The sequence below is a fragment of the Paenibacillus sp. 2KB_20 genome (assembly GCF_052115765.1).
Lineage (GTDB): Bacteria > Bacillota > Bacilli > Paenibacillales > Paenibacillaceae > Paenibacillus_AQ.
Map to the genome: position 1 here is coordinate 1 of NZ_JBFRHH010000001.1, position 57277 is coordinate 57277.

Annotated in this window: 63 protein-coding genes, 3 pseudogenes and 1 riboswitch (1 of these 67 cut by a window edge); of the genes and pseudogenes, 11 read left to right on the forward strand and 55 right to left on the reverse strand. The window is 44.7% G+C overall.

Going from position 1 to position 57277, the window contains the following annotated elements; translation table 11 throughout:
* The 6 genes from AB4124_RS00005 to AB4124_RS00030 form a co-directional block, all read right to left on the reverse strand.
* The coding region (locus AB4124_RS00005; RefSeq protein ID WP_441971589.1) for a DinB family protein at window positions 1–224 on the reverse strand (224 nt) is incomplete at its 3' end.
* A complete protein-coding gene (locus AB4124_RS00010; RefSeq protein WP_340390742.1) occupies window positions 127–354 on the reverse strand; it encodes a hypothetical protein in 228 nt (75 codons plus the stop codon). The genes AB4124_RS00010 and AB4124_RS00005, both read right to left, overlap by 98 nt.
* A 261-nt stretch (window positions 355–615) precedes the next feature.
* Window positions 616–1737 carry an MFS transporter gene (locus AB4124_RS00015; RefSeq protein ID WP_441971591.1) on the reverse strand — a complete coding sequence of 374 codons (1122 nt, stop codon included), beginning with the start codon at window positions 1735–1737 and terminating at the stop codon, window positions 616–618.
* Between the two features lie 168 nt (window positions 1738–1905).
* Window positions 1906–2217, reverse strand: coding sequence for an ArsR/SmtB family transcription factor (locus AB4124_RS00020; protein WP_430199878.1), 312 nt, complete (start codon window positions 2215–2217; stop codon window positions 1906–1908).
* Window positions 2218–2525: 308 nt separating this feature from the next.
* Entirely contained in the window at window positions 2526–4286 is a 1761-nt protein-coding gene (gene dhaK / locus AB4124_RS00025) for a dihydroxyacetone kinase subunit DhaK (RefSeq protein WP_441970426.1), read from the reverse strand.
* 1 nt (window position 4287) lies between these two features.
* Complete coding sequence (locus AB4124_RS00030; protein ID WP_441970428.1) at window positions 4288–5424, reverse strand: glycerol dehydrogenase; 1137 nt, start codon at window positions 5422–5424, stop codon at window positions 4288–4290.
* Between the two features lie 204 nt (window positions 5425–5628).
* Here AB4124_RS00030 and AB4124_RS00035 point away from each other — a divergent pair, with 204 nt between their 5' ends.
* On the forward strand, window positions 5629–6675 hold the full coding sequence (locus tag AB4124_RS00035) for a PocR ligand-binding domain-containing protein (RefSeq protein WP_441970430.1): 1047 nt from the start codon (window positions 5629–5631) through the stop codon (window positions 6673–6675).
* A gap of 242 nt (window positions 6676–6917) precedes the next feature.
* Here AB4124_RS00035 and AB4124_RS00040 read toward each other — a convergent pair whose 3' ends face one another.
* The 7 genes from AB4124_RS00040 to AB4124_RS00070 form a co-directional block, all read right to left on the reverse strand.
* Window positions 6918–7676 carry an ABC transporter ATP-binding protein gene (locus AB4124_RS00040; RefSeq protein WP_441970431.1) on the reverse strand — a complete coding sequence of 253 codons (759 nt, stop codon included), beginning with the start codon at window positions 7674–7676 and terminating at the stop codon, window positions 6918–6920.
* A 4-nt stretch (window positions 7677–7680) separates the two neighbouring features.
* Entirely contained in the window at window positions 7681–9999 is a 2319-nt protein-coding gene (locus AB4124_RS00045; protein ID WP_441970433.1) for an ABC transporter permease, read from the reverse strand.
* On the reverse strand, window positions 9984–11282 hold the full coding sequence (locus tag AB4124_RS00050; protein WP_441970435.1) for an MFS transporter: 1299 nt from the start codon (window positions 11280–11282) through the stop codon (window positions 9984–9986). Before AB4124_RS00050 ends, AB4124_RS00045 begins: the two co-directional genes overlap by 16 nt.
* A complete protein-coding gene (locus AB4124_RS00055; RefSeq protein ID WP_441970437.1) occupies window positions 11275–11922 on the reverse strand; it encodes a TetR/AcrR family transcriptional regulator in 648 nt (215 codons plus the stop codon). The genes AB4124_RS00050 and AB4124_RS00055 overlap by 8 nt, the downstream gene beginning before the upstream one ends.
* 136 nt (window positions 11923–12058) lie before the next feature.
* The gene (locus AB4124_RS00060) at window positions 12059–12613 is read right to left on the reverse strand and encodes a GNAT family N-acetyltransferase (protein WP_441970439.1); all 555 of its coding nucleotides are present in this window, start codon (window positions 12611–12613) and stop codon (window positions 12059–12061) included.
* Between the two features lie 13 nt (window positions 12614–12626).
* Complete coding sequence (locus tag AB4124_RS00065; protein WP_441970441.1) at window positions 12627–13769, reverse strand: sensor histidine kinase; 1143 nt, start codon at window positions 13767–13769, stop codon at window positions 12627–12629.
* Window positions 13760–14479 carry a response regulator transcription factor gene (locus tag AB4124_RS00070; protein WP_098747698.1) on the reverse strand — a complete coding sequence of 240 codons (720 nt, stop codon included), beginning with the start codon at window positions 14477–14479 and terminating at the stop codon, window positions 13760–13762. Before AB4124_RS00070 ends, AB4124_RS00065 begins: the two co-directional genes overlap by 10 nt.
* A 173-nt stretch (window positions 14480–14652) precedes the next feature.
* Between AB4124_RS00070 and AB4124_RS00075 the strand changes: the two are divergent.
* The 6 genes and pseudogenes from AB4124_RS00075 to AB4124_RS00100 all read left to right on the forward strand — a co-directional run.
* A pseudogene (locus AB4124_RS00075) lies at window positions 14653–15243 on the forward strand (ATP-binding cassette domain-containing protein); the annotation flags it as partial.
* A pseudogene (locus AB4124_RS00080) lies at window positions 15243–15665 on the forward strand (ABC transporter permease); the annotation flags it as partial. The pseudogenes AB4124_RS00075 and AB4124_RS00080, both read left to right, overlap by 1 nt.
* Before the next feature lie 32 nt (window positions 15666–15697).
* A complete protein-coding gene (locus tag AB4124_RS00085; RefSeq protein ID WP_441970444.1) occupies window positions 15698–16567 on the forward strand; it encodes a DUF4097 family beta strand repeat-containing protein in 870 nt (289 codons plus the stop codon).
* A 250-nt stretch (window positions 16568–16817) separates the two neighbouring features.
* Window positions 16818–18209 (forward strand): hypothetical protein, encoded by a 1392-nt coding sequence (locus AB4124_RS00090; RefSeq protein WP_441970445.1) that lies wholly within the window; start codon window positions 16818–16820, stop codon window positions 18207–18209.
* Window positions 18210–18392: 183 nt separating this feature from the next.
* Window positions 18393–18890 carry a DinB family protein gene (locus tag AB4124_RS00095; RefSeq protein WP_441970447.1) on the forward strand — a complete coding sequence of 166 codons (498 nt, stop codon included), beginning with the start codon at window positions 18393–18395 and terminating at the stop codon, window positions 18888–18890.
* A 2-nt stretch (window positions 18891–18892) separates the two neighbouring features.
* Window positions 18893–19333, forward strand: a complete 441-nt coding sequence (locus tag AB4124_RS00100; protein WP_441970449.1) for a hypothetical protein — start codon at window positions 18893–18895, stop codon at window positions 19331–19333.
* 203 nt (window positions 19334–19536) lie between these two features.
* Here AB4124_RS00100 and AB4124_RS00105 read toward each other — a convergent pair whose 3' ends face one another.
* From AB4124_RS00105 to AB4124_RS00215, 23 genes and pseudogenes are all read right to left on the reverse strand, one after another.
* A complete protein-coding gene (locus AB4124_RS00105; protein ID WP_441970451.1) occupies window positions 19537–20322 on the reverse strand; it encodes a hypothetical protein in 786 nt (261 codons plus the stop codon).
* Window positions 20323–20782: 460 nt separating this feature from the next.
* Window positions 20783–21889 carry an ethanolamine utilization protein EutH gene (eutH, locus tag AB4124_RS00110; protein WP_379407087.1) on the reverse strand — a complete coding sequence of 369 codons (1107 nt, stop codon included), beginning with the start codon at window positions 21887–21889 and terminating at the stop codon, window positions 20783–20785.
* Window positions 21890–21965: 76 nt separating this feature from the next.
* Window positions 21966–22511, reverse strand: coding sequence for a BMC domain-containing protein (locus AB4124_RS00115; RefSeq protein WP_441970453.1), 546 nt, complete (start codon window positions 22509–22511; stop codon window positions 21966–21968).
* Entirely contained in the window at window positions 22504–22779 is a 276-nt protein-coding gene (locus AB4124_RS00120; RefSeq protein WP_441970455.1) for a EutN/CcmL family microcompartment protein, read from the reverse strand. The genes AB4124_RS00115 and AB4124_RS00120 overlap by 8 nt, the downstream gene beginning before the upstream one ends.
* Before the next feature lie 16 nt (window positions 22780–22795).
* A complete protein-coding gene (locus AB4124_RS00125) occupies window positions 22796–23491 on the reverse strand; it encodes an ethanolamine utilization protein (protein WP_441970457.1) in 696 nt (231 codons plus the stop codon).
* A gap of 27 nt (window positions 23492–23518) precedes the next feature.
* A complete protein-coding gene (eutD, locus tag AB4124_RS00130) occupies window positions 23519–24145 on the reverse strand; it encodes an ethanolamine utilization phosphate acetyltransferase EutD (protein WP_098747745.1) in 627 nt (208 codons plus the stop codon).
* Between the two features lie 13 nt (window positions 24146–24158).
* Window positions 24159–24989, reverse strand: coding sequence for a cobalamin adenosyltransferase (locus AB4124_RS00135; protein ID WP_339291161.1), 831 nt, complete (start codon window positions 24987–24989; stop codon window positions 24159–24161).
* 155 nt (window positions 24990–25144) lie between these two features.
* Window positions 25145–25435: a BMC domain-containing protein gene (locus AB4124_RS00140; RefSeq protein ID WP_076325828.1), complete on the reverse strand. Its 291-nt coding sequence runs from the start codon at window positions 25433–25435 to the stop codon at window positions 25145–25147.
* A 91-nt stretch (window positions 25436–25526) separates the two neighbouring features.
* Window positions 25527–26996 (reverse strand): acetaldehyde dehydrogenase (acetylating), encoded by a 1470-nt coding sequence (locus AB4124_RS00145; protein WP_441970460.1) that lies wholly within the window; start codon window positions 26994–26996, stop codon window positions 25527–25529.
* A 105-nt stretch (window positions 26997–27101) separates the two neighbouring features.
* Complete coding sequence (locus tag AB4124_RS00150; RefSeq protein WP_441970462.1) at window positions 27102–27827, reverse strand: BMC domain-containing protein; 726 nt, start codon at window positions 27825–27827, stop codon at window positions 27102–27104.
* Window positions 27828–27838: 11 nt separating this feature from the next.
* Window positions 27839–28492, reverse strand: a complete 654-nt coding sequence (gene eutL, locus AB4124_RS00155) for an ethanolamine utilization microcompartment protein EutL (protein ID WP_441970464.1) — start codon at window positions 28490–28492, stop codon at window positions 27839–27841.
* A gap of 18 nt (window positions 28493–28510) precedes the next feature.
* A complete protein-coding gene (gene eutC / locus AB4124_RS00160) occupies window positions 28511–29464 on the reverse strand; it encodes an ethanolamine ammonia-lyase subunit EutC (RefSeq protein WP_441970465.1) in 954 nt (317 codons plus the stop codon).
* Between the two features lie 18 nt (window positions 29465–29482).
* On the reverse strand, window positions 29483–30847 hold the full coding sequence (locus tag AB4124_RS00165; RefSeq protein ID WP_441970467.1) for an ethanolamine ammonia-lyase subunit EutB: 1365 nt from the start codon (window positions 30845–30847) through the stop codon (window positions 29483–29485).
* Window positions 30848–30909: 62 nt separating this feature from the next.
* Window positions 30910–32340, reverse strand: coding sequence for an ethanolamine ammonia-lyase reactivating factor EutA (gene eutA, locus AB4124_RS00170; RefSeq protein ID WP_441970469.1), 1431 nt, complete (start codon window positions 32338–32340; stop codon window positions 30910–30912).
* 134 nt (window positions 32341–32474) lie between these two features.
* Window positions 32475–33899: a sensor histidine kinase gene (locus tag AB4124_RS00175; RefSeq protein ID WP_441971593.1), complete on the reverse strand. Its 1425-nt coding sequence runs from the start codon at window positions 33897–33899 to the stop codon at window positions 32475–32477.
* Complete coding sequence (locus tag AB4124_RS00180; RefSeq protein WP_076325821.1) at window positions 33892–34464, reverse strand: ANTAR domain-containing response regulator; 573 nt, start codon at window positions 34462–34464, stop codon at window positions 33892–33894. The genes AB4124_RS00175 and AB4124_RS00180 overlap by 8 nt, the downstream gene beginning before the upstream one ends.
* Before the next feature lie 88 nt (window positions 34465–34552).
* Window positions 34553–34984, reverse strand: a complete 432-nt coding sequence (locus AB4124_RS00185; RefSeq protein WP_441971594.1) for a EutP/PduV family microcompartment system protein — start codon at window positions 34982–34984, stop codon at window positions 34553–34555.
* A 12-nt stretch (window positions 34985–34996) separates the two neighbouring features.
* A complete protein-coding gene (locus tag AB4124_RS00190) occupies window positions 34997–35353 on the reverse strand; it encodes a BMC domain-containing protein (RefSeq protein WP_076325819.1) in 357 nt (118 codons plus the stop codon).
* A 422-nt stretch (window positions 35354–35775) separates the two neighbouring features.
* Entirely contained in the window at window positions 35776–36918 is a 1143-nt protein-coding gene (locus AB4124_RS00195; protein WP_076325818.1) for a 1-propanol dehydrogenase PduQ, read from the reverse strand.
* Between the two features lie 457 nt (window positions 36919–37375).
* A riboswitch (adenosylcobalamin (AdoCbl) riboswitch) is annotated at window positions 37376–37529 on the reverse strand.
* Between the two features lie 197 nt (window positions 37530–37726).
* Window positions 37727–38266: a DinB family protein gene (locus tag AB4124_RS00200; RefSeq protein ID WP_076325817.1), complete on the reverse strand. Its 540-nt coding sequence runs from the start codon at window positions 38264–38266 to the stop codon at window positions 37727–37729.
* A 128-nt stretch (window positions 38267–38394) separates the two neighbouring features.
* On the reverse strand, window positions 38395–38856 hold the full coding sequence (locus AB4124_RS00205; RefSeq protein ID WP_441970472.1) for a hypothetical protein: 462 nt from the start codon (window positions 38854–38856) through the stop codon (window positions 38395–38397).
* A 16-nt stretch (window positions 38857–38872) separates the two neighbouring features.
* Window positions 38873–39421: pseudogene (locus AB4124_RS00210) on the reverse strand (HAD-IIIA family hydrolase).
* A gap of 98 nt (window positions 39422–39519) precedes the next feature.
* On the reverse strand, window positions 39520–40026 hold the full coding sequence (locus tag AB4124_RS00215) for a DUF6985 domain-containing protein (protein WP_076325814.1): 507 nt from the start codon (window positions 40024–40026) through the stop codon (window positions 39520–39522).
* Window positions 40027–40235: 209 nt separating this feature from the next.
* Between AB4124_RS00215 and AB4124_RS00220 the strand changes: the two genes are divergently transcribed.
* From AB4124_RS00220 to AB4124_RS00230, 3 genes are all read left to right on the forward strand, one after another.
* The gene (locus AB4124_RS00220; protein ID WP_441970473.1) at window positions 40236–40667 is read left to right on the forward strand and encodes a BlaI/MecI/CopY family transcriptional regulator; all 432 of its coding nucleotides are present in this window, start codon (window positions 40236–40238) and stop codon (window positions 40665–40667) included.
* On the forward strand, window positions 40664–41464 hold the full coding sequence (locus AB4124_RS00225; protein ID WP_441970475.1) for a M56 family metallopeptidase: 801 nt from the start codon (window positions 40664–40666) through the stop codon (window positions 41462–41464). Before AB4124_RS00220 ends, AB4124_RS00225 begins: the two co-directional genes overlap by 4 nt.
* Window positions 41465–41544: 80 nt before the next feature.
* The gene (locus AB4124_RS00230; protein ID WP_441970477.1) at window positions 41545–42339 is read left to right on the forward strand and encodes a prolipoprotein diacylglyceryl transferase; all 795 of its coding nucleotides are present in this window, start codon (window positions 41545–41547) and stop codon (window positions 42337–42339) included.
* A gap of 138 nt (window positions 42340–42477) precedes the next feature.
* Here the strand turns inward: AB4124_RS00230 and AB4124_RS00235 are convergent, their stop codons facing one another.
* The 19 genes from AB4124_RS00235 to AB4124_RS00325 form a co-directional block, all read right to left on the reverse strand.
* Window positions 42478–43002 carry a GNAT family N-acetyltransferase gene (locus AB4124_RS00235; RefSeq protein ID WP_441970479.1) on the reverse strand — a complete coding sequence of 175 codons (525 nt, stop codon included), beginning with the start codon at window positions 43000–43002 and terminating at the stop codon, window positions 42478–42480.
* Between the two features lie 96 nt (window positions 43003–43098).
* Complete coding sequence (locus AB4124_RS00240) at window positions 43099–43746, reverse strand: FusB/FusC family EF-G-binding protein (RefSeq protein WP_441970481.1); 648 nt, start codon at window positions 43744–43746, stop codon at window positions 43099–43101.
* Between the two features lie 277 nt (window positions 43747–44023).
* Complete coding sequence (locus tag AB4124_RS00245; protein ID WP_441970483.1) at window positions 44024–44482, reverse strand: GyrI-like domain-containing protein; 459 nt, start codon at window positions 44480–44482, stop codon at window positions 44024–44026.
* A 68-nt stretch (window positions 44483–44550) separates the two neighbouring features.
* Window positions 44551–45021 (reverse strand): GNAT family N-acetyltransferase, encoded by a 471-nt coding sequence (locus AB4124_RS00250; protein ID WP_441970485.1) that lies wholly within the window; start codon window positions 45019–45021, stop codon window positions 44551–44553.
* A complete protein-coding gene (locus tag AB4124_RS00255; RefSeq protein ID WP_441970487.1) occupies window positions 45018–45200 on the reverse strand; it encodes a hypothetical protein in 183 nt (60 codons plus the stop codon). Before AB4124_RS00255 ends, AB4124_RS00250 begins: the two co-directional genes overlap by 4 nt.
* A gap of 53 nt (window positions 45201–45253) precedes the next feature.
* Window positions 45254–45790 carry an NUDIX hydrolase gene (locus AB4124_RS00260; RefSeq protein WP_076325805.1) on the reverse strand — a complete coding sequence of 179 codons (537 nt, stop codon included), beginning with the start codon at window positions 45788–45790 and terminating at the stop codon, window positions 45254–45256.
* A gap of 27 nt (window positions 45791–45817) precedes the next feature.
* A complete protein-coding gene (locus AB4124_RS00265; protein ID WP_441971597.1) occupies window positions 45818–46597 on the reverse strand; it encodes a GNAT family N-acetyltransferase in 780 nt (259 codons plus the stop codon).
* 131 nt (window positions 46598–46728) lie between these two features.
* A complete protein-coding gene (locus AB4124_RS00270) occupies window positions 46729–47133 on the reverse strand; it encodes a GNAT family N-acetyltransferase (protein WP_441970488.1) in 405 nt (134 codons plus the stop codon).
* 343 nt (window positions 47134–47476) lie between these two features.
* Window positions 47477–48004, reverse strand: coding sequence for a GNAT family N-acetyltransferase (locus tag AB4124_RS00275; protein ID WP_441970490.1), 528 nt, complete (start codon window positions 48002–48004; stop codon window positions 47477–47479).
* A 184-nt stretch (window positions 48005–48188) separates the two neighbouring features.
* Window positions 48189–49373, reverse strand: a complete 1185-nt coding sequence (locus AB4124_RS00280; RefSeq protein WP_441970492.1) for an alanyl-tRNA editing protein — start codon at window positions 49371–49373, stop codon at window positions 48189–48191.
* A gap of 158 nt (window positions 49374–49531) precedes the next feature.
* Window positions 49532–49981, reverse strand: coding sequence for a GNAT family N-acetyltransferase (locus AB4124_RS00285; protein ID WP_441970494.1), 450 nt, complete (start codon window positions 49979–49981; stop codon window positions 49532–49534).
* A 165-nt stretch (window positions 49982–50146) separates the two neighbouring features.
* Window positions 50147–50317 carry an immunity protein TriTu family protein gene (locus AB4124_RS00290; protein WP_441970496.1) on the reverse strand — a complete coding sequence of 57 codons (171 nt, stop codon included), beginning with the start codon at window positions 50315–50317 and terminating at the stop codon, window positions 50147–50149.
* A gap of 257 nt (window positions 50318–50574) precedes the next feature.
* On the reverse strand, window positions 50575–50946 hold the full coding sequence (locus AB4124_RS00295) for an aspartyl protease family protein (RefSeq protein WP_430105470.1): 372 nt from the start codon (window positions 50944–50946) through the stop codon (window positions 50575–50577).
* The gene (locus AB4124_RS00300; protein ID WP_430105472.1) at window positions 50936–51193 is read right to left on the reverse strand and encodes a hypothetical protein; all 258 of its coding nucleotides are present in this window, start codon (window positions 51191–51193) and stop codon (window positions 50936–50938) included. Before AB4124_RS00300 ends, AB4124_RS00295 begins: the two co-directional genes overlap by 11 nt.
* A gap of 138 nt (window positions 51194–51331) precedes the next feature.
* Entirely contained in the window at window positions 51332–52264 is a 933-nt protein-coding gene (locus AB4124_RS00305) for a phosphotransferase (protein WP_441970499.1), read from the reverse strand.
* 49 nt (window positions 52265–52313) lie between these two features.
* Window positions 52314–52772 carry a hypothetical protein gene (locus tag AB4124_RS00310; protein ID WP_441970500.1) on the reverse strand — a complete coding sequence of 153 codons (459 nt, stop codon included), beginning with the start codon at window positions 52770–52772 and terminating at the stop codon, window positions 52314–52316.
* A 46-nt stretch (window positions 52773–52818) separates the two neighbouring features.
* Entirely contained in the window at window positions 52819–53322 is a 504-nt protein-coding gene (locus tag AB4124_RS00315; protein WP_441970501.1) for a DUF4275 family protein, read from the reverse strand.
* A 38-nt stretch (window positions 53323–53360) separates the two neighbouring features.
* Window positions 53361–53978, reverse strand: a complete 618-nt coding sequence (locus AB4124_RS00320) for an HAD-IA family hydrolase (protein ID WP_441970503.1) — start codon at window positions 53976–53978, stop codon at window positions 53361–53363.
* A gap of 640 nt (window positions 53979–54618) precedes the next feature.
* Window positions 54619–55824 (reverse strand): macrolide family glycosyltransferase, encoded by a 1206-nt coding sequence (locus AB4124_RS00325; RefSeq protein ID WP_441970505.1) that lies wholly within the window; start codon window positions 55822–55824, stop codon window positions 54619–54621.
* A gap of 794 nt (window positions 55825–56618) precedes the next feature.
* Between AB4124_RS00325 and AB4124_RS00330 the strand changes: the two genes are divergently transcribed.
* Window positions 56619–57277, forward strand: the 5' portion of a protein-coding gene (locus AB4124_RS00330; RefSeq protein WP_441970507.1) for an ABC transporter ATP-binding protein. The gene runs 505 nt beyond the window's last position; the window shows 659 of its 1164 coding nt (coding positions 1–659); the start codon lies at window positions 56619–56621; the stop codon falls past the right edge of the window.

Consider the following 57277-nt stretch of genomic DNA (forward strand, 5'->3'; position numbering starts at 1 on the left):
GCAATGTCAGGAGCTTCTAACTTTCTACTTCTGTCCAGCAGAAATTCCAAAGGTTTATTCTCAATAATTGAATCTTCCTTGCCCTTCAATCCTCTTTTAATAGCAACCACATACAATTCTTCTGTCTTATATAGGTGTTGACATACCTGGCTGATACTCCAACTGTTTGAGTCGTGCCGCCTGTTCAGCTGATCTCCATTCAATCCATTGAGGATTGTAAGCAATACATCCCTTGTTTCTTTTAATCTCTGATTGATTTCTTGAAGTTCCAGGGTAAACACTCCTTTCCATTGGTTTTTTAAGGTGCGATTGCTTTTCCGGATTGTTGACGATCTTCATTTCTAAAATAGTCAATAAAAAATGCCCCAGCCCTAGATAGCTGTTATCTTAGGCTGGGGCATGATCTGTCTGCTACTTCCATGATTATACATCTGATAGCCGAGGCGTGTAAGCCCTGCGTGCAAATATGGTAACAAAAAAATTGTTTCTTCCCGCTGCAAATCCATTATAGGAGGTCCTTTAGTTTTACATAACGGTTGGACGGGTATTTGGGAACAACGAATCAAGCATGGAAAGCCTGCGGCACATTACGCTGCGCCAGACTGGCTTCTTGATTTACGAAGGAACATATTTTATTTTGAGCAAAATCGAAGCCAGGGCAAGGATCGCAAACACGATTCCGCTCCAGATTAACTGATGGATACCCGCAACGGCTATCAACCAGCCCCCTACCGTGGTGCCCAGTGTAATGCCCAGGTTGGAAAACGATACAAACAAGCTGTTGCCAAACTCCGGTGCATCTTCCGTCACCGTTGTCAGCCATGTTTGGCTGACAATTAATCCTCCGGAATGGACCATCCCCCATAAAACCACAACGATCATGGCCGGAATCCAGTATGGCACCAGGCTATACAGCAGTACGTAAACCGCAATATACAGGATAGGGAACAGCATCACGGTCACCCGTAAGTTTTTTTGCAGCATGGCGCCAAAAACGAAATTGCCGAAAATCATGATGATTCCAAAACCCATCAGCATCACACTGATCACCGATCCGTTCATAGGTGTAACCTGGCTGAGGTATTCCGCAAAATAACTGTACACCGAAAACATCGCCGCAAAAATAAAAATGACCGACGTTATATTTAACCACAATGCGGGTTTCCGCAATATCCCCAGCTGTTTGCCGAATGACATTTTGTTCTTAACCGGCATGGACGGGAGCCAGGCCAATATACCAGCAAAGGCAATCGCGCTAACAGCCGCTCCAAACAAAAATGCGGTTTCCAGTGAAACCTTTTCCGCCAGGTAAGAAGTCAAAGGCACACCAAATGCAAATCCGACCGTAATCCCGGCAAATACCTTCGTGACCGCTTTACTGCTCTTCTCAGGTGGAACCAGTTGGGCCGCTGTGACCAAAGCCACGGAAAAAAAGACCGGATGAAAGCAGGCCGGAATGATCCGGAACGCCAGCATCACTTCGAATTTCGATGTCATGGCGTACACGATATTGGACACCGCAAACATGAATACTGCGATAAGAAGAATCACTTTCCGGTTGATACCGAATGCCAATAATGTCAGAAAGGGGCCCGAGATGGCGACCACAAGGGCAAACACACTTACGAGCGTACCCGCCTGCGATGCCGTGATATTAAATTTCCGGGCCACTTGGGGCAGAACGCCAACGATACCCATTTCCGTCGTAATAATGCCAAAAACACCTAAAGCCAACATGATAATAAGTAAAGGGGTCACTTGTTTCTGTCTCAAAGAAATGATGCTCCTATTCTGTCATTTGTATTTTCATATCTGTATATGTAGATATGTTAGTCCGCAGTTTCACTGTCTATATTCAATTATATATCTATATATCTAGATGGATATAAACAAAAAAACACCTCCTTATAGTTTGTTTTGAATATACTCGGAAAATTCCTTGATGGTCTGTTCATTCCGGCGATAATAGGTCCACTTTCCGATACGCTCGGACTCAAGCAGTCCCGCTCTTTGAAGTGTCAGCAGATAATTGGAAATGACGGATTGCGCCAGCCCGCTCTTCTTTTGAATATCGGCTACACAAATTCCGGTCCGGAAGCTGATGCCGTAATCCGTATATTTTTTCTCCTCAAAATGATGCTCCGGGTTTTTCAGCCAATCCATGATTTGACAACGGGTCTCATTGGATAATGCTTTGTAAATTAAAATAGGTTCCATACAGATCATTATATCTATTTATATAGATTTGTAAATGGTTTTTGAATACTGGTCGCTGGATTAAAGTGATAATCTAGAGTAAAAGACTTTCTAGACAAAGGATTGCCAAGTTCCCAAGAGTGCATCGAGGAAATCTACTGAGATTACAAATAATCAAAAACAGACACGCTTAAAAGTGTGTCTGTTTTTTCTTCTTCGGATAAATTCATTTGGAAACGAAGGTTTGATGTTGGTAATAGCTGTGCGACTCAGCTGAAATCAATGATGATTGATTGGATTGATTAATGTATAAGTGGAATATTTATACATTACCTCATCACTTTAGCAAGCTCCATGAAAATAACCCCGAGCGCGTGTGCGCCCGCATCCGGGTATCCGATACTGCGTTCGCCTACCGTGCCCGCTCTACCCATTCGGGCAACGATGTCTGCCGTCTTCTGCGCTCCGAGCACCGCCGCTTCAGCCGCCTTAATCGCTGCTGGCTTCATCTCTTCACCTTGCTCTGCACTCTGCGTCCAGGAATCCGCGAACGGGACGAGTGCGTCGATCAATGTCTTGTCGCCGACGACAGCTCCTCTTCCGAACGATCTTTCGCCCGTATCCTGGATTCCTTTCACAACGGCCTGCATCATATCCGCGACCTCTTGAACGGACAATTCCTGCTTCTGACCGGCAGATTTACTCGCTGCACGGAATGCGGATCCCCAGATCGGTCCGGAAGCCCCGCCGCAATACTCCATGATGATCAACGAGCAGGCGTCGAGGAAATCGCCGATATCGCTGAGATGGTGGGTCAGAATATCGTCCCACTCCGCCTTGAGCTGCTTGAAACCCTTGGCGACGCTCATGCCGAAATCGCCGTCTCCGGCATGAGCGTCGAGCTCGCAAAACGGCACCTCGTTCTCGATGATGACCTCGCTCATTTGATCGATCAGATATACGATATTTTGCAAGGATAGCCGGTTGTTCTTAATCACCGCAGCGTCAGCATCCGTATTGTTTTTATACGAAACTGCCCTCTCTGACTTCTCTTCTTGAATAACCTCGGTATAGTTCACGGGCTCAAAAGATCCCTTAACCGACAGTGCCGGCGTATCGCATGGCGCAGACAGCAACTTCTTAAGCGTCTCGTCCAGCTTCATGATTGTCACCGATGCGCCTGCCATATCGATGCTGGTCATATAGTTGCCGACGAACACTTTGAATACCCGCTTGTTTCGGGACGCTAATTCGCGCATCACCGAATTGTTCAGCAAGTACAGCTCCTGCAGCGGCGTGCCGCCAAACCCATTGATTAATACGGCAACTTCATGCTCCGCAGAATCATTCATCTGCAAGTTGTCCAGCAAAGACGTGACCATCCGCTGGGCCAGCTCATCTGCAGGAACAACGTTCTCCCTGCGGATTCCCGGTTCGCCGTGAATGCCGACGCCGTATTCCATCTCGTTATCTTCGATATGAAACGTCGGAGTTCCCTTGGCGGGCACGGTGCAGGAGGTAAACGCAAAGCCGATGCTGCGAACATGATTAATCGCATGCTGCGCCGCTTCTTTCACTTCCGGCAGGGACAGTCCCGCTTCTGCGGCTGCTCCGGCTACCTTATGAACGAGCACCGTTCCGGCAACCCCTCTTCTCCCTACCGTATAGAGACTGTCTTCAACGGCGATATCATCGTCGACCTTCACATAATCCACTTGGATACCGTCCTCGCTCGCAAGGTGGGCCGCATTTTTGAAGTTCATGATGTCGCCGCTGTAATTTTTGATAATAAGCAGCGTTCCCTTATTACTCGCAGAGCTGCGGATCGCTTGATACACCTGGATTTGGGACGGGGAAGCAAACACATCGCCGCACACGGCCGCATCCAGCATGCCACTTCCGACGAATCCGGCATGAGCTGGTTCGTGGCCGCTTCCGCCGCCGCTGATCAGCGTAACTTTATCTTGGTTGATCTCTTTTTTGGAAATCACTTTGAATTTAGGGCTGAACGCTAACTCAGGATGCGCCAGCACAAGCCCATTGCACATTTCCCGAACCAAGGTTTCCGGTTTATTCATGATTTTCTTCATCTTATATCTCCTTACTTAATTTGTATTGACGACCCAACTGGTCAGCGGCCATAATCGCGGATGCTACCGCTTCCTCCGAAATCGGGAATGGCATCGAATGGATGGATTCCTCGGCAATACATGCCTTCTTGGTCACTTCAAGCAGCTCCTCGTAGGTCACACGCTCTACGCCGATATCCTCCAGGCATACAGGAAGACCGATCGACAGGCAGAAGTCCAGCACTTCCTTCATTTCGTTCCGGTCGGCATTCTCAAGCACCAATTGAGCAATCGTGCTAAAGGCTACCTTCTCGCCGTGATAATAATGATGCGTTCCTTCAAGAGCCGTCAAGCCATTATGAATCGCGTGAATCGCTGCCAAACCGCCGCTCTCGAAGCCTAGTCCTGATAACAGAATATTCGTCTCGACGATATTCTCCAAGGCTGGCGTCACAATATTTTGATCACAGGCCAGTTTTGCTCTGTACCCGTTCTCAAGCAGTGTTTCATAACATAGCTTGGCAAGTCCCAGCGCTGTAATCGTCCCTTTGGCGTCACCGCATACGCCTTCGCGAACACCGCACGGCAGACCGGCATTGACATTGGAGTAAGATTGAGCCGTCGCTCTTGCTTCGAAATAGGTAGAGAGCGCATCCCCCATACCAGCAACAAGGAATCTAGTCGGCGCTTTGGCAATAACCGTTGTATCAATCATGACGACACTTGGACTTTGTTTAAAATAAGCATAATCATCGAATTCGCCTTCCGGGGTATAAAGGACCGCCGAATGGCTTGTCGGTGCATCAGTTGCCGCAATTGTCGGGACAACAATCAGGGCCTCACCTTCGGCTACGCATTTTGCCGTATCAATCGCTTTGCCTCCGCCGAGGCCAATCGTGCAGGCACATTGATGCTCCTTCGCCAAAGCTTGCAATCTGGCAACCTCCTGCCGGGAGCATTCCCCACGGAAGCCGCTTTCAACTAGCGTTATATTAAAGTTCAGTTTCGTTGACTCCAGCTTGTCTTTCACCCGTGCAACATCATCGGGATGGGCAATCAGCAGAGCGGATTCACCAAATGTCTTTACAAAATAACCCAAATTCAACAGTTCGTTCTCACCTTGCACATATTTTGTCGGACTGATAAACGCTCTTCTCATGTTCATTCCTCCTAAGTAAACTATACTTATTATTATAGGTTGTACTTAATCGGGAAGCATGAAACAATGAGATCGGAATAAAGCGTTTTCTTATCGTGTTTTTTTGTCATCTCTATGGAAAATTGTATTATCTTGTTCTTCAGTAGAAGCATTCGCTATAATATTCAGTAGAGTTTCTATAACTTTTCATAGGAGAATGTTGTCATGTCCAAATCCCGATATGATTTAGAAGAAATCATTGATTTGGAGAAATGGGAGAAGCTGCAGGATTCCTTATCGCTCGTGACCCAAATGGCGATCCTTACGGTCGATTACAAGGGCGTTCCCGTCACCAAGCACAGCTACTGTCAGCCTTTCTGCCAAGGCGTGCGCCAGGATTCCCATCTCTCTCCATATTGTCAAAAATGCGACGCGCGTGCCGGCATTGAAGCGGTTCGCCAAAACAAACCATATATCTATTTATGCCATTTCAACATCATCGATATCGCCATCCCGATCATTATTGATAACCAATATCTTGGTGCGATCATGGCGGGACAGCTCAAGCTCCGAGAATCTGACGCGCCGATGCTGGAGCAGATCGTATCTCGGCCGCCCAATGTAGAGTCTAACCGAAAGTTTAAGGAACTCGAAGGGGATTATGATGCACTACCCATCTTATCCTATGATGAGGTGACGAAGTACGTGGATCTGCTGCTGCAATTAAGCACCTATATCGTGGAGGAAGCGATTCAGAAGCATACCACGATCGATTTATACAAAAAAGTGCTCACGTCCAACATGGATGCGCCAGCTTCCCTGGAAGCTTATAACGAGTCGGATCGTGCGGTCCGCAGCATCCAATCGATGCAGCAGGAGCTGTCAGGAGCACTGATCGATACCAAATTGAAGAATGGCGCTGGGCGGTTCGTTTCATCGAATGCTGTGCTTCAGCCTGCGTTTGACTACATTTTTGCGCACAAGCATGAGAATTTCACCCTGAAGGAGATGGCCAAGGTTTGCCATATTAGTCCCAGCTATTTCAGCCGCATATTTACGAAAGAAACGGGGGAGAATTTCTCCGTCTTCATCGCCCGGCTCAAGATTGAATGGGCCAAACAGCTGCTGGAGTCCACCGATTCGCCGATTCATCAAGTGAGTGATGATTTGGGCTTCTGCGATACGGGCTATTTTATCAAAACATTTAAAAAGTTCGAGCACCTCACCCCGGCCGTGTACCGGAACATGTATGCCGGGCTATCGGCTAAGTGATCGGTTTACCAACCGATCATTACAAGTAAACCCCTTCGTTCATGAACGAAAGGGTTTTTGCACATCATCCATAATAATTGAATACAATTTTAAATCTTCATGTGACCCTTTAACCCAAATCGCTTTTCTTAATAAACCTTCATATGACATGCCGGCCTTTTCCATCACTCTGGCTGACCCTACGTTTAATGGGTGACAACTGGCTTATTTATATTTTTGTTAAACAGAAATCCATTATTAATTTATATTCCGATCTCCTGCATTTTCACCATAACTTTCTTGACCCTGCCATCCATATCCGTTCCCCCAAAATTTGGAAGCTTGAGTTCGCCTACAATCTTCCCATCGCGCATAAACATAATGCGCTCCGTCCGTGCCGCAACTTGTGCATCGTGAGTGACAAGCATGACCGCAGTACCGTCTGCATTGATTTCAGAGAATATGTCCATCGTTTCCTGAGCGGATATGGAGTTGAGTGCGCCCGTAGGCTCGTCGCCGAAAATAATGCTCGGGTTGTTCATCAGCGCCCGGCATATCCCCGCACGCTGAAGCTGACCACCCGAAACCTGGGTGATGCTGCGTTTTTCAAGCTCTGCAATGCCTACCCTTTTCATAAGCTCTCTTGCCTTCACCGTAATGTTCGCGGCGTTTTTTCGGTTATCCCGCATGGATGGAAGAATGATATTGTCGAGGATATTCAAATTTTTCAGCATCGTCGGCTGTTGGAACACAAAACCCATTTTGGTTCTGCGCATATCTGCAAGCTCATTCTCCCCAAGCGTCGATAAATCCTTACCCTCAAAAACGACTTTTCCGCCATTCACGCCATCCGTCCCGCTCAGTGCAAACAATAGCGTTGATTTCCCCGAGCCTGATGGTCCCATAACAGCTACGAACTCGCCCTCGTGAATATAGGCGGTCACCCCGTCCAGAACATTGTGCTGTTCGCCGCCTTCACCGAAAGATTTTACGATATCATCACCGATAATCATCTTTTTCATCTGCCTACTCCTTTATATTTTCGGATATTGTTATTTGTCCTGCGCCCGATGTGCCGATCATGGTAGCGATTAGTATCGAGGCTATCATCATAAGCGGGCTATACAGATACGCCGAAAGCGGATTGACCGCAAAATGGAACGCCGACGCTCCAAACGAAGAGATAACCGCACCCGCAAGCAATTCTCCGAGCGTGTTTGCCAGAAGGGTTCCGAGAACAATGCCGACAATCAGAACAAATACAGAACGCGAAGCATATTGCACCTTAATGTCCGTGTTCGTAAATCCGAGAGCTTTCATAACGGCAATGGAATATCGGTCCTTAGCAACAAGCATTTTCATAAACAACAGGGTAATCAGTACCGATATTATCAGCGCAACAGCCATTGCGGCGTGTGAAGCCTTCTTGACGGAATTTATGGTTGAGCCGAATGTCTGTGCAACAAATTCATCAATGTCTGAAATCTTGGCAAAATCAAACCTGTCCGCGTAGTCCGAAATCCTGGCGTTGACCAAAGATTTATCCGAAAGTTCAGCGAAGATCATGCTCCACATCATATCCGCGGAATTGTCGGTGAATACCGCCTTTGCGGTCTTGCCGCCGTTGGTAATGTCGGAGTATATTCCGCTTACCGTTAGTTCCTTCTCCTGTCCCTCTATCACCAGCGTAATGCCATCACCGGCCTTTTTGCTCAGCTCCTCCGCGTTCAAAACCGACAGTGCAATTTCATTCTCTGCGGCGGGTGCTCTGCCTTTGGAATAGGCAATTGGGAATATGGAATGGTCGCCGAGTTCGATTTTTATGTTTTCCTCAGAACCGTCTTCTGTTTTGATGTTAAATGCTTTTGTTGTAAGGACGGCAACTTTGGATATGGCACGGTCGCTGCTCATCGCATTTCGTAGTTCAGCCGTTTTCTCTGAAATGTTATCGGTCTGCTGTATGTCAGCACGTATATCATAGTTTCCGATCCCCATATATTGGATGAAGCTCGTAGAGGAGATGGTGTTGTACAAATTCTGTGGAACAATCATGATAAAAGCTGCAATCACCAACACCGTTAGGCTTGTAGCATAAAGCCTTTTCCTTGCGAGAACATCTTGGATACCGAGGAAAACATTCGTATTCAACAGCCTGTTTCCACTTAGATTAAAACCTTTGGCGCCTGTGTTTTTCTCCTGTGAAGTGCCAAAGCGTATGGCTTCTGCGGCGGATATCTTTCGAAAACGTTTCAACATTGCGTTTACATAGGCGATGATGGCAAGGAATACAAGCAGTATGCCGATGATTCCGAACAATAAAGCATAAGCTGAATTTTCGCTTTCCCCCATATACAGCCTTATATTTTCAAGAAGCATGCCTTGGAACATAACCGACAGTGCAAAACCGAGCATACTACCCGCCGCGGCAATCGCTGCGTATTTCGCAAGATACATCTTCTTTATGTCGGAAACACGCAGCCCTATTGCCTTCATCACGCCAATCTCGCGATAATCTTCTTCGATTTTCGCCAGGAGCGTAAATCGTATGCACATCAATGCGATGGCCACGACAAGCGCGCTCACAAGAAGTATAACCGCGATCATCAACCCATCGGAAAGTGCGTTCATCATTTTAAAAAGCTTATATGTAACGGTTGGTCCATTTCCTTCAAGTCCTGCGGAGGCATAAGCCGTTTCAAATGAACCGAGCTCAGATAAATCCTTTAATCTAAACTCAATCAGATACTCCATGCTGCCGAGGCCCTTGATTTCCGCGTAATCATGTTCATGTACAAGAAATCTCTTGGATGAAGAGAGTGTAGAATTCATCTGCGAATCCCGGAGGAATCCCGCAACGATAAACTCCTTCCCACTAATGACCGCCTGATCACCGACCTTGGTGGTGCCATCCTTCATATAACTTACTGGAACATACAACTCGCCGATGGCGGGTTTAATGATGTTACCGTCGAGATCAAGAAGATAATCGAATTTTTGGCTCTGCATGCTAAATCCGTTATCCTGGACACTATTTGCAAGCGAATGTTCGCCTAATCGTATCCGCGCACCATCCATATTGAGAAATTCTATCACTTGTACATCATCCACATTGCTATGCTGCTCCGCAAAAGCCGAAAGCCGCGCAGTATCTATTTCACCGGAATGCATCTGCATAAAATGCGGGGTTTTAGCTTGCGTCATCAATGTGTTGAGCGCACCCGAGAGATTGACGACGAGGATCGCCGCTAGCGAAACAAGCATTGCCGCAGCAGCGACAAATACCATAGTTGTTAGCGTAGTGGCTTTGCTTTTTAAAAGATCATTGCGGATTATTCTGGAGTACATAAGACACCTCTGTTTTCAAGCATTTTAACTGACTTTAATTTATACAGAATGACCGAAGTTACACATAACAGCATCCCGGCGATGATAATGAGAAATCCCATCCCTCTGCCGAGTCCCGTACCGATGATTTTTCCCACACTGTCAGAAAGCACGCCACCTTCAACTAAAAAAGGGGTGAACACATAATCCGCTAAAACACCCGAAAGGGCATAAGCCACTACAAATCCAAGCTGGGAAAGGATTCCGATCAGTGCCCAAGCTCTGCCTTGAACGGAATTATCAATGTTGGTACGAACTAGAAAATCCAGGCTTGTGTTGGCAAACGGAAGCATTGCAAAAAACAGAAATCCCGAAACACAGATCAAGGCAATATGTTCTCGAAATCCGAACGCCATCATAAACACGCCTACACCAAACAAAGAAATCGAAAGAATGTTCACATAACCCTTTTGAATGGGAAGAAATCCTATAATGACACTGGATACGAGCATTCCCGAAGCGATAATGGTTTCTATCATCCCTACGACGGAGCTGCTTGTAAACGTCAGCAGCATGGGAATGGAGAGTGTTTCAATAACTCCAAGGTAAAATGTCAGCACCGATGTCATAATCACAAGAACAAGCACACCTCTGTTAGTAGAGACAGCGTTCCAACCGGCTTTGATTTCGTGGATGAACGATTGCGTGTGTTCGTATGTCTTGGAGACGAGGCCCCATCGGACGGCAAGCGTAGTTGCAACGGTGACAAAAAAAGTGCAAATGTCGATGACAAGCAGCAGTTTTATATCCGTAACGGTGAGCAAAAATCCCGCAAGGATCGGCGAAATCAGAAATTTTGCCGATCCTGCCACCTGAACAAAACCGCTTGCCCTCGTATACTGCTCCTCAGTCAGCAAATCCGTAACCGTAGCCTTGTATGCGGGGTCAAGCAGCGATGAAAACACCGAGCTTATGGTAACTCCCACACAAATTTGCCATAGCTGTGCTTCTCCGCGAAGCATGCATATGAGGATGAATACAAGGCCGATCGCAGAAAGACTATCGCCTAGCACCATTAACAGTCTGCGGTCATAGCGGTCCGCAAGCACTCCGGCAAATGCGCTTAAGAGTAACGACGGCATGAATGCAAGCAAGGTTACAAGCGCCATGGCCGAAGCCTTTCCCGTCTGTTGGAAAACATAAATCCCAAGCCCGAACGATGTGAGCCCGTTTCCTATGGTTGAAATAAGCTGTCCCGACCACAGTAGGAGAAATTTCTTGAAAGACTTCTCTGGTTTATTCATGGCTGCTCTCGTCTCCTCCACCAAACATCTGCATGACGTCCATCAGACTTCCGCTTACTGCACCGAGCAGCCTTTCTACGTTGCAAACAAAGGCCAGCATTCGTGAACCGCGCTCCTCATTCGTCAAGGTAATCATATCGTCATCAAAAACGGTATTCGCATAGATCACAACCATTTCCATGCATTCATACGGAAACGGTGTGCTGAACATTCCCTGCTCAATGCCTTCGCGGATGATTGCTGTCAGGATCGGCGGAAGGCCGTTGATGATGACCTTTTGTATTTTTTGATGCATCAGCGCGTTCTGCGGCTTGTGAATATGCTCCATAATTTCCTTGCTGCTTCCGCCGCTTAAGTTCATTGCCATCACAACGCGGATAATGCGTTCGACTACGGGTATCGTCTTGTCGGCGGCAATGACCTGTGCCGCATCCAGAAGACCGTCACTATACCGATCAATCAACGCATCCATAATATCCTCCTTCGCCTTGAAGTGATGATACAAGGTTCCCCGCGCAATCCCGACCTTTTCGAGAATATCGTTTGTACTTGTGCCGTCAAAACCCTTCTGACCAAAGAGCTCATCCGCGGCGTCAAGGATTTCGTTCCTGCGTTCTTCCGCTTTTTTTACAACTCTCATTGTTACACCTCCTCTACACCGACCGACTGACTGTCGGTTATAGAATAACAGGTTTCCTGTTATTGTCAAGATGTTGTTAGCTGAAATACAAAAGCAGCCCATCCTCTATTGAGGAAGAGCTACTTTTAGTTATCCATTAGCTGTTCTCCGAAATATATTCATCCCTTAAAAGTCCATAAAACACGAGGTCTTCATATTGATCCCATTTCCTCACATGCTGTCTTAAACGACCTTCATATTTCATTCCTAACTTTTCCATGACTTTACCCGATGCAGGGTTTTTCCCCAGATATCGGGCAAATATACGGTTCAATTTCATTTCGTCAAACGCATACCGTACGATACCTTTTGCCGCTTCCGTACAATATCCATTGTTCTTATACTGTCTCCCAATCCAATATGCAAGTTCACCATGATCAAAATTCCTATTACATCCAATACAGATAGCGCCTATTACATGCTGTTCTTCTTTATGTACGATAGCTAGTTCCAGTGATCGGTCTTCATTAAAGTTATGAGCATGTGTTTCTATCCATTGTTCTGCCATCCCATCTTCATACGGATGCGGGATATATAATGTTGTTTCCGCAATATATGGATCCCCTGCTAATTGTTGAACGACTTTGGCATCATCTAGACGGAAAGGCCGTAATGTCAATCTTTCCAATTGAATGGTCGGCAGTTTCTTCAAATGGTTCTCCCCCTTAGTTCCATGAATACTCCTCTGTTCCCTGTGAACCAAGAGAAGACAGACCCTTTTTCGGCAATCGAATCGTGAACGAAGTTCCTTGTGAAGGCTCACTTTCTACACTAATTGTGCCGTCATGAACCTGAACCAGCTTGTAGACAATCGCCATTCCGAGTCCCGTGCCCTCAGAGGTAGAATCCGTGGTCGTGCCCCGGTAATATTGCTGGAATAGGTGCTCCACCATATGGGCCGGCATCCCTACGCCATTGTCCTTGATGCGGATTACAGCATGCTCTCCTGTGTCCGCAATCTGTACATATATATTTGTATGTTCAGGATTGTGGAGGATGGAGTTCATCATCATATTTTGCAGGATGCGCTGCATGAATTTCAAATCAAAATCAACATAAATGGCAGGTGGATCCGCTTGAAAATGCAAATGATAGCTGCTCGCTTGCGGGCTATTGCTGATATCGGCAACTACCCGTTTTGTAAATTCGACGATATCTTGATTCGTCTTCTGTAATGGCAAAGCGCCGTCAGCGCGATTGAGCTGTGTGACGAGGCTTAAATCTTGAATCAATTCCTCCATATGCTTTCCTTTGTCGTCCATTTCCCGAATGAAAGAGATCGCCTCTTCTTTCGACCACTCGTACTGCTCATTCAATAAAAGCGCTGAGTAGCCTTTGATATAGGTTAACGGTGTTTTCAAATCATGAGAAATCCCCGCAATCCATTCCTGCTTGGCTTCTTCGATTTGGCTCCTCTCGATTTCGTTCGCTTGCAGTTTGACTCTCAAGGATTGAAGATACTCAAGCACCTCCTGATACAGGCGGAACCGCATGCGAAGTTTCCCTTTACGGGTATATATTTGAGGCAAATCGGCAGGTTGCTCATAGTTGTCCTGCGAGAGTCGATGAATCCAGGCCATGATGAATCCGATCGGTCCGCCAAAATACCATCCAAACAAAACGATGCACAGCAGCGTACTCGCACCAAAGATCCATCCGACAAACAGTCCTTCATCATCTAGACTGACATGGATACCGAGCAAGGGAAGAAGGCCTTCAAGAATAATAACAACGAGTACACCCGTGCCAAGCATCCATAGAATAAGTCCTAATGCCAAATGAATCGTAAATCGAGTTTTTATTCGCATGACAGTGCCTCATTTGGGGGGATGAATTTATAACCGATTCCCCGCAAATTCACGATGATTTTTGGTTTTCGGGTATCATCGCCGAGTTTTTTTCGCAGCTTGGCGATATGGATCGTGACCGTTTTTTCTTCCCCGTACACATCATTTCCCCATACCAATTCGTAAAGCTGAGCCGTCGTGAAGATATGATTCGGATGTTTACAAAAGAAATGCAGCAGCTCCAGCTCCTTCGCCGTGCATTCTACAGGTTGACGCTTCACGGTTAACGTTGCCGATTCCGGATGAAAAGAGAAGTACCCGTAATCGAACGCCGTGTTTTGTTGATGAGCATTCTCCATAAACCTTTGCCGGCGAAGGATCGCCTTGATTCGGGCAATGACCTCCAGTGGATTAAACGGCTTGGTAATATAATCGTCCCCGCCGATCCCTAGACCCGTTAATTTGTCGAAGTCGGTGGAGCGTGCGCTAATAAAAATAATCGGTGCATTCGTATGTTTCCGAATCTCCGCACATAGTTCAAAACCGCTTAGATCCGGGAGCATAATATCGAGCAAAATCATATCATATGCCTTCTCTTTGATCCGCTGCAGCGCGCCTTTGCCCGATGATGCGGTGTCGATATGCGTAAAATTCTCTTTGCGAAGCGTGATCTCCAATAACTTCAAAATACCGATTTCATCATCGACTGCTAGTATGGATGCAGATTCCATTGCGATTTTCCCCTCACTTCAAGCTTTATCCTGTGTATTCACTTTTCTATCTTACTCTATTTACAAGATCCCGAGTTTACTCTAGTCAAAATGTTACGAGCTTTTTCCATTGTGTTTACTTTATTTTTACTTTCGTTCCCTAAGCTTAGTGTAGCACATCATTAAGGGAGGAAATGACAAGTGAACGCCGCCATTCAAATCAAAGCAAGGCATTCAAGGGCACGGAAACCATTACAAACGTCAATATGAGTATCAGCAGAGGAGAAATTTACGGATTTTTAGGTCCGAATGGAGCCGGTAAAACAACCATTATGAAAATGATCTTAAATCTGGTAAAACCGTCTTCCGGTGATATCCAAGTATTCGATCAGTTGGTTCTGCCAACATCGGTTCAATACTTAAAAAGAATCGGCAGCATCATTGAATACCCCGTGTTTTACGACCGGCTGACAGCGGAGGCCAACTTGGAGTTTCATTGTAGATACATGGACTATCGCGATAAGACAGCGATCAAGGAAGCGCTGGAGATCGTAGGTCTTCAGGGTGTGGGGAAGAAAAAAATCCATGAATTCTCTTTAGGGATGAAGCAGCGATTAGGGATTGCGCGCGCGATTGTTACGAAACCCGATATTCTTATTCTGGATGAACCTATCAATGGGCTTGACCCGATCGGGATTAAGGAAATGCGGGAGCTTTTCTTGCATTTAAAGGAGAGATACGGAACGACCATTTTAATTTCGAGTCATATCGTATCCGAAATCGAAAGCGAAAAAAAATCATTCAAGCCAAGTTATCGATTGTGTTTGGATTTAGCTTCTTCAGCATCATCGTCTCTACGTTTGTGATCAATTTGTTAGTGTACTTCTTGAATCCGATGATCGGTTTATTTGAAGAATCGGTGCATGTCGGAGACATAATGGCTACACTTCCAACAATGTTGCTCCAAGCATTTATGATCGCCGGAATCAGCCTGATTCCTTTATCTTTTGGCATGCGAAAAAAATCGACGGCTTCCACGATCACCTCGGCTGTCGTCATTGGATTCGTGGTTAACACAACGGTGTCTGACGGGGGAAGTTCGACCAGTCTGTTTCATTTCATCGCCATCCCGATTGCTCTCTGTCTGCTTGGCCTTATCCTTGGCTATCTTTCTTTTCATAAAGTAGATCGAACCGATGTAGCTTAAAATTTCACCGTATATGAATGGAGGACTAGAGCATGAGGAAAATCATAACCACTTCGCTTGTTTTGCTTACCGTTGGCGGGTTAGTTATGGGCTGCCAAGGCGTAGGGAAATCAACAAGTTATAACCATGAATCTTCCTACGAAGCTACCCGCATTGAAGAAATTGAAGTCAACAACGAATCTTGGGACATTGAATTCAAGCGTTCCGATTCCCCGAACATCACCATCGCTTGCGAAGGCAAGCGGCAGAACAATAAGAGCGACCCTGTAACGATTAACCATGACGGGAATAAAATTGTCGTTACCCAGGAAGACCATGGTAGTGCTATGGCAGGGTTCACTTTTGGCAAAAAAGGGACGATTTATATCTCGATTCCCGACCGTGAAGTCGATACGATTACATTGAACAATAATGCAGGTGACATCAAGATGAAGAATGTAGCGGCGCAAAACATTGTCATCGCCAACAATTCGGGGTCTGAGAACATCGAAGGACTTTCAGCAGAAAAGGGTGTGTTTACTTCCAAAGACGGGGATATCAAATTGAAAGACAGCTCGCTAAACGAATTAACGGTAACCACAGGCAGCGGCGCCAGCTATATGACAGACGTGACCAGCCCCGTGATGAACATCACTTCAACCTATGGGGAAGTATCCGTCAAACAGATCGAAGAGGGAACGTTGATGCGAGTAGAAACACAATCGGGAGATATCGCCGTATCTTATAAAACACCCCCTGCTTCGTTAAAGCTTACCGCAAGCAGCGACTCATCGGATATAAGCGTTGGTTTAGATGGCTTCAAGGTAAAACAGAGCACGGAAAAATTAATCAAAGGCACGATTGGGGATGCATCCAATTCAATGGAGCTTATCAGCCGCGCCGGAACGATTGCTGTAAAATAGCTGCATCCATACGAGTAGCAACATATTTTTGTCGTCAACCCTTAATAACGCAGAAATCCCCCACGCTACCTCCGGTTGCAAGGTCAACTGAGTATATCCATAGCTTTATCATATTGTTGTGTCAGAGCCCTCCATGCTACAATATCGTTAAAAACCTGGCTGTGCAAACATTCGGCCTATATTAAAAGAGAATCATGACCAGTATTTCGACTTTTATTTCTATAGCTTCAAGTAAAGGAGAACCATCGGCATGATTACTGTGCAGCTTATTTATTTCGGACTCATGTTTTGGTTCGGCTTATATATAGTTAGCCGAGATGCAAGAAACGTTCGGCTATTGCTGGCCGGTCTTGGCGTAATTGTTTGCTCGTTCGGTGTTGGGGCAGCCGTATTGATGCCTTACAGCCTAGAGCCTCAGCGCATCGCACTGCCACTTAACAAGATACAAGATATCTCCTCCTATCTGCCTTTGGTTTTGTGGCAAGGTGCCGTTCTATCCACTGTCGCGGGAAAAGAAGATAAACGGAACGCATTATGGACGTTATGGAAGTATGGTTTAATAGGGCTGGCGCTGGGCAGCGTGATTTGGCTGGCCTTCGCTGTGAATCCTGACGAATTCGTTGTCTCCTATAAAGCTGCGTTATGTACATTTTTCATCCTGTTTATAGTGCTTTCCCTATGGGGAACATTGTCCGATAAGATAAAGCGGCCCCTTTCCTTCTATGTCTTCAGTTATGTGCCGCTTCTTATATTTGCCTGCATGACGGCTTTGGCCTTCTTTTATCCGAACGACGCATGGAACAAGGGAGTCATAATGGCACAAGGTACAGGAATGCTGGTGTTCAGCGCGTATACGATGATCAAAGAAATCAGGGAGCAAGGGGAATCCTGGCTGCCCGATTTGTTTCGGTCCCTCGATTACTCTGTCTTTTTTACGCTCATTTTTTCCGGTCAGGTTGCGCTTGTTATTTGGCTTGGAACGGGGACGGGTTTCGATTTTATTACACTGCTGTTATTGATGATCAGCATGATGGTTTCCATTGCATTCCAAGTGTTTGTGTATCCGATTCGGGCTTTGCTCGACAACTTCGCTTTAATGATGTTCCCGAAGCTGCGTCTGGAACGCTCCAAACTGCGTTTGGTCGAAAGCGTCCAGGCTCGTATTGATGAGGATGCGAAACCGGAGGAGATGGACGATGAGGAGCTCTACCGTCATATCCGGCGCGCAACTAGCAACTTGGGCAACCTGGAGCGTTTGGCGTCAAGCCCGCTCACGCAGTTGAAGCTGATTGACGAAAGGCTGCGGAAGCGAGGAGCGGTTGATGGTGTAATGGAACGGGCTAACGAGCTTAAATCTCTGCTTATCGAAAGTATACTGCAAATAAAGCCGCGCCAGGATGAATCGTTTGGCACGACGGACGAATGGAAGTTTTACAATGCTTTGTACTTCCCTTACGTCGTCGGAATTAAGCCATATAGCGTACGTTATTCGGGTAATCAGCTGGATGCCCCTTCCCAAGATGCTTTGGCGTGGTTCCGTTCCTGCGTGCCCGAGCGCACCTGCTACAATTGGCAGAATGCTGGCGCGCGTCTTATAGCAACAAGTCTGAAGGAGAAAAACGCACTGATCAAGGCGCAATAACGATGACTTAGATGGCGGTTGTTTTCTTGGGTATATCCACCCAAAAAACAACCGCTTTTTATTGCTGACCGAAAAAAAAGCCATATTGGCACCAAATGGCAGTGAAAAGTATGGTTTTGGCAGTAGTTTTTGGGCTAATCTCGGGTTGTTAGAGCATAACCAAACCATTAGGAGGAATGTACAATGTCCCAAGCAAGCATCCAAACCGCAAAAACGGTGCATCAATTAGTGATCGGATCCATTCAAGCGATTCCGGAAGAAATCTACGATATAACTCCAGCAGGATTTAAGAATACCATTCGTTGGAACACCGGTCATATCGTGACTATGCTGAATTGGTTTCTCTCCGCAAACCCGGCGTTAAATACGAAGCTGCCGGAAAACTATTCCGGCTTATTCATGACCGGAACGAAACCGTCGGACTGGACTATCACGCCCCCATCGAAGGAGGAACTGATTCAATATTTATCCGCGCAGTACGACGAGCTGTCCAAGATAGACCCCGGGTCCTTGAAAATGCCCTTGAACCCGCCGTTTGAAATGGGGCCGCTGAGGTTCGAAACGGCAGGCGAGCTGTTTAACTTCGCATTCATCCACGAAGCAATGCACTTGGGGATCATTTCTTCGCTTGTAAAAACTGTACAAGCGGACAATGAAGCGTGCTCAAATGAAAGGGGATAAATATGAAACCAAATAGAGTTATAACGCCTACAGGAGAAACCTTCATCCGCAAAGTTCTGGTGATAAATTCCGTTTCGTCCGGAGCATGCGGGTTGCTGTTGTTATTATTTCCAGGGTATGTTGCTGAATGGACTGGATTAGACAGTAGAACCGGCTTGGTATCAACTGGTGTTTTCCTGCTCGTATTCGTCGCATTTCTCGTATGGACTGCATCCAGGAGCATTGTTTCTCCAGCGGCCGTGCTTGTTATTACAGTACTCGACTTCCTCTGGGTTGTCGGCAGTGCGCTTCTGCTAGCGGATAAAGGAACTACAGTGACGATGACCGCTTTCGGCGTTTGGGCGGTTATTCTGGTCGCCGCAGTCGTCGGCGTATTCGGGATTTTCGAGGCAATATATTGCTGGCGCAACCGTGCTTTTGGAAGAGATCAAACGATCCGGTAAATGGCGCGGCCTGTCGGATTTCTTCTTCGACTAGTGCTTTACAGCAAAGAGCCTGTGTCTTGGACGGGCTCTTTGCTCTTGGGTTATGAGATTGGCTTATTCAGAGTACCTAAAGATATTCGATGTCACCGCTTAGCTACAACAAGTGAATTAACGAGCTTCCGTTCATCATTTGGAAGCTGGGTACATCCGTAAATAAACACTTATTTCGATAGCTTGGCATCTGCAGCATGAATTGTACTCCTAATATTCCCCTCCCATTCAAATATCTTCTTCTGTAAAGCATGAATCTGGTTAGCATCATCAACGATCCGTTTCAATTCTGCAGCAGCCTTCACAGCATCTCCCTCCTTGACAGCTGCTTTATAACGTTTATTCACTTCATTTTTATTTTTATTGAAGTCTGTTATTTTTTTGTTCTCGGCTGTGATTTGTTTCTTTAGCGTTTGCACCGGTAATAAAGCATCTTTGACGATTTTGGCTTTTGCGGCAGCCTGCTTCTTCGCAGCTGTTAGAGCATCCTTTTTCAATTTGATCTCCTGTCGCGCCGTATTAACAGCACCCTTTATACGGTTTCGCTTGAGATCATACAGAAGAGCGGACTTTCGATCTTTGCGTTTCCTTGCTTCCGTCGCTTTCTTGCCGAGATCAGTAAATTCCGCAAGCATAGGAGCGTATTTTTTCTGAGTCTGGTCTGCTTCTGTCTTTAACTTGTCGAGCATTACCTTGTCAATGAGCTGTACTTTCGAATTAATTTCTTTAAGTTTGTCATTGTTTTGTTTGCGCAGCACCTGTATTTGCTGCTTATCCTGTTTATTGGCTAACTCCAATGCGGTAAAATTGTCATACAACTGGTCAATGCTTGTTAACGCAGCATTCCACCCAGTATTTGAAGCCTCTGCATAAAGCGGTCTGGCCACAAGCAGGAAAAACATGATTAGAACGACTAGACTGTTTATATAGCGGTTTTTTCTTCTTCGTTGCAACAAAACAATCATCTCCCTTATCCATATCATCCTCAAAGGAAGAGCAAAAAGCACCCCACAAGAAAGGCTTCATAGCCTGTCCTGCGAGGTGCTTCTCCCGCACTTCTTTCGATTTGATAATAGTATATATTTGATCTAATAATATGTCAATCATTTCCTGGAACATTTGTTCTCATTCCAACCTCGAAATCGTTTATTGATTTTTGCATAGATTTCTAATCTCATCAAAGTTCCCAAAACACTCTTATTATTTGTGTTGCCAATGCCAATTTCTCCTGCTTCAAAGAAACTGGAGTTGCATTCACTGGTAATGATTCCTCCATCAATTGCTGCTTCAGTAATGCCACAATGCGGAATGAGAGTCTGATATCATAAAAAACCCACCTTTTTCAAGATGGGCTCAAACGAGAGGATTAGATAGAAACCTGCATACGTAAAAATAATATTCTGAAAAAAACCGCTATTATGACTCCTGAAGTTCTTCCTTCGGTTCCGGAGCCATCTTCTTAGCCAAAAACAGGGCTACAACAACCGCCGTAATTCCGCCGACAAGCTTCCCGACAATCATTGGGAAAATCATTTCCTTCGCGACCCCGGCCGTAAAACCAAGATGATCGCCGAATACAAATGCGGCCGACACGGCAAATGCGACGTTGATGACCTTGCCCCGCGCATCCATGTCTTTCATCATGCCAAACATGGGTATGACGTTAGCAAGCGTCGCAACCAGCCCGGCTGCCGCAATCTCATTCATGCCGAGCAACTTGCCCAGCTTCATAAGCGGTTTATTAAATACTTTCGTAATTACAAATACCATCGCAAAAGCGCCGGCGAGTACAATAGCAATATCGCCAACGATCTTAATTCCGTCTTCAACCGGAGCAAGCCCTGGAATGATGGTAATCCCCGTCAACTGCTGCGTGATGCCAGCTGCGAGTCCCAAAGTCGCAACGACAACGATGAATTGCCCAAAAACCGTGAACCCTTTGATCATACCCTGCGGAAATTTCCACAATCCCAGCACGATAAGTACAGCAAACAAAATAATTGGAACCAGGTTGGACAAAATCATTGTGATCGAGTAACCGGCAACCAATCCGCCAATCAAGCAACCGAGCGGTATAGTTACGATACCGGCCAGCACGCCGGTAGCCAAAAATTTCTGGTCTTCTTTTTTAATAATGCCAAGTGCAACCGGAATGATGAATACAATCGTAGGGCCAAGCATAGCCCCCAGAATCGTTCCTGCGAATAATCCCGCTTCCGGACTCTGCGCGAGTTCCTGTGCCAGCGAGAAGCCGCCCATGTCGTTCGCCAGCAATGTAGTCGCAAACATGGCGGGGTCTGCTCCCAATGCGCTGTATATCGGAACGACGACCGGACTTAGCACTTTGGCCAGGACCGGAGACAGGCAGATGATCCCCACCATGGCAAGCGTAAGCGAACCCATGGCCATAATCCCTTCATCGAATTGATGTCCCAATCCGAACTTGTACCCAATGCACTTATCGATGGCACCGAGAATCATGAAAATAACCATGCCGTATATGATAATTTCATTAATCTCCACGTACATGCTCCCCCATTCTATCGCTATATGATCCAAAGCAAATGGTTTTCATTGACCATCGTGCCCTGAAAACTCCCTACCGGAAGTGTTGTATGATTTCTTCGGACGGGGAACGAAGCACCGCATGATGAATGATCCGCTTTGGATCCATGGAGGATACAAACACCTTCATCCCCTGCTCCACATCGCTGACACTTCCTGTGAACACGGCGAGAAATTTGCCCCCAATCGCCATGCCAAGATTCATTTTTTTCACATGAATGTCGCATTGCTTCAAAGCTTCATTTAATGCAAAAATGCCAGGAGACACCGTAGCCGTCTCCACAATGCCAAGCGCATTCACAGGCAGGGAGGAAGGACGGCGTTTCAATCCATCGATGATATCGGGATGTACGCCATGCAGTTCAAAGTCGCTGATCCGGAATTCGCCGGCTTCCACCTTGGCTGTCTCCATCGCTGCCTTTACGTCTGCGGTATCCCCGCTCATGACGATCAGAAACTTGCCCGGACAGATCGGCTTCATATGATGCACTTCAACAGGCGAAGTCTTCAGCATTTGGTCCGCTGTTTCGTAACCTTTACTAATGCTGCGCATCTCAACAACACCTATTGCACTAATCATGTGTCACCTCGATCGAATCGACGATCCCTACGATGACCGCATCAACGGGTATGTCTGCATTGGCAAACGATGTTCGGGCCGCACTTCCGGTCGTTACCAACACCGTATCCCCTATGCCCGCCCCGGCATTATCCGCAGCGACAAAATATTCACGTGTGACGGGTTCTTTGGCATATGATAACGGTTTAACCACGAGGAAGGCCATCCCGTTCAGCTTATTATCCTTGCGGGTAGCCCACAGGCTTCCCATAACTTGTCCCATGATCATAAGTTCACCTCACCCGTTATCTTCTACGTATCTGCATCTGCTGCATGCGTAAGTAATCCTGAGCAAGCGGCGTAATGATACTATGCCGGTCTATCACGATCTCTGTCCGGTTCTGCAGACGGTGCTTTTTCACTTCCGCTTCGGTAATGACTTTGCGGCTCAATACTTCCGCATCATGCGGTGCATAAACGGATTCGGTATGAGGCTCAACCTGAGTCATATCCTTAAGCCGCCCTTCCTCCATACAAACCGCAAGCATTTCCGTTTCTTTGACCATCCGGATTCCGTAATCGCTCAGCTTGTCTGTAAATTCATCGTACATTTTATACAACAATATTGGGGCCGTTGACTTGTATTTGCGGTAAAGCAATCCTTCCTCGAACGCAATCACCTTTCGTCCCTTCAGCAGCATCGTGAGCACGAACCGTTCACGCGGGCCTGCGCTTATGCCGTTCGCAAGGTGGGATAACAGCTGAATACATATTGTAGGAATAATCAGCACATCACAATCTCTGAGTGCCTCATCGTAATAACGCACCTCATAATATGGCTTCAGCTTATTTTCCAGTTCCGGCAGCGGTTCCACAGTCAGTAGAACCGCTTGCTTTTTGGATACATCCGGCTTTTTCGTCTGTGCCAGTTCCAGCCGTTTCATCACCTCAGCCGTTACGGTTTCGATAATCGCTGCCCGATCCAGAGCTTCTATGTTCATTTTTTCACGCTCCTAAACCTGGATGCCCTACTTCAAAATTTTCCCCTTCGTACCTTTCGTAAAACCGCATGCATTTGCTTCGTCGTAGTCAATATGCATGTAGGTCTCAAAGTTCGGGCTCACTCGAACCAGTACATCGTCAAAAATAAGCGGACGTTTGCCATACACCTTTACCTGTACGATTTCGCCGTTTTTTACGTTGTATTTCTCCGCATCCTCCGCTTTCACGTGAATATGGCGTTGTGCTGCGATTAATCCTCGATCGAGCCGAATCATATTGCTGCCCGAAGCGATGACGATTCCCGGGGTTCCTTCCAACTTACCGCTTTCTTTTACCGGAGCAGATATTCCGAGCACGACCGAATCTGTGAGCGATACCTCTACTTGCGATTCTTTGCGTTCCGGACCAAGCACGACGACATTATGCAAAGAGCCCTTGGGCCCGATCAGCGTCACGCGTTCTTTGCAAGCATATTGCCCCGGCTGGGAAAGATCCTTGGCTTTCGTCAGCTGGTATCCCTTGCCGAACAAGGCATCGATCGTTTCCCGATTCAAATGCACATGCTTGCCGGATGCTTCGATTTCGAAACAGGTTTCATCCTGCACCCGCTTAACCACTTCATTAATGATGCTCTCTACCAGTTGGTTATCCACCTTAGTCACCTCATCAGTTGTACTCTCCAACACGGATGCGGAACATGATAATCCAGAACAAGGAAGACAGCCTGTTCAGTGATCGAATGATATCTTCACGCTCTACATCTCCATGTTCCTTCTTGAAGGCTTGATAAGCCAGCAGTTCCGTCTCCCTCGTCAATGTGCGTAACGCATTTATGACAACAACCGCTTCGCCCATATCATAGCTGGGTTGAAAATGTTCCAGTCCAAAGTATTTCTTGGGAAAATGGGATTGCTCCCTGAGTTCCTTGGGGTTCAGCCCAAGCAAATGGAATTCTTCAATGCTTTCGCTAAGCACTTCGCACCGTACGATCCGCCTAACGAATTGCAAAATCTCTTCCAAATCGTTGACCAGCTTGGTCATATTCAGCTTGAAGCAGCTGATTTGTGCTTCCAATATTTTTGTTTCCAATGAGTCCAGCTTGCCGCGGAATAATATCCGTGGATGATCCTTAAAAACGAGCATATTTCCATACAAATGGGTCATATGCTCAGGCTTCGTTTCCAAAAATCCGCCGTACAGCGTTCGAAATCGCTTTTTCCCGCCGGTTGCTGGTTCAACATCCAGGTTGGTCGTCACTTGAAGCTTAACTTCGTTTTGCAGCGTCGATTCTTGCGCTGGTGCCGGTACCGGTTCCTTTACCGTATCCTTATCCGTCTCAGAAGCTGTCACATACCGCAGTTCAATCTGATGATCGGTCAAAAAGCTTTTGGCTGATGGCGTCAGTATCGTTCCCGCAGCCGTCTCATAAACGGCAACATCCTTCAAATTCCGATTTCGAAAATACTTGCGCAGCTCGCTTTCCGTAATCACAGCCATGTTTTCACATCCTTCTAAGGCGAATGCGTGTTCATATTTCCTTACGCGATCGTCCGAACTGTTACAAGCCAGGATAAATCGCCATAGTCAGAAGTGGAATGCGGGCGAAGTGCCCGCATTCTGCTGTCTTCCTCGTCCGGCTTGTCAGAGTAGTTTTATTCTGCTTTTGTGGTTTTAGGCAGGATTGCGTCCACTTCAGCATGAGGTCTTGGAATCACGTGTACCGAAAGCAATTCGCCAACGCGTTCTGCTGCTGCTGCACCTGCGTCGGTAGCTGCCTTAACAGCGCCCACATCGCCGCGAACCATAACCGTTACGAGACCTGCACCGATTTGCTCTTTGCCGATCAGCGTAACATTTGCTGCTTTCACCATTGCGTCTGCTGCCTCGATTGCCCCTACCAAACCTTTTGTTTCCACCATTCCCAATGCGTTTGCGTTTGCCATGATAAAATTCCTCCTAATAATTTGTATTTATAATGAATTTTAGGGTTACCTATAATGGGTTGCTCGTCTTGCCGATGAAATCTACGAAAACTTACATTTTTTCAAGAATACGTGCCACAATCATGTCGATAAGTTGTTCTTTGTCTTCCGGAAGGCTGCATGCGGCTTTCGGCTGCGATTCTTCCTTTCGGTCCGCCAAATCTTCCATTTCTATTAGTCCATAGGCGATTCTGCGAATGTTAAGCAGATTAAGCGGACTGATGTTGTCGGATGTGGAGCTTCCGCCAACCGCACCGCAACCAAGCGTAAGCGCTGGTGCAAGTGCTGTCGTTGCGCCGATGCCACCAAGCGTACCCGGCGTATTGACTAACAAACGGGATACCGGTTTTTTCAAAGCGAACTGGCGTACAATCTCTTCATTTTCGGAGTGAATGCACATCGTATGGCCTGCGCCTTCTCCATTCAGAATTTCGATGCAGCGTTCGCATGCAGCTTCCCAGCTATCCTCTGTGTAGAAAGCTAGAATTGGAGCCAATTTCTCTCGTGAATATGGAACATTGCGTCCCACGCGGGTTTCTTCGGCGATCAGCACGCGAGCTCTAGCAGGAATATTCAGATTCGCCAGTTTTGCGATATGATCTACGCTGCGTCCAACGATTTGCGGGTTCATGGTGCCATTGGCCCGCATAATGAATTTGCCAAGCTGATCGGCTTCCTCTGCGGAAAGGAAATAAGCTCCTTGCTTTTTGAATTCAGCCACAACCGCTTCCTTGCTGCATGCTTCGACGACGACGGATTGCTCCGAAGCGCAAATCGTGCCGTTATCGAAAGTTTTGGAGCCCATGATGCGTTTGACTGCAAGCGGAATATTCGCGCTCTTCTCGATAAAGGCAGGGCCGTTGCCTGGACCAACACCGATTGCCGGCGTACCGGATGAATAAGCGGCTTTGACCATCGCCGTTCCGCCTGTTGCTAGAATCAAGGCGACATCGTTATGCTTCATCAATTGATCTGTTCCTTGAATTGTCGGAACCGTCATGACGTCAATGGCACCCTCCGGGCATCCTGCTTGCACAGCTGCCTCGTTAATGACCTTCACCGTTTCCAGAATACTCTTAAGCGCATTCGGATGCGGGGAAAACACGATACTGTTTCCTGCTTTAAGCGCAATGAGCGTTTTGTAGATAACCGTCGAAGTCGGGTTGGTGGATGGAATTAGACCGGCAATGACACCGACTGGGACAGCTACCTCCATCAACTTATTCTCTTTGTCATCTTTCAAGATGCCAACGGTTTTCATGTCCTTGATGGACTCGTAGACTTGCTGCGAAGCAAAGGCATTCTTGATGACCTTGTCCTGCCAGCGGCCGAAGCCAGTTTCCTCATTGGCCATCTTCGCCAGCTTCTCGCGATGCTTGTATCCGGCATCGGCAACCGCTTTGACGATCGCGTCAATTTGCTCTTGCGTCATGGCGGCGAGCTTAACTTGCGCTTTCTTGGCTTTGTTGATTAGATCACGGACTTCTTGAATGGATCTCAGGTCTTTATCCAATGTTTCCATCAATATTCCTTCTCTCTACTGCGTTTTTTCATCGATAGATGTGTATTTGTTTTCTTTAGTAAAAGCGGTCGGTCTTCTTTGCATTTTCATCGATAGATGTTTCTCCTATGAGCTTGCCTTTTTTGACTTGTTGCCGGATTTGGCTGCCGATTTGTGCTTCGGCTGCTCACGGAGTTTACCGTCATTGTGCTTGCTCTTTGGCGCATCGGCCTGCTTCTTATCCAGTGTTGCTGCCGGATCATCGACATCCTTCTGCTCAGGGACAAGCTTTACTGCGGCTTTTGCATCTTCTGTTTCCCTGACGTCGGGTGTGGATTTCTCCTCCGCTTGAGTTTGAATTTTCTTCATCGGTGAAGGTTTCCGCTCCGGCTGGGACCCAGCAGCATTCGCTTCATTTGTCTTTAGTACCTGCGGCCAAACCGTATCTGCCGCTTTGAGGTCTTCTGAACTTTCCCCTTCTTCCGCCAAATCTTTAGAAGCGGCAGTTTCTGCAGTTTGTTTCTGCTCCTGTTCATCCATGGTTGCGACTGCCTGAAGCGGACTTTCGTCAGTATCATCCTGTTCTTCCACCAAAACTGCCGTTTCTTCATGCATTCTAGCAATCACATGGCGGGTCAGCAGCACATCTAATTGCTTCGCCATCTCCGCTCCCGCCTCAACAGCAGCCTGCACCGCTCCGACATCTCCATCCAGCTTGACGGTCACCAGTCCACCCCCGATGATCTCCATGCCGATACAGGTAACGCTTGCCGCCTTTAATGCGGCATCCGCTGCGGCGACTGCACCTAGATACCCTCTGACTTCAACTAGCCCTAACGCGCTATATCTCATGGTCCGCTACCTTAATAACTCGTTGGGTTATCCGCAACGAATTGGACAGCGTCCGCGAAAGCGTCGCATGCTGCCTTGCAGGCCGATTGACTGCCTGTCAGCAGTGCGCCAGCGAAGTTGGTCTCGGACGGTGGGCCAAAGAAGGTTGCAATCGTAACATCGGCGGCTTTCAGTGCTGCATCGATCGCATACATCGCTTCCAGCGGCGGAGCGATCAAATAAGCGATCGCCTCACCTTCTTGGATCCCCGCAGTCTCGGATAAATAGGAGCCTGTTCGGGATACGCAGTGGGCGAAATAGGTGATGCTGTCATCCTCATTGGCGCTAACAAAATGGGCGCCGCTTTCGATGAAATCAACGACAGCGTTCATTCCGCTGCGTACTTCCTCGGGATTTGGCCCAGCCAGAATCCCAATGACTTCACCTGCCAGCTTCGTTGAAGCATTAGCCGATCCGGCATACATGCTTCTTGCATACACAACATCCACAGCAGCTGCTTTCGTTGCTTCATCCAGTGCTGCGTAAGTTACGTCATCAATGTCAGCAGTAATGATACCCAAACTTTTATGGTGCGGCTTCAGCTCCAGCTTGTTTGCCATATCCAGGCTTACGCTGGAAATGAGCTTCATCCCGAGCACTTGTGCATGAATCGGTTCGTTTCTCATACGTGCCTCCAGCCTTTCCTATAGTTTTAAATCAATACCTGATGCTTTGCGATCAATCATGGTCTTGATCAATTCGGCAATATGTGCCCCTGCTTCTACGGCAGGGGTACCGCCGGAATGTATGTTGGAAATAACGGTACGTCTTGCTTCAGGCATGCCCACCGTTGGTTTATAAGCAATGTAGGCACTCATGGATTCTGCCGTTACAAGCCCCGGACGTTCGCCGACCAGCAGGCAAACCACATCTGCTTCCGTTACATCGCCAATGACGTCCATGGAAGGAACACGGCAATGCTTGACGAACAGGATATTGCCTGCATCGATGCCATACATCTTAAGACCTTGCGTAATGGATGGAATGATATCCCGCAAGTTGGCTTCGATCGCTGCCGAACTTAAGCCGTCTCCAACCATGATTTGCACTTTGGCCTGCTTGGTCGTGTGCTGCTTGATGTACTCGATGGTCTCATCCGAGAATTGACGTCCCAAGTCCGGACGCGTAATATATTCATCCTTGTCCTGACACTTGGTCGCGATCGGCACAAGGTGCATTTCCTTGACGAAATCTTCGGATACATAGGAGAACACGGCGTCTTGAGCAGCGGCATGGTCAGCGCGGAAACGCAGCGATGTAATCGTCTTATACCGCGGACCTGCGCGCCAAACGCCAAGACGGGCCGGCGTCTTTGCTTTCATTCTCATGTATCCTTCGCGATCCGCCGGATCAGGCACGAGCAGCAGCTTGCGAAGATTAATTTCCGTGATATCATCCAAGCATTCACCGTCGTCCTCTTGTACTTCCTCAGGTACAGTTTTATCTACAAGTCCACCTTCGTTCGGCTCCGCGTTATGCGCAATCGGTGCTGCAACTGTCACAGTTTCAACAGGCTTAGCAACTTCTTGCTCTGCCTTGTTTCCTACCATCTCGTTCAAAATCGATTCAATCATCGATTTCAGATCTTTTTCGTTCATGTGAGCTTCCTCCTTTCCTTACTTGAGAAATACTGACGCATCCCCGGCTTTTTTGGTCAGTTTGCCGTTTTCGATAAAGCCCATTTTCTCCATCCACTGTTCGAACTCCCGAATTGGACGCAAACCGAGCAATTCACGCAGCGTTGCCGTTTCATGATATCCGGTCGTCTGGTAGTTGAGCATGACATCGTCACCATGAGGGATACCCATGAAGAAGTTGCAGCCTGCTGTAGACAGGAGAACCGCCAGGTTTTCCAAGTCGTTCTGATCCGCCTTCATATGGTTCGTATAGCAAGCGTCGCAGCCCATCGAAACGCCTGTCAGCTTGCCCATGAAGTGATCTTCCAGGCCGGCACGGATAACCTGCTTCGCGTCGTACAAATACTCGGGTCCGATGAATCCGACAACCGTATTGACAAGGAACGGGTTATACCGCTTCGCGAAACCGTAACAGCGTGCTTCCATCGTCACCTGGTCGATGCCATGATGAGCTTCGGAAGACAGTTCGGAGCCTTGCCCCGTCTCGAAATACATTACATTTGGCCCAACCACCTGGCCTTGATTCAGCACAAGCTGCTGCGCTTCCTCAATCGTGGCCGCATTGAAGCCAAACGCCTCATTCCCTTTCTGCGAACCTGCGATTGATTGAAAAATAAGTCCTGTCGGCGCGCCTCGCTTAACAGCTTCCATCTGGGTCGTAACGTGAGCGAGCACGCAGGTTTGCGTAGGAATTTCCCACTTCTGCCGGAATTCCTCAAACCGTTTAAGGACACGCGTCACGCTTTCTACGGAGTCGTCGACCGGATTAAGACCAAGCACCGCATCCCCGATCCCGAAAGTCAGGCCTTCCATCAGGGAAGCCATGATACCGTCGGGGTCATCTGTCGGGTGATTCGGCTGCAGCCGTGCCGACAGCGTGCCCGGACGTCCGATCGTCGTGTTGGCATGCGCCGTAACCCGGATTTTTTTGGCCCCGTAAATCAGGTCAAGGTTCGTCATGATTTTCGCAACCGCAGCAATCATTTCCGCTGTCAATCCCCGGGAGATGCGTTTGATGTCGCCTTCCGTTGTGTTCTCGTTCAAAATCCACTCCCGCAGTTCTTCTACGGTCCAGTTTTGAATTTCACTGTAAATGCGCTCATTCACGGCATCCTGAATGATACGTGTTACTTCGTCCTCTTCGTAAGGAACCGCCGGATTATTGCGCAGTTCCGACAATTTGATCTGGGAAAGAACTACCTTGGCGGCTACGCGTTCTTCTGCCGAAGCGGCTCCCAATCCGGCCAGCGTATCCCCCGACTTTTCCTCATTGGCTTTTGCCATGACTTCCATGAGTGTCTTGAATTGATAGACTCGGCCAAACAATTTCGTTTTTAAAATCACAAAAGCTCCTCCTTCCACTTGCAGCTCGAATAGATGAAACTCGAATCGTTAATGTGCGGCTCTTAGTGAAAAACAAGCGTTTTAATAACAACGGGCAGCACCTTGCCACCCGCAATCGGCTTGCCGATGTCGATATAGTCGCCATTGTCTACCTGTACGCTGTCGATGCAGATGACATCTTTCTTGTAATTCAGCAACGCGTACAATGTTTGCCCCAGCACCTTCGCCAGATCGTGATGAACAATTACGATGAGCGGATACTCCCGCTCCAGCAGTTCAGACATCCCTTTGTACAAACCTTGGGCATATTTCTGAACCTCCTGAAAGCTTGCATTTTTCTTTCCTTCAATCGCAATGGCCACCCGCTGCAAATCATTGTTCAGTTTGAACCAATCCAGCTTATCGCTGATGGCCTTTGCCAACTGCTCACTGCTTCCGGACTCGTCGACCACAGAAAGCTTCAAGATCGGTAAATTCTTGATCGGGAAACTTTCATCCGTATAGGTAATCGTGCTTCCACTGATCTCCGTCGTATGGGATCCTGCTCCGACAACGGTAGCCCGGATGGTCTCGGCTGAACGAGCAACGGTCAACTGCTGCGTTAGCGGAGAAGAGGCGATTGCTCTTCCAAGCAATATACCGATGTCTCCGAACTCGAATACGTCTCCTGTGGATTCATGATAAATGTAGTCTGCAACCCCTCCTGAGAAGGAAATACACGGAATCGCAAGGTCCAGCTTCAACCCTTTGTTGGTGACGATGGTGTTATAGAAATCTCCCGGTGGTCTGAGGCCGACGCTTTCTTCGAGCAGCTTGACCATTTCCCCGATAATCGGCTGAAGATCATCTGGAGTGACCCGCTGGCCTATAGCAAGACGGAATCCCCTTCGCTCGGCAAGCTGCTTGATTTTAGGCGCGATATACGTGATTTCATGCGAACTTTGATCAACCTTGATCAGGCGCCCCCCAATATCGAGGCAGCCCGTATCCAACAGTTCGCCATCGGCGAATAATGCCAAATTGCTTGTACCGCCACCAATGTCGATGTTGGCGATGCAGGTGGAATGCTCTTTGGAATACGAATGTGCACCCGCGCCTTTGGCGGCAATAATGCTCTCCAGATCCGGCCCTGCGGTTGCGACTACGAAATCACCGGCAAAGCCGCTTAGCGAGAGCACGACTTCATTCGCATTCTCTTTGCGTGCCGTCTCACCCGTGATGATGACCGCTCCTGTCTGGATCTCATCCTTGCGGATGCCTGCCTTCTCGTATTGCTCCTGCACGAAGGATTGAATCTTCAACATATCGATCCGGTTATCTTCCAAAACGGGTGTAAAACAAATGTCGCTTCGATAGACCACTTCTTTGTCTGTAATAACCAAGCGAGGCACCGAAAACGAAGAAGCCATGTTTTGAATATGGAGCTTAGACAGCACCAGTTGGGTCGTAGAAGTTCCCATATCGATGCCAACGCTGAGCAATTGTTCTTCCACTTTGTTCACCCCCTGGCTTGATTTCTTATCATTCGGACTACAAAAAGGCTTAAAGTGACAACCTTCCGGATATACAGGAAGGTTTACTTTAAGCCTCATTGCTTCGAAGACTACGCCCTTGTAGTCCGATGATATTATTTTTTGAACGTAAAAGTCACTGTTGTGCCCGTATCGCCGGATACGATCGAAAGCTTACCTTTCAGCTTGTCTTTAACATAGCTGCGGACAATCGTCAGCCCCAAGCTTTTATGCGAAGTTTCCCCGACAACGAACCCGGCTCCGTCATCTGCCACGACGACCGTCACCAGACCGCCTTCTACTTTTGTCTTGACGGAAATTCTTCCCTCCGAACAATCGCCGAACGCATGTTCATAACTGTTATGTAGCAGTTCGCTTACAATCAGCGCGACAGTTACGGTCCGATCACTGTCCAAGCAAATGTTTTGCTCTGAAGCAATCTCCACCTTGACGGCGCGGCAATCAACAAAACAGCGTTCGATATTGGATGCAATCAATCGTATAACATCCATGAGATCCACTTCGGCTTCGATCTCCGTCGACAGCAATTCATGGGTTGCGGCGATCGCGAGCACGCGACTGACACTGTCATCAAGGCATTTCTTGGCCTCAGGGCTTTTGCACTGCCGCCCCTGAATGCGCAGCAGAGACGCTACCATCTGCAAATTGTTTTTTACCCGGTGATGAATTTCGCGGATGGCAACCGATTTAGAAACGATCTCAGCTTCCTTGTTTCTAATCTCGGTTATATCATGCAGAATAACGCCTACGCATAAATCCTTTTCCTCAATGAACAAGCGTTTCACCTGATAGTAACGTCCGGCGGCTTTCACTTCCACCGTAAGCGGACAACAAAGCGTGGATGAATGCTGGCTCATGACCTCGGAGAACATCGTCTGATCAAGCGACAAATTATCATAATGCAATCCTTGGATATCTTCCAAATAACCAAGCTGTCTGTAATATACGTCCGCCTGTTCATTTTTCAGCTTCAAAAACCCATATTTATCGAACACCAGAACGGCGTCTTCCAATTGATTGATAATCGAATCCTTGAACTGCAGCATAGCCCCCAGCATCGAGGACATCTCCCCATCCTCGCATGACGCTCTCTGCCTGTTGAAGTGGGCTTGTATATTGTCGCGGACATCTTTTTCATAGATCAGAACGGCAATGACGCCGCTTTGATTTTTAATAGGATATACCGTTTGCCGAACCAGATGATTCTCCTGCGTCCTGGCGACGAGCCCCTGCGACATAATGCCTGTTTCAAGCGTCCGCAGGACGCCAGGTTCATTCTCGCGCAGCGCCTTCTCCCCCGTAACCGGCAAATAATACACTGATTTGCCTTCACATGGACGACGATGATAGACCACGATGGCTTCGCTTGCCACGCTCGACAATACGTCGATGAACACATCATCCTCTACCTCGGTCATTTGAAATGACTCCGCTATTTCGCAGATCCGGACTATATCCTCTTCCGACAATCCGGTGTGAAGGCTGCAAAGCTGCCTGATCCGTTCTTTGAAATCAATCATAGGAAATGACGATGGTACTAGCAATTTCAATCAGAGGACATCGCCGATCCATGCTGAGTTTTCGCAAGATTTGATAGGCTTCCTCTTCCGTGTAGCCATTTTCTCTCATCAATATGCCTTTCGCTTTCTCGACCGCTTTGCGTTCTTCCATCTTCTGCGTCAGCTTTGAGAGATCTTGTTCCAGCTTTCGGAATTCCTTGCCTCTGGCTATCGTGACTTCCACCATAGGAATGAACGACTTTTCATCAAGCGGCTTTACCAAGTAACCAAGCGCACCGACAGAAGATGCTTTTTCAATCGTCTGTTTGTCGCTGTAGGCGGTCAAAAGGATGATCCCGCCCGCCAGCTGTTCTGAAAGAATTCTTTTACTCGCCTTGAGCCCATCCAAAATGGGCATTTGAACATCCATGATGACGAGGTCAGGCAGATGCTTCTTGCATAATTCGATAGCTTCAAAGCCATCGGAAGCTTCGCCTACTACATTGTAGTTAGCCTCTTCTAGCATCTCACGAATATCCATTCTTGTAATAGGTTCGTCATCGACTATTACAATTTTTCCATTCATGCGTCATGCACCTCATTGTCTGTCGTTATTTGCTTGTCGCTTGTCTATCGATAAGCCCCGCTTGCATTTGAACTAGAATCCAAGTCGTTTACGCCCTCAAATAATCCCGAAGAGCATCCACTCCTACGTTCTCGATCGTCGAGACTTCAAAAATCCGCTCCACGCCGGCCGCCATTAAATGCGCTCTGGCCTGCGCGATTTCCTCTTGCGACTTGGCCAGTTCCACCTTCGTTACCACTCCGATAACCGGCTTGGCGAATACCGTTGCAAAAGCCGGCGGGAAATAGCTGTCTTCTTTCGTGCAATCCTGAACCAGCCCAATGACATCGGCATCTACACTGGATACTAACAGCATTTTGTATAAATACCGGTTCTCGATGCATTCGCCCGGCGTATCGATCGCCTGATCGAAATTTTCGATGGCTTGCGTTTTCTTATAGGCAATCTCCTCACCGTGCAGCCATTGGCACAGCGTGGTTTTGCCCGATCCTGTACTTCCGGCAAAAATAATTTTCTTCATCATAAGCTTCTCCTACGTTCTCGTAATGTTCGTATTTGCCGAGAAGCCCAATATATTCTGCAATCCATGCAGCACTGCGCTGATCGCAGATTCTACTGATGATACATCGCCCGTAATGACGAGTGAACCGCTGAAACGGTCGACAAAGCCGATTTGTACGCCAGCCGCCTTTGTAGCGATATCCGCTGCAATGATGGAGGCTTCGCTTGGCGTGATCGTCATAACGCCGATGGACTGATGCGCTTCGTTTCCGAGTCCCAGCTTCTTGTAAATGTCCGGGTTCGGGTTCGCGATAATGTGAGCGAGCGTGACCTGTTTGCCAGGCACATACTCCTGAATCACACGTTGTTTCTCGGCTCCTTGTTCCATACTCCTCATCTCACTCTCGTATCGAAAACACTAAAAGAGGTTGTTCAAAAAGTCCACTTTTGATAAGAAAACCTAATCGATGACACTTCAAGGATGAGCGACCGCGATGCATAGGTAGGTTTTCTTGCGATATAGAATTTCATCAGCCTCCGCGGATAACTAATAAATTCTTTATCTGTCACGAAGTGAATCTGGAAGTAAACTCGGCATCGAATCTTGAATTCAGCCGGGAAAACCGGCCTTTTTGAACACGTAACTAAAATTCACTGCAAAAAACAATAAAAGCCCCTTAAAAGTCCATGCGGAATTTTTAAGAAGCCACTTTGCTTTGATTTGTATGCAACACGCCATTGTGTTACTTTCACTATATTTGAATATTGCAAGCGATGTCAATACGAAATCCGTCAAATTTCGACTCGATCTTAGAATTGAAACATTTTGTTCAAAATTTGAAGCACGTCCTCTGCCGTAGGAACGCGTGGATTTGTTGCCGTGCATCCGTCTTTCAGCGCGCCTTCGGCGATCGACTCTCTCATCTCTCCAAACAGCGATTGATCCACACCGCATTCGCGCAGCGTTTGCGGCATATTCAATTGCTTCTGCAGCAGTTTGATTGCCTGTACGAGACTACGGACGCCGCTCTTGGCATTTGGTGCGGATAACCCCAAGCTTTTGGAAATTTCGGCATACCGAACCGCCGCTCTATTGCTTTCTTCCTTGCCGTAACCCGGCTTGTAATCGGCATTAAATTCGATGACATGCGGAAGAAGAATCGCATTCATGCGTCCGTGGGCAATTTTGAATTTGGCTCCCGCCACATGCGCGATCCCATGATTCAATCCCAGCGACGCAATATTAAACGCCATCCCCGCGATGCAGGATGCATTATGCATTTTTTCGCGCGCCTCAAGATCATTTCCGTCCTTATAAGCTCGCGGCAAATAAGCAAAGACCAGCTTCATCGCCTTCTCCGCCAGCGCATCGGAGATATCATTGGATTTGGTGGATACATAGGCTTCAATGGCATGCGTCAAAACATCCAGTCCGGTATCGGCCGTAATGAAGTCCGGCACGCTTTTGACGAGCTCAGGATCGAGAATCGCTTCTTGCGGCAGCATGTCATCAGATACAAGCGGATATTTGATGTTTTTTTCTTTGTCGCTGATAACGGAGAATGACGTAACTTCAGAACCCGTCCCGCTTGTCGTCGGGATTGCAATGAACGGGATATCTCGCTGGTCAAGCAGCTTTTTCGTAAACAGCTTCATCGCTTTAGCCGCATCAATGGCAGAACCGCCGCCAATGGCAATGATTAGATCGGTGTTGAACGCACAGAGCGCCTCGACACCTTCCGTGACGACTTCAATCGGCGGATCAGGCACGATATTGCTGAAAACATATTGCTCGTTACTGCTGTGCAGTCGATCAAACACCATGTTAATCATGCCCGACTTCACCATAAATGGATCTGTGACGATGAACATACGTTTGTTTTGCCACTCTGTTAGACGATCCATCGCGCCTTGCCCCATATAGAGGTCGGCTTTAATCGAAAGTTTATCCATGTAAAGCACCTCCAAGAAGTAATTGCAACAAAAAAAGAGGCCATTCAAAGGGAAATCCCCTTCAAAAGCCTCTTTGCTTGTTATCATGTATGCACGCCATTGTGCAGCTTCTTATCATTTAGTTTTGCATATATACTGTACACCGTCATTCCGATCTTCGTCAACCGCTTCCGGAACTTGTCCTTAGATCAGACACATTAACGGCACGACTTTATAAGTGCCTGTTCAAAAAGGTCGATCATCAAAAGCGGACTTTGGGAACAACCTCTATCAATAAAAAAAGGGATATGCACCCCATAGTGCACGTGTTTCTTCGTCCTTGAAGAATCTCCCCGTTTGCGAGCTATACCTCATTGTATATATTCGGCGGCGAACACCCGGCTGTGGCCGACAACATCGTCGGCAGCCTCTGCTGCAATTAAAAAAAGCCTAGCGAGGCGGGAAACGTCACTAGACTTGTAAACCAGCCATTTTCGCCTCGAAATGACTGGTCTCTCCAAAGTTATTAGGCAAAAGACCTGACTTAAGACCGATCATTCGGTCTATCACAGTGGCGGGACCGTGTTGGATTTGCACCAAACTTCCATTACCTATAACTTTTTCTATTGTACATGACGCGAATAGTTGCCCATTCGACATCATTATAGCACAATCGACGCGTTTGGCGATATAAACCTAAAAAAAATGATTGACCGAATGAAACTCAAATAAAATAAAATGCCTCGGGCAGACCAAGGGACGAACGCTGCAGCGTAGATACGGTGAATTGTCTCATAAAGACAAACAAGGAAATGGTTTTCCCATTCATTTATTCATGATCCATGTTTCTCTTCTGCTCAGAGTACCACTTTCTAAGCTGATTAATATGGGCTTGATGATAACGGTTATGGTCGGCCATATGCCATAATCCCCACCGGATGGTGGCTTGCTTTTCATTTTCGTGACCAAAGGTGACAATGCTATCCAGATCAGCATCCGTTAATTGCGTGCATGTTTCCTTCAACATATTTAATACAACTTCATATTTAGATATAAGCATGTCCAAAGGCATTCCTTTGACCATTGGCAGCCTGTTATGTTCATCGATCATGGGGCCGTATTCATCTATGAATGACTGGGGAAGCGCCTCCCCTTTAATCCTATAAATCCAGTTCAGGTCGACGTACATGATATGTTTTATTAACTGAGCGGCACTATTGAAATTGTCACAAGGTCCCTTGAAGTCTATTTCCTCTTGGGCCATGCCCTCTGATATGGACTTTAGACGTTGGCTGTTCTCTCTGACAGCGCTATATAACATTCCCACGATCGTTGACATATTCTCTTCGCCTTGCAAATCGTACAACATCCTAGCACAACCTCCCTTGTAAATACAAATAGCATCCCAACCTCACTATTTGGACTTTTGAATTCTTTGTTTCAGCCGTATCGATTTATTCAAGTGCAGAAAAATATGCCTTGTAGCCGGCATAAGCACTAATCCCGCAATCGTTTTGTTTCCCCAGTACCAATATCAAGAGTCCCACTCAAGTTAGCAATTTCAGCTTCCGGCATTTCATTTCCAGAATGAACATCATCAATGTGGAGTTTCTTGTTCCATTGACCTGAATGCAATACTTGGACATCGTTATTTACGAGTACGCTCATCGTCATGTCTTCAATGCGGGTGATATGCCACATATGCCACATATGCCATATTATGGAGTTCTCTGTATCAGGAGCCTTAACTGGATATTGGCGGAATTTTTCCTCTTGTAGATCTTTAACTAATTCATCCTCAAGGGTCGCAATGGGTGAATGGCTCATTCTTGATGAATGTAACAGGCAATGCTGCTGCAAGAATAGGTCAACCGCACTTTGATGCTTAGCCGGATCCAGAATCATCTGGGTTAGCTTTTTGTGATTTTCATTCCACCGTTTTCTTTCACTCAAATCCATGGAGAACCATCCTTTTCTAGCCGCCCCCTAATATCCATGTAACGGCTTCATTAAAGTCTGTCGCGATAAAATCAGGATACGCTTCTTTCCATTTGCCGAAGTACTCGTTGTTATTATATTTTTCCAGTTCCTTGGGGCCAGCTCCCGTCTTCACTAGCACTTTCTTGCAACCGGCTTCTTTGGCAGCAACCATATCCGTCCATCTATCCCCTAGGACAAAGCACTCCCCTAAGTCCAGATTATTTTCTTCCGCGGCTTTCATCAGCATCCCTGCGGATGGCTTTCTACACGGACAACCCGCTCCATGCTCATGAGCACAAAGATAGATCTTATCAAAACCAAAGGCTAATAATTCCGATTCGAATTCGTCCTGTGTTACTTCGCCACGAGCAATTCCAGGTTGATTCGTAAATGAACAAACAAGCATGCCTGCGGCTCTGTGTGAACGAATCGAATCCTGTACTTGTGGAAAAAGCTCAAATTCACTGGGCTAAACAACCCGATCGGTTCCTCCAAGAGTTCCGTCCCTATCAATGAAAACCACTTGTCTTGAGAGCTCTAGCAATTGGTTATGCTCCTTTCCTTATTCATTTTTTGCGTTGGATAGTACAGGATGTCCCGGACGATTTAAACATCACTGATTGCCCGATTCATATCGCTTTCTCACTCAATTTCGTCGGTTTCGCTCCAAATAGCATATGCGCCGTAGCCTAAATACTCGCGCACCTCAAGAACTTTACTGCCCCGTATCAGAATTTCCATACCATTTTCGGAGTCCCACGCTGTACCTCCACCCAAGATTGCTCCGAATGTATTATCGTTTCGATCATAAGGATTTCGATAAAGGTCAACTTCCCCTACGGACATAAACTTCAAAATATCCTCTCCATGCACTCCATCTAAGCCGGGAGGATAATCAGCCGTATCGCTAGACATTTTGAGATTTTTCCACGCGCATGCTTTCTTGCATATTTCGTTTATGGTTTCATCCGGCAGCTGATTCAACAGATCTTGTATGTAAATTTCCGCTTCTTCCACACTCATGTCTTCCGTGCTAAAACGATATTCAACTTCACATTCGAACAACGCAAGATACCCAAACCCAGACATGCCTGTTTCCTCTGAAGGATCTTCTATTCCTACGTGTTTTAACTCAAATCTTTCGCTCACGCTATCTTCCTCCCGAATAATCCGTTTATTCTTGATTTATAATTCAATTGCTATATTCTTCATTCTCGACTGCACGGCAAAAAACCTTTTGCCACTGACGCTTCGCATGTACCGGGACACTCCATGGTCCCCCAGGCTAGGCACTGGCTGAAGGAAGTTGACTTTTATCCACAACCATACTACGATATGTAGTATGAGGTGGAATAGGAATGAAGATTAAAAAAATGAATATCGATGGTGAAGGCCTGAATCGATTTTTTGGACCACTGGAGTCTCGAATTATGGATATTCTCTGGTCTTCGGAAGCGCTTAGTATCAAGGAAGTCCAGTCGATCCTGAATCAGGAGAGTCCGATCTCGATCAATACGGTGATGACCGTCATGAATCGTCTTCTGGATAAAGGCCTGCTGACAAAGACGATGACGGGAACCGGCCGGACACGGGCAGCCAAGTTCAGTCCGCTGCAGTCAAGGGAGCAATTTCTCACCGAACAGACAAAGGAAGTGTCGCAGGGACTCATTCAAGAGTATGGGAGCTTGGTCGTGAACCATATGATCGATGCGCTGGATGATGTCGATCCCGAGGTGATCGCAAAGCTGGAGCGTAAATTAAACGATATCAGACACGGGAAAAAGAAATGAATCCCACCACACGGCTAATATGTACCTATGCACTGATGATCGTATTCGTTTCTGTTGTTATCGTACATATGGGAATATTCATTACCTACCAGGTCCGAAGCGGAATATTTCAAGGTCCCGTTCTGAATTACGCCTTAATCGACATTGTCATTGTATATACAATTGTTCAGCTCATTTGGCGAAGTACCCGGCAATTGGTTTTATCGCATAAATGGTTAAAGCACTTCCGTGCCAACAGGCACGATAAATTAACCAAGCGCCTGAATTACAAGTACCGCAGCTGGGGAACGGAAATCATCGTTGTACAGGACAATGCCTTTGTAGCTCTGACAATTGGTCTTCTGCGACCGAAAATTGTCGTGTCCACTACGGTTTTAGAGATGTTTAATGACAAGGAAGTAAAGGCAATTTTACTGCATGAACGATATCACTGTCGCAATCATGATGGTTTAAAATCGTTCTTTTCGACCCTGCTGGCAGACGCCTTTGGTTATTTACCAATCGTTAAACCGATTCTTCGGTACTATCAGACGTGGCAAGAGCTGTTTGCTGACCGATTCGCCATCCGGAAGATGGGCACGGAGCTGTATTTAGGCAGTGTCTTATTAAAATTAGCCCAACTTGGTAAGCTTCGGCGTTATGAGGCTGCCGTTCATTTCACGGATACGACATTGCAATACCGGGTCATGCAGGTTCTTGAGCCTGACAGAGGGGTGAATGTTCCGCTAGCCCTGCTGAAGCCTTTTCTGAGATCCTGCTCCATTTTGCTACTCTTTATGTTGACCGGGGATTCGTAATCCCTTTTTTTGAACTATTATACTACACCATGTAGTTTGATCACACCGAACATAAACAGAATATTTTTATCCGGGAATCTATGAGGGGGTATGAACATATGCACAATGAACTCATTCGTATCGGACCTGTGACCATTTATGGATATGGATTGATGATCGCAATCGGAATCCTTATCGCTTACAAGATCGTTGTTAATAGAACCGCATCTAGGCAACTGGAACTTTCTCATGTTTCCTCTCTAACTTTCTGGAGCTTATTAGGCGGATTGATCGGAGCTAAGCTTTTGTTTTGGATAACCCAAATAAATAATATCATCCATGATCCTTCATTGGTTCTGAATTTTTCGGAAGGATTTGTTGTATACGGTGGAATTATCGGGGGAATTGGGGTTGGTTATGTCTATTGTAAGAAGAAAAAGATAAACTTTCTAAAATACCTTGACCTTTTTGTACCCTCCCTTGCATTAGCGCAAGGCTTTGGAAGAATTGGCTGCCTTCTCGCCGGCTGCTGTTATGGTGAAGAAACGGATGGTTGGTTTGGAATTACGTTTCACGAATCCGAGCTTGCCCCGAATGATGTCAAACTCATTCCTACACAAATATTAGAGAGCTTACTCAGCTTTTCCATTTTTTTTATATTAATCTACATTGCAAGAAGAAAAAGACCTAACGGCCTAATAGCAGGTCTATATCTCATTTTTTATAGTTCAGGGAGATTTATTATCGAATTTTTCAGAGGCGATATCATCCGAGGACAGTTCGGTGCCCTCGCTACTTCGCAGTGGATCGCACTAGCTGTTATTTTGGTCACTTGCATCGTATTCTTGACTAAGGCTCCCAAAAAAGATCACGATATAAGATACGGACAATCTTGAGTCCTTCACTATATCGTGTTTTCTTCCCTAGAGTAAAAGCGTTAGATACATGGCGGGGCTCAGCCTTAAACAAATGAAAAAACTGAGCCCCGATAGTATATCCTGTCTTCTTGTAGAAACTAATCTTGATAGCTAATGTCACCTATTCTTAATCCAATATCTTTTAATTACGTTTCCATCTTCCTCTATGTAATCTGTATCCGGCTTCCCACCGTTCTTGATAATGGTTCTTTCCGATCCCACATTACCGGCATCACAGACAACTAATACATCGTTTATCCCCAGTTTCTTAGCTTCAATCAAGGACAATTCCAATAGTTTAGTCGCATAGCCTTTCAATCTTTCCAACGGGCGGATTCCATAACCAATATGCCCGCCAGCATTATATAAATGTTCGGTTAATTGATGTCTAATATTAGCCGCACCTAATACTCTATGACGATGATCGACCAACCAAAAGGTTGAATCGGAGACCCAGCCTTTCTTTACACCAATACCCTTCTCTTGATTAGAGAGTTCCTTCAACATTCCCTGAAAATCACTTGGATCCTTGCTTATGACCCAGGGGATCATATTCTCACCGGATTCTTTCCATTCTTGATAAAATGATAAATATTCTTCTTCAAGCTCTGGCTGAGGCTTGACTAATCTTACATGGTTCATATGTTGAACGTCCTTTCATGGCTTTTTATGTCCTTCAAACGGGAACATAGTACAAAATAGGCTGCCCCTAAAGGCAGCCTATTTTAGTTACTGTGTTTACTTGCTGGCGGAGAGAAGGAACTTCTCAAGTGCCCCTGTATCGGTAATACTGTGATTACATGCTTGGCTATCCAAACATACGTATTGGCCAATGAAAGAAAGATTATCTGGTGAAGCGACGGCTGGCTTGGTCTTGACCGAGAACAAGGCAAGCTCTTGATGCCGGTTGCAGAACAGACAGTACCCTTTCTTGTTGGTCGGGGTAATTCTTCCCTCGATCCCGATGAATCTTCCTTCGAACGGATATACGATAAATAACTTGTTAGTGGCAATGTCCACCCAGCCTAAATACGTTACATATCGAAAATCGATCGATTGCAGATCCGGAACTTTCAGTTTCTTATTTTTAGGAAATAGCTTCTGAATCTGTTTCAGCGTAATCGTCGGATAAGGCTCCAGATAGGGTTCTAATGCGTTAAGATATTTCTGGAAATCCTCGGCCCTCTCCATGGTTGATATTTCGCTCAGCATCCGCTTCTGATCCTCTGTCAAAGACGGAAATGCTTCCATAGCGTTCGTTACGGCACGATATCTAACCGTTTCCAAAACCTTTCGATCCGCGACCGTTCGCAATGTTTTCAGAAGGAACTCCGATTGTTTTTTAATCACATTAAACTGGTGGTTTCTAATAAATGGTGTACTCATAGCTTTCAGCCCCTTATTTTTATTAAAAATGAAGGTGCAAAGCCTGTTATTAGAAACGATAAAGTTAAGGTTGGGCGATCGAATTCATCTATCGCACCCCACGCAAAGTATCGCCCCAGATCAGGCTTTGCATGAGGACTTCCTAGCTAATGAGCAATTCGGTATTGCCATCAGTATAACCCCCAATCACATATCATACGCAAAATTATAACAGCAAGTGCCAGATGGCGCAATTTATTCCGTTGAAATGGAACACCGTCTTTCTCAAACTTCAAATCTATTTAATGGTGTCATACAAGTCTGCTTCAATATCATCCACTTTCCCTTGTCCCCATTCATCCGAAATCTCCAGATGCCAGGATCTCAGCAATCGTTCATGGTTATTTTCTCGTATCCAGTGATGGAGCTTTTCATATGTATTTCTAATTTCATGATTAGGCCCCTGATGTCGTTGGACTGCATATTTTTGTTTTGGAATGACTAAAGAAACCATCCCTTCAGGAACTTTTTTGATTTCATTTACCTCAACACATACCCAATAACCATCTTCTTCTTCTGATACTTCCTCAACGATGAATGCACCGACAAGTCTTGCCGGTGTTACAACGTCATGAATCTCATGCAATCTTTCTTTAAGTTTAACAGAAGCCTTGGGGATCTCATTGACATACTGGTCACCTGAACATACCACTCTTATTCCGACTAATTTCAATTCATGGAGCTCGACTACTTTCATAGGGCTCACTCTCTTTCGTTGAATTGATTACCTTCACGCTTCGTCTTTCTAGAACTCATACCGGCTGTTTACTCACAAAGCATGTTTTGCATTGGTTCTTTGCAATGCTGGTATCCATTCTTTTTGTAAAAATTAACCCCTCCATCACTGGGCCATACTATAATAAATTCATATTTGTTCTCTTTTGCCCATTCGTTGATTTTTGATATTAATTTACTTCCTATCCCCTTACCTCGATAATCGGGTTTTGTATATACATTCGTCATATATGCAAATGGATGTGTGATTCTTCCTGGTCTCGGTACCTTTTGAATGAGTTCTATATAGATGTTGGACACGACCATCCCGTCTTCTTCAGCAACCCATATTTTCCAAATATCACTTTGAAAAGCACCTAATAAAAATTCATAACACTCCTGGTAAAAGTCGCTATAGGTTTCATTTTGTAATTTTCCATCTAGATCGTCCTCAAGTGTAAAATCCCATCTCATTCGAATGAGTTGATCCATATCTTCCTTAGTCGCAATTCTTATTATCATTGAATCACCCCAAAATTCATTAAAATCACTTCACCTTTTAAATAATTCCACACACTATCTGATGTTACTTCTTTTAAATCCTCATTAGTATATCGACTAAAATCATAATGATAAAATTGATACATGTTTGATAATCTTTCTTTCTCTTGAACTGTAACAGGAATAAGTTCGATTTCCATAACGTCTCCTTTTTTATCATCCTACTATCTCTTGGAAGTTTCATAGATTCGGCCTAAAGATCCGGTTTACCTGGTTTCCAACCTCCTTCCAATCTATGTAACAACATATAATTGGGGTTTGCTTCCCAAGCTTCAAAGGGGACAAAACATGCTGCATTCATCGCATCTAATAATCTAGATCTTTGCTGCGGTCTCGTTATGTATTCCTCGATATTAGATTGATCAATTTTTATGTATCTAGCTTCGAGTATCTCGTCTTCTTGTATTTTAATTTCTCCACTTATGTATTGAGCTCTAAAACATATAGACAAAACTTGTTTTGTTGTATTCATATAAACACCAGTTATACCAATTGGCTTAATAACGATGCCCGTCTCCTCAAGAAACTCTCTGCAAATTGCTTTATCAAGGGGTTCCCCTAATTCAACATTGCCACCTGGCATTTCCCATGTATCTGAACGCCAATGTGTTCTAAGCAACAATACCTCACCACGATCATTAGTGACTAGAGCTGAAACCGAAATACATTGTTTAGGTACCTGGTATTCCAAACTACTCACTTCCTCTAATTTAACTTTAGACCCTTTCATCAACTGAGATGTTTCTCTAAAATGCCATTAGGATAAACCATAACAGGATATTTGGTAGTCAAAATCAAGGGACATTCCAACTTTCTCTGCAAGTCGAATAGACCCTTTATTATCCGGAGTACAGTCCCAGTAAGGATGAATTCCTTGTTGTAGGCATTCCTGAACAAATGCTCGAGCTACTGCAGCGCCATAATTTCTTCTTTTATGCTCTTCAAGAGTTTCGATATCAATTGCATGCGTTTTATCCACAACAAATGCTGAAAAACATAAACTCACCACATTGTTATTATCCTCAACAAAGTATCCGAAGCCTTGCTCTAAAAAAGAGTCTGTAGAATCCCAAAACCGTAATATTTTGCTTTCTAAAAACGAATGGTTTTCCAATCGTCTTGAATTCAATAACTCACAACTTATCCGTTGAATATTCACCTCTTGATCTTGAAATTCAATAGATTGAGGATTCCCTCTTAATGTAAACACATGTTGAGTATCGCTCGAAATGTTACGCTGCTGAAAAATGTTTTGTATCGTTTTATCCCAAGGATCAGGATCTAAGCCAATCTCGACCCAATTAATATTTTGCTTCTGTAGTTTGGGTTCTATATGCTTTCTCATGTATTCTTCTAATCCTGTTAAAAAAGATATACTCTGCGGATCTCCAACAATCTGAAAGCCTTTTTGTCCTTCAATCCAAATGAATGCTGCTGTGGGTTCTGTTGAATGATCTACATAGACCCCACCCGGGTTATTTCCGCTAACCACAGCCCTAACCTCGATATTCTTACACTTATCCGTAATGTGTCTTATTTTATAAAACTCTGATTCAGTTCTGTTATCATTTTTATATCACCGTTTCTATTGAATATTGATTTTCATTACGCTAAGTAGCATATAAGTTTCTTGTATTACGAACCGGAGAGGATTCTTGATCCATATCGTCAATTCCGTTTTCTTTTTATTACAAATGCTTTATCTGCCCTTTCAAATCCGATCCTCTCATAAAATCCTGCGGCTTTCGGTGCTGAAGTGAGGACATATTGAATTTCGTCTTCTCCTAATTTGTCCCTCAATACTCTTATTAGTTCTTTGCCAATTCCTAATCCCTGATAGTCCATATCCACTGCAATATCTGAAATATAGCAGCAATATGAATAATCTGTAATTGCCCTTAAAAATCCCACCAGTTTATTTCCTTCTCTTACCGTTATAATCTCATCTGCATTATCTATCATCCTATGAATTCGATCTGAATCGCCTACCGGTCTCCTGATCCCTGATCGAATAAATACTTCTTCAACCTCGCTGACAATACAGTTATCATTGATTTTATATTCCAAATTCACAGTCAAACCCTCGTTTATTTTATTTTTCACTTACTAACCATGTCTTGGCCTCTTCAGGGTCAGAATAATAAGATATTTTAAGGGTAACTCCTGCTTTTTTGATACTTCTTTTTAACCTCCATTCGTTTATTGCAGATAACCCGACAAAGGATAGTCTCTCAATATAGTTATCTAAATTCTTTAGATTATTTATTAATTCTTGAAGAACCGTACTTGTCACCGGTATTGTGTTTATGTATTTACAATGATTACTGATAATATTAGGGCATTCATAAGTTTCTCATGCTGTTTTTCTTGTATTCGCTCCATTCTCCCCCATTAACCGTCGTCTTTCTTTTGACACTTACAACTCGCTCTTTAAATTCTTAACTAAATAAATTAACAGATCATCATCAACTTTAACTGATTCTCCTGGTATTACTTGAACATTTTTATAGGACATACCCCTACCATCCATCACGTATCCACGAGATGTATACATTCTTTGGGCATTTCCATAATCCCTGTATAACCCTACTCCTAGCCCTATGTATTTAGAGGTCTTTGAGGCAATATGTTCTAATTCATCAAATAATCTATTTGCTATATGCTTTCTTCTATAGTCTGGAAATACGTTCAAATCATTAATCTCAGGAATATTGTTTTCAATAAAATAAGGATACTGTGATTCATAGATTAAATGACAGCATCCTGCTAACGAATCATTGTAATAAGCAATCATGGTTACTCTTTTATTGGTAGTGTTCTCACTCAGGCACTTATGATAATAATCTCCTTGTCGATACCACCCATAACGCTTAGCAAATTCTTGATCCAATAATTCAGCTTCTTCTATTGTAGTTAGTCTCTTTATGTTTATGATGTCCCTCATGTTTAATTCCTTTCGATATAAATGTTAAATATCCAATGCGTAAATACTATGTTATCTGATGTCATTAACTCTAGATTCCATTTGAAATAACGTATGCACAAAACGCCCCATCCTAAATAGCTTTTATCTTAGGTTGAGGCGTTTATTGTTTGAGCTTCTTGGATACTTTCTACTTATAGACCGCTTACTCCTCTGCAGACTGATTTAATGACTGCGCCGCAAAATGGTAAAACGCCATGGCATCCTCCCCGGTGGCAAAACCGGCCTGCGCCATCTTGTCGCTGCCCCCGCCTTTACCGCGAAAATCGGCCAGGTGCTGCTTGAAGAACGCACCGCAGGCGAGTCCGCTCTTTCCTCCTTGAGCGAGGACTAGCTTATTGTCTGCGTTGGACACGAAGAGCACGATAAGTTTAGCTTCTTCGGTAAGCTTGGCCGCCAGGTTCTGCATATCCTTCAGCGGCTTGTCCGCAAAAACGTGTTTGATCAGGCTGCCTTGACGGTCTGCCAACAGCTTTCCCGCCAGGTAAGCATCATTCTCGGCCTTCACGGTGTTCAATTCAGCCTGGAGCTGCTTCTGTTCTTGATCCCATTTTGCAATCCGATCTAGAATCTCTTCCTTTCCGGTATTAAACCTAGCCGATAGGCTGCCGAGAATCTCCATTCCGGCATTAAATTCATTCAACGCTCGATATCCGCATTTAAAATAGATGCGCATATGCCCCTTCTGCTTCTCGGCTCTCAGCAGTTTAATCATTCCGATCTCACCCGTTGCGGAGACATGTGTACCTCCACAAGCGTTATATTCGATACCTTCGATTTCAACGATCCGGATATCGCCGGTTACCTTTGGCTGCTTCACAAGCGGCAGGGCAGCAGCCTGCTCCCGGCTCACAAAATAATTCGTTACTTTTCGATTAAGGTAAATCTGATCGTTAATTTCCAATTCCAGCATCATCAGTTGGGCCTGAGACAGGTCAGATCGGGCGATATCAATCGTAGTGTAATCTTGACCCAGGTGAAAACTGAGTGTTTCCGCCTGGCATACTTCCAGACATATGGCAGACAGGAGATGCTGGCCGCTATGATGCTGCATATGGTCGAATCTTCTATTCCAATCCAAACGACAGCTAACCTCTTCCTTCTCAGGCAAACGCTCGACTCTATGCAGAATTTCTCCTTCTTCCTGAACAACATCAAGAACGGGAATCTTATCGATCCACCCTAGGTCACAGGGCTGCCCTCCACCGTGCGGATAAAAGGCCGATTCCTCCATTACTAGATAGGTCCCGTCCTCCCGCTCCAGTCTGCGTGTGATTCGTGTCTCCCACTCCCGAATATAAGCGGATTCGTAATATAGCTTCTTCGTCATCTTCATTTCCCCACAGTTCTCAGGTTAATTTATTTCAGTATCAGCTTACTACTTAATAATAGAACAACAAAAAACATATACAAGGTAATTGGATCTCCACAGATGGAACTTCATCTGCTATATATCCCGAGATAGTCATATTTACTCCTGATAAGGAACTAGATAGTCTTCTCGAAAATATATAGGTCACCTTCTTCTCTGACTTTGGTGAATCCACACTTTGTATAGAAGTGATGATTTTTGACACTCCACCTAGGAGTATCAAGCCACCATTTTACGCTATCCGGAAAACTTCCTTCAATTTCTTTCATTACTTTTTTACCGATTCCTTGATTCTGATAGTTTGGATCAATAAAAATCCGCCCTAGATTATGCACTTGATTGGTTTCTATAAATATCATTGCGCCCCCAATGATTTCTCCATTATAGAGCACTTTAAAATATTCACAACTATGCATCATCTCTTCTTGCCAACTTACGGAATCGTATCCTAGTGGGCCACAGATTTCATTATTATTAAAATGCTTCAATTCATCATCAAAGCTGGCCTTTTGTATTTCAGCAAGTTTTTGTGCATCACTTTTTATTGCTCGTTCTAGTATCAACATGAGATACAACTCCATTATGTGATTTATTTGTCCTTCACAGGTTTTCTCCTAGTAGCTCACGTGGATATTAACGAAACAACCCAGCCTTAGACATTTCTTATCTTAGGCTGAGTAATGAAACCAGATTGTAAAACATCAAAATATTCTTTCAAAATAGAATCAAACTCAGCATCCTCGGAGACCTTCTCTATACTTCCAAAGAATCATTTTTTCCGTTTCTATATTAGCTACTTCAAATTCCATTTGGCATGATGCCCAAACAGTTACCCGGCCTAAACAAACGTTTGATTCATGGATCAAGCCTACAGATGAATTAGGGACAATACTTTCGTCCATTTTGTGCTTTACAAATTCTGTTGAGATAAACTCAGTGATTCAATATTTCGCTCAGCCCAGTGCTTAAATTTTGTTCTTACCATGGATAAGCCGCCTGCAGTAAAAAATAAATTTTTATCTTAAGTCGGTTCGTGTTGTCTGAATACTATACTTGTGCACTTGACAACCAAGGAGCGAATGCCCGCAGCCTAGATGCATTGTTATATGATTTCAGCGACGTCTTCGACTTCGCTTATCAATTCTTTTAAATCCATTGTTTAAATACGTAATTCTAAGGTTTTCAAGTCAATAATAAAATTTTGTTGTTTCAAAATATCCAATCCAAGTAGCCCTTTATGATCTTTAGGCAGTATTCCTACATCTATTTCAATATTTTCTATGCTTCTTGCACCTATTTCAATCCTGTCCATAATTTTTGTGTAGAACGGAATGCTTCCGCCAATCCCGTATGCTTCATATATGGAATCCCCTGTTTCATAGGTCACACCGATTTCCTCTAAAATATCAGGACTAATTATTGTATGTGAAGATCCTGTATCTATAATTATATCATCTATTCTCAACATTCTTCCTCTGAATGTAACGGCAAGTGACGTCGTAATTAACTGTCCGTCATAGTTAATTTTCATTACGATTACTTCTCACTCTCATTAATGGATCCCGGCGAATATGAATCACAAAGTCTTTATTTGAAGTATGGTAAACTAAATTCCCAGGCTTTGCTTGAAAAAACTCTTTATTAGCATCTTCTTCTGATATTGTGCGAATCGGTGCAACTTCGTCTACTATTTTTTTGTTGCCTTCCACATGATAATTAAGTATGGAAACCAGAACAAATTGGTCAGGGAACAGTTCTCTTACTTCTTGCCATTTCATTCGTTCTACCTCCTACAACTTCGTTCTAATTCTTCTTTTCTATCATGATTTTATCATACTAAGAGTCGAGCATTCTCATTGTATTTCGTGTATTCTTTATGCTAAATTCCCTACTGTGAATCACATTCATCATCTTATCTACGATATCTCCATCTTCAGATACTTATTTAGTTCATTCAGCCATCTCTCTTCTTCTTTCCATACCTGCAGGAACCATGACATATAACGTAATCCCATATATCGTGAAGCTACATTAAAACGTCTCGTAAAAATATCCTTTGATAAGTTCAGCCCCCGCGAATTTACCAATTGCCTATAATTTTCCGCTTGGGAAGTTTCTCTAAATCTAAGTGAAATATCTAAGTACAAAGACCCATATCTCGCTTCTTCCCAATCAATAAAATATACTTCTTTATTGTTATAAATTAATGTATTTCCAGGATGTAAATCATTATGTATGAGGGTATGGGAACTTTGGTCTAAAAGCACTTCCTTGATGTCTTTAACAATATATTTTGCTGATTGTTCAACTTCAGAAATATATTGACCAAATGTACTAATAAAATCTGCATCCAGCTTTGCCTCATCCCAACTTGGTCTCCACTTTTCGTTTAATGCATACTCAATATGATTGGGGTCTGCAAAAGGGAGCCAACTCAATTCATCCGACTTTTGATAATTAACTGCATGAATATGAGATAATGCCAATAGTTCATTTGATTGAAGCAAATGATAATTCAAATGACTGTAATCTGTCTCATAGTCAACATCTTGCATGCAAAGATACACTCTATTACTACTTATTAAATCAGGTGTGTAACTAAAAGGTACATTTGCTGATTGTTCGAAAAGATGTGAAAGCACTCGCCTTTCAATCAGAGTTGCTTGCTTTGAAATAAGATTAATAGTTCTTTCATCATTAGTATCTCTCAATCGTATTTCATGTCTCTTTAGTGCAACGGCTGATAAACCGTAGGCTAACTCAAGATCATTAATACTTAAAATTTCAGCGGTTGGCGATATGTATCGTTCAATGGTACTCTGAATTGTTTGTCTGAGATCAATATTCATTTCTCCTCCTTGAAACTCGTTACAGTGATTGCATATAACGCTTTTATATCTACGAGTCCATAGTACGATGCCCTCCAATCATATTGAATTGATTGATTTCGGTTACTTCATTTAAGAAACCTTTAATCTCGATATGAGGATCTTCTAAGTCAATATTATGATTTCCTTCATACATTTCCTTAGGAGCAAATACGGTGAGAAGTAATTCTTCTCCTGGATTAATATTGAGTTTATTATTTCTAGCTTCAATCTTAAAATCATTGCCTCTAATACCGTTTTCAACTTTTATGGGAAAACTTAAATATACATTATTCTGTACTATAATATGACTGGATTTGTTATGTAATTTTAATGTGAACACTTTTCCATTTGCTTCTTCTTTTTGTTCTATTAATTCTAATTTAATATTGTCAATGTCGTCTGTAGTAACTTCTCTCTTATTACTACAACTTACGCTAATTAGTAAGCACAAGATGACGAAAATAATGAATACTGGTTTTCTATCCACTTCCTGAATCCCTCCCAAATGTATAGTAATCTGGTTACTGTCGAAATTATTTCACTTTGTAAAAATACGGCCCACACATGTCTTCATGGGTATTCACATACGTCCAAGTAAAGTTTTTATCAAAAATATATATATCTTGTTGAGAATCAAAATCCTCCGCGACTATGGCATTTGCGTTACTGTATAGAAATACATCGGGGGAGTTTTGGTACATTACATATAATTTATCTTTACTTTCTGTATTAAAAGCATTTCTTGCTTCATGTTTTTTCAAACAATCTTGTATTTCATAACTAAAAATATGCCACTTATATTGACTGTAATAAATGCTTTCTTTTACATCTTCACTAATGTTTAGTGTAAATGTCTTATCCCATCTATTAATAATTTCTGTTGCTCCATCAAATACATCTGAGATGTTTACGGCTTTTTCAATTAATTTTTCCCTGTATAAATAGTTTTCTTGAAATATTTTTATTGACCAATATATTTTTTGCAATTCTCTTTCTGGTAAGCTATCTAAAATCAATTGAATCTCTTTTCTGATCAAGTTCTCTCCCCCTAAATAAGTGTAATCCTTTATTATACTTATGGGCCCTCTTCTCGACTTGCTAACAAAAGGCTCTTTCCTAGCATCGGTTCAACTTGTTCTATCCATTTATGCTCTTTATCTGCTAACAAGGTTTTCCATCCAAGTTCGATAACAGGCTTTAGGTTCTTTTCTTGATCATCAATATAAACAACCGTTTGGCCTGGTTCAAATTGTTTCCCGACATGTTGATAAATTCGGATATCAGGTTTTCTTAACCCTACTTGATTTGAAATCGTTATGCTCCTTGTATAAGGTTCTACTCTTTCTAAAATCGGTTCCAACCATTCCTTACAATGATTACTTAATATATGAATATCTGCGATTTCACTCCATTCAGCCAAGTAATTTAATCCTGGCAGCGGTTCCAGTGATTGCATCAACAACGCTCTGGCCCGCTCTTTGTTGATCTGCTTCATTCGCAGGCTCATCCATTCCCAAAATTCATCTTCTTTAATCTTTCCAGTCCATAGATCCTTTCGAATCTCATCAAATTGTTCTCGAATGTCTTGGAATGAGATTTCGGAATCCTCAGATAATTGCAGCCAAACCGCAGATGAAAAATTACTAATTAATACACCAGCTAAATCTAATACCAGTTGTGGCTTTGCAGTCATCGAATCATCTCCTTATCCTTGATTTAAATTTTCTAGGCTGTATCGACACCGCGTAAATATCGTGTTAAGCGAAGTCGAAGCGTTATTGCAATACTATGAACCATCACTATTCTTTTATCTCAATTGAAATTTGTTTTCTTAAATCAGTAATGTATGCGTATGCATCATTAATCTCAGTAATTCCTTCAATCTACCCCAGTTTTGCCAAAAATCACAGCGTCCTCTGGTGTGCATTCATATCTGTCATCATCATTATTAAAGCTAATATAAAAACCTATATAATCATTGACAGTGTGCTCAGGTAGTTAATGAAGTTTCTGGCTTTTCTCATGTTTCTGGTATTTTGTAATTTAACGGCATCTAAGAATCACCTTGCCATATAAATATTTGCTATATTTCGCATGACGTTCACTGAATCTTTCTTCCATGATTATACATCTGACTACCAAGCGGCGGCAGTCCAGTAGTGCGAATTTCTTGTTATCTGATGTTAATCCTTCCTCTAATCCACTACCACTCTTCTTCAATCATTTATCAATTGACTTATCGCCTTCCATGTAGCACAGCAAAGCTGCCGAATATCTCTGCAGCAGCTTCTTAGTTGCGCATTCGATTCCGCGTTACTTTTAACACACACTCTTTATTCAGATCTATATTGACTTTTATATTCAAAAATCTCATCAACTGCTTGATGATAGCCACCTGATCGTCGAAAGGATTCCCTAATATTGGCGGCGGCTTTCTTGAAAGATGAGAGGCTTAACACATGATCTGCAGCTTCACGCAATTGATTTGCAGTCAAGCTTTGCATTTGTAATGTAATGCCTGCTCCGATATGGGCGACTTGCCCCGCTATGATTGGCTGATCTGCGCTTTGTGGGATTACAATGAGCGGAACCCCATAATATAGACCTTCATGGGCACTATTCATTCCACCATGTGTAATAAATAATTTAGCATGTTGCAGTACATCTGTTTGTGGAACGTAATTCTTTACGATGAAGTTTGTAGGAATTTCACCTAAATCAGAAACTTGGACTTTACTCCCAATCGACATGACGATGGTATGGTCCGTGTTCCCCAATGCCTCAATACAAAGCTTATAAAAATCCATTGCATGATTAAACACTGTACCCAGTGATATGTAAATGGGGTTTTCCCCCTGGATTGCAGTAAAGTCGAAGTTTTCTTGGGTTAATCGTGAAGAGATGGATGGACCTACAAATTTATACGTTTGGTCGAATGCTTCTTCTTCAGGTTGAAACTCCCTTGTTGTATAAACAATCGTAAGCGGCGCAGGATTGCACAGCACTTCGTAAGGCGAATCGATCTCCACATCATATTTTTCCTGCACCATTGCCGTCAGGCTTTGGAATTTATCGTGTATAGGTTTAACGATGTCTGCAGGGACATTATTAAAAAATGGTTCAAGCACCTTATCGAACGATTCTTTTGTCTGCGCAAAAGTAGTACAAGAGCTGATTGCAGGAAGCTTAAGAATTTGAGCAAGTAAACGACCGCAACCAAACATGGAATCATGAATGATATAATCAAAATGCTCTCCTTTGATCTGTTCAAGAACGCTTGGTATGACGATATCTGCCGTAAGTAAAAGACCGTTGGCTCTTTCGAGCAAATAATCTCTCCCACCTGAGATAAAGGCTTTAATAAATTTTTGATCGTCAAATGTTCGAACGGTTGCCCCCGCCTTCTCGATACGCTCCCGAAAAGCTTCTATACAAAAGTACACGACCTCTTCTCCACGCGAAATAAGCTCTTGCACAACGCCAATCGTTGGATTGATATGTCCTTCAGATCCACCATTAATAAATAACACACGCGCCATATCTACCACTCCTTAAAAGGGACTGTCTCCTACCATCGTTCAATCAATGGAATCAAGTTTATCATAGTACAATACTCAAAAATCTCAAAACTTGGATCGCCCATACTTTCCGGTTGAGCAATGTCCTTACAGAGCGGGTCTGCTTCATGGACAGTTCTGGACCCGAAGTACTAAAAATACAAAATCGTTCTGTATACATGTTTCAAACTAATGCTAACTGGGTAATAGAATTTGACATATTAATGCATTAGGCAGTTATACGGTCCTTCTCGAAAGAGGCTCGTTACCTGCTTACGCATTTTGCATATATCCATTTGGGCCGAGGGAAGCAGTAGCACCATGACATAGCTGCTTGATTCTCGCAGGTATAACAGGGATTCATGTATGAGATCGCATATTTTCCCGAATACGAACAGGGGCATACAGGCTTGGAATACTTCTTCGGATGGATGTAACAAGGGATTGCACAGTTTGGAAAGCTACAATGCATATAAAGGTGGAATTTTGGGTATGTAAGTCAATACCATAACGATGATTTTTAACTTAAATTGTTAGTACCCTCAGGGCTTCCTCTTAGATCTTTCTCCACCCCTTAATCATGCGCTTAATCCTATTCCATTTTGATTTCTTTTAAAGCTAACTTGCTTAGCTTCATTTTCCATTTCTACATAACAAGGCTGAAGCCTTCCCTTATCTCTGGCACCACACTTTTCCTTCAACAATTTTTGGGTCCCGATGGATGATATGCCAAATGCTCCGCATAATATGGATACTGCTTGCAAAGGGGCGATTGAATGATAGTACTGGAGCATGTGAACAAGGTTTACGATAATGGCTTTCACGCGCTGAAAGACATTAATCTGGAATTCAAAAAAGGGGAAATTACCGTCCTCATCGGACCGAGTGGCTGTGGCAAATCGACTACCATGAAGCTGATCAACGCGCTCAATACGCCATCATCGGGCAAAGTTCTGATTGACGGTAAGGATATCTCAAGATTGAATCCGGTTGAACTGCGGCGCAATATCGGCTATGTCATTCAAAGCGTTGGTTTATTTCCGCATATGAATATCTCAAAGAACGCGGGCGTGGTTCCACGTCTGAAAAAGTGGGATAAAGACAAAACAGAACAAAAAGTAAATGAATTATTGGACATGGTCGGACTGGACCACACCATTTATGGTACGCGCTATCCATCCGAGCTAAGCGGCGGACAACAGCAGCGCGTAGGCGTAGTGCGGGCGCTTGCCGCTGAACCCGATATCATCCTGATGGACGAGCCGTTCTCCGCACTGGATCCGATCAGCCGTGAGCAGCTTCAGGATGAGCTGATTCGGCTTCAGCAGGAACTCAATAAAACCATTATTTTTGTGACGCATGATATGGATGAAGCTATTAAAATCGCGGATACCATCGTTCTGATGAAAGATGGCGAAGTGGTTCAAATGGGTAG

What these genes read in the sequence shown, in the direction of transcription:
- AB4124_RS00015 (WP_441971591.1), bottom strand. Translation starts at nt 1,737, where the DNA reads ATGTTGGCTTTAGGTGTTTTTGGCATTATTACGACGGAAATGGGTATC.
- AB4124_RS00020 (WP_430199878.1), bottom strand. Translation starts at nt 2,217, where the DNA reads ATGGAACCTATTTTAATTTACAAAGCATTATCCAATGAGACCCGTTGT.
- dhaK (WP_441970426.1), bottom strand. Translation starts at nt 4,286, where the DNA reads ATGAAGAAAATCATGAATAAACCGGAAACCTTGGTTCGGGAAATGTGC.
- AB4124_RS00030 (WP_441970428.1), bottom strand. Translation starts at nt 5,424, where the DNA reads ATGAGAAGAGCGTTTATCAGTCCGACAAAATATGTGCAAGGTGAGAAC.
- AB4124_RS00035 (WP_441970430.1), top strand. Translation starts at nt 5,629, where the DNA reads ATGTCCAAATCCCGATATGATTTAGAAGAAATCATTGATTTGGAGAAA.
- AB4124_RS00040 (WP_441970431.1), bottom strand. Translation starts at nt 7,676, where the DNA reads ATGAAAAAGATGATTATCGGTGATGATATCGTAAAATCTTTCGGTGAA.
- AB4124_RS00045 (WP_441970433.1), bottom strand. Translation starts at nt 9,999, where the DNA reads ATGTACTCCAGAATAATCCGCAATGATCTTTTAAAAAGCAAAGCCACT.
- AB4124_RS00050 (WP_441970435.1), bottom strand. Translation starts at nt 11,282, where the DNA reads ATGAATAAACCAGAGAAGTCTTTCAAGAAATTTCTCCTACTGTGGTCG.
- AB4124_RS00055 (WP_441970437.1), bottom strand. Translation starts at nt 11,922, where the DNA reads ATGAGAGTTGTAAAAAAAGCGGAAGAACGCAGGAACGAAATCCTTGAC.
- AB4124_RS00065 (WP_441970441.1), bottom strand. Translation starts at nt 13,769, where the DNA reads ATGCGAATAAAAACTCGATTTACGATTCATTTGGCATTAGGACTTATT.
- AB4124_RS00070 (WP_098747698.1), bottom strand. Translation starts at nt 14,479, where the DNA reads ATGGAATCTGCATCCATACTAGCAGTCGATGATGAAATCGGTATTTTG.
- AB4124_RS00085 (WP_441970444.1), top strand. Translation starts at nt 15,698, where the DNA reads ATGAGGAAAATCATAACCACTTCGCTTGTTTTGCTTACCGTTGGCGGG.
- AB4124_RS00090 (WP_441970445.1), top strand. Translation starts at nt 16,818, where the DNA reads ATGATTACTGTGCAGCTTATTTATTTCGGACTCATGTTTTGGTTCGGC.
- AB4124_RS00095 (WP_441970447.1), top strand. Translation starts at nt 18,393, where the DNA reads ATGTCCCAAGCAAGCATCCAAACCGCAAAAACGGTGCATCAATTAGTG.
- AB4124_RS00100 (WP_441970449.1), top strand. Translation starts at nt 18,893, where the DNA reads ATGAAACCAAATAGAGTTATAACGCCTACAGGAGAAACCTTCATCCGC.
- AB4124_RS00115 (WP_441970453.1), bottom strand. Translation starts at nt 22,511, where the DNA reads ATGATTAGTGCAATAGGTGTTGTTGAGATGCGCAGCATTAGTAAAGGT.
- AB4124_RS00120 (WP_441970455.1), bottom strand. Translation starts at nt 22,779, where the DNA reads ATGATCATGGGACAAGTTATGGGAAGCCTGTGGGCTACCCGCAAGGAT.
- AB4124_RS00125 (WP_441970457.1), bottom strand. Translation starts at nt 23,491, where the DNA reads ATGAACATAGAAGCTCTGGATCGGGCAGCGATTATCGAAACCGTAACG.
- AB4124_RS00135 (WP_339291161.1), bottom strand. Translation starts at nt 24,989, where the DNA reads ATGGCTGTGATTACGGAAAGCGAGCTGCGCAAGTATTTTCGAAATCGG.
- AB4124_RS00140 (WP_076325828.1), bottom strand. Translation starts at nt 25,435, where the DNA reads ATGGCAAACGCAAACGCATTGGGAATGGTGGAAACAAAAGGTTTGGTA.
- AB4124_RS00145 (WP_441970460.1), bottom strand. Translation starts at nt 26,996, where the DNA reads ATGGAAACATTGGATAAAGACCTGAGATCCATTCAAGAAGTCCGTGAT.
- AB4124_RS00150 (WP_441970462.1), bottom strand. Translation starts at nt 27,827, where the DNA reads ATGAGATATAGCGCGTTAGGGCTAGTTGAAGTCAGAGGGTATCTAGGT.
- eutL (WP_441970464.1), bottom strand. Translation starts at nt 28,492, where the DNA reads ATGAGAAACGAACCGATTCATGCACAAGTGCTCGGGATGAAGCTCATT.
- eutC (WP_441970465.1), bottom strand. Translation starts at nt 29,464, where the DNA reads ATGAACGAAAAAGATCTGAAATCGATGATTGAATCGATTTTGAACGAG.
- AB4124_RS00175 (WP_441971593.1), bottom strand. Translation starts at nt 33,899, where the DNA reads ATGATTGATTTCAAAGAACGGATCAGGCAGCTTTGCAGCCTTCACACC.
- AB4124_RS00180 (WP_076325821.1), bottom strand. Translation starts at nt 34,464, where the DNA reads ATGAATGGAAAAATTGTAATAGTCGATGACGAACCTATTACAAGAATG.
- AB4124_RS00185 (WP_441971594.1), bottom strand. Translation starts at nt 34,984, where the DNA reads ATGAAGAAAATTATTTTTGCCGGAAGTACAGGATCGGGCAAAACCACG.
- AB4124_RS00190 (WP_076325819.1), bottom strand. Translation starts at nt 35,353, where the DNA reads ATGGAACAAGGAGCCGAGAAACAACGTGTGATTCAGGAGTATGTGCCT.
- AB4124_RS00195 (WP_076325818.1), bottom strand. Translation starts at nt 36,918, where the DNA reads ATGGATAAACTTTCGATTAAAGCCGACCTCTATATGGGGCAAGGCGCG.
- AB4124_RS00200 (WP_076325817.1), bottom strand. Translation starts at nt 38,266, where the DNA reads ATGTTGTACGATTTGCAAGGCGAAGAGAATATGTCAACGATCGTGGGA.
- AB4124_RS00205 (WP_441970472.1), bottom strand. Translation starts at nt 38,856, where the DNA reads ATGGATTTGAGTGAAAGAAAACGGTGGAATGAAAATCACAAAAAGCTA.
- AB4124_RS00220 (WP_441970473.1), top strand. Translation starts at nt 40,236, where the DNA reads ATGAAGATTAAAAAAATGAATATCGATGGTGAAGGCCTGAATCGATTT.
- AB4124_RS00225 (WP_441970475.1), top strand. Translation starts at nt 40,664, where the DNA reads ATGAATCCCACCACACGGCTAATATGTACCTATGCACTGATGATCGTA.
- AB4124_RS00230 (WP_441970477.1), top strand. Translation starts at nt 41,545, where the DNA reads ATGAGGGGGTATGAACATATGCACAATGAACTCATTCGTATCGGACCT.
- AB4124_RS00235 (WP_441970479.1), bottom strand. Translation starts at nt 43,002, where the DNA reads ATGAACCATGTAAGATTAGTCAAGCCTCAGCCAGAGCTTGAAGAAGAA.
- AB4124_RS00240 (WP_441970481.1), bottom strand. Translation starts at nt 43,746, where the DNA reads ATGAGTACACCATTTATTAGAAACCACCAGTTTAATGTGATTAAAAAA.
- AB4124_RS00245 (WP_441970483.1), bottom strand. Translation starts at nt 44,482, where the DNA reads ATGAAAGTAGTCGAGCTCCATGAATTGAAATTAGTCGGAATAAGAGTG.
- AB4124_RS00250 (WP_441970485.1), bottom strand. Translation starts at nt 45,021, where the DNA reads ATGATAATAAGAATTGCGACTAAGGAAGATATGGATCAACTCATTCGA.
- AB4124_RS00255 (WP_441970487.1), bottom strand. Translation starts at nt 45,200, where the DNA reads ATGGAAATCGAACTTATTCCTGTTACAGTTCAAGAGAAAGAAAGATTA.
- AB4124_RS00260 (WP_076325805.1), bottom strand. Translation starts at nt 45,790, where the DNA reads ATGAAAGGGTCTAAAGTTAAATTAGAGGAAGTGAGTAGTTTGGAATAC.
- AB4124_RS00275 (WP_441970490.1), bottom strand. Translation starts at nt 48,004, where the DNA reads ATGAGGGACATCATAAACATAAAGAGACTAACTACAATAGAAGAAGCT.
- AB4124_RS00280 (WP_441970492.1), bottom strand. Translation starts at nt 49,373, where the DNA reads ATGACGAAGAAGCTATATTACGAATCCGCTTATATTCGGGAGTGGGAG.
- AB4124_RS00285 (WP_441970494.1), bottom strand. Translation starts at nt 49,981, where the DNA reads ATGTTGATACTAGAACGAGCAATAAAAAGTGATGCACAAAAACTTGCT.
- AB4124_RS00290 (WP_441970496.1), bottom strand. Translation starts at nt 50,317, where the DNA reads ATGGACGAAAGTATTGTCCCTAATTCATCTGTAGGCTTGATCCATGAA.
- AB4124_RS00295 (WP_430105470.1), bottom strand. Translation starts at nt 50,946, where the DNA reads ATGAAAATTAACTATGACGGACAGTTAATTACGACGTCACTTGCCGTT.
- AB4124_RS00300 (WP_430105472.1), bottom strand. Translation starts at nt 51,193, where the DNA reads ATGAAATGGCAAGAAGTAAGAGAACTGTTCCCTGACCAATTTGTTCTG.
- AB4124_RS00305 (WP_441970499.1), bottom strand. Translation starts at nt 52,264, where the DNA reads ATGAATATTGATCTCAGACAAACAATTCAGAGTACCATTGAACGATAC.
- AB4124_RS00320 (WP_441970503.1), bottom strand. Translation starts at nt 53,978, where the DNA reads ATGACTGCAAAGCCACAACTGGTATTAGATTTAGCTGGTGTATTAATT.
- AB4124_RS00325 (WP_441970505.1), bottom strand. Translation starts at nt 55,824, where the DNA reads ATGGCGCGTGTGTTATTTATTAATGGTGGATCTGAAGGACATATCAAT.